General features: G+C 62.9%; 54 protein-coding genes (1 of these 54 only partly in view). 22 read left to right on the top strand and 32 right to left on the bottom strand.

Annotated features, from left to right (window positions below; translation table 11 throughout):
• The first annotated feature begins 327 nt into the window (after positions 1-327).
• Positions 328-1620, top strand: a complete 1293-nt coding sequence (gene lplT, locus PCA20602_RS22455) for a lysophospholipid transporter LplT (protein ID WP_069344958.1) — start codon at positions 328-330, stop codon at positions 1618-1620.
• A gap of 1 nt (position 1621) precedes the next feature.
• Positions 1622-2473, top strand: a complete 852-nt coding sequence (gene thiD / locus PCA20602_RS22450) for a bifunctional hydroxymethylpyrimidine kinase/phosphomethylpyrimidine kinase (RefSeq protein WP_150723087.1) — start codon at positions 1622-1624, stop codon at positions 2471-2473.
• Between the two features lie 155 nt (positions 2474-2628).
• On the opposite strand, the gene PCA20602_RS22445 is transcribed toward thiD, so the two are convergent.
• Genes PCA20602_RS22445 through tsaB form a run of 4 tightly spaced genes read right to left on the bottom strand, consistent with a single transcriptional unit; the run spans position 2629 to position 6191 of the window.
• Entirely contained in the window at positions 2629-3936 is a 1308-nt protein-coding gene (locus PCA20602_RS22445) for a DUF1853 family protein (RefSeq protein WP_174981451.1), read from the bottom strand.
• Entirely contained in the window at positions 3897-4964 is a 1068-nt protein-coding gene (locus PCA20602_RS22440; protein ID WP_150723085.1) for a uracil-DNA glycosylase, read from the bottom strand. Before PCA20602_RS22440 ends, PCA20602_RS22445 begins: the two co-directional genes overlap by 40 nt.
• On the bottom strand, positions 4951-5430 hold the full coding sequence (gene rimI / locus PCA20602_RS22435) for a ribosomal protein S18-alanine N-acetyltransferase (RefSeq protein ID WP_150723084.1): 480 nt from the start codon (positions 5428-5430) through the stop codon (positions 4951-4953). The genes PCA20602_RS22440 and rimI overlap by 14 nt, the downstream gene beginning before the upstream one ends.
• Complete coding sequence (tsaB, locus tag PCA20602_RS22430) at positions 5430-6191, bottom strand: tRNA (adenosine(37)-N6)-threonylcarbamoyltransferase complex dimerization subunit type 1 TsaB (protein ID WP_150723083.1); 762 nt, start codon at positions 6189-6191, stop codon at positions 5430-5432. Before tsaB ends, rimI begins: the two co-directional genes overlap by 1 nt.
• Before the next feature lie 499 nt (positions 6192-6690).
• On the opposite strand from tsaB, the gene PCA20602_RS22425 reads away from it, so the two are divergent.
• Entirely contained in the window at positions 6691-8538 is a 1848-nt protein-coding gene (locus tag PCA20602_RS22425) for a DEAD/DEAH box helicase (RefSeq protein WP_150723082.1), read from the top strand.
• Positions 8539-8674: 136 nt separating this feature from the next.
• On the opposite strand, the gene PCA20602_RS22420 is transcribed toward PCA20602_RS22425, so the two are convergent.
• From PCA20602_RS22420 to aceB, 3 genes are all read right to left on the bottom strand, one after another.
• Positions 8675-10216, bottom strand: coding sequence for a hypothetical protein (locus PCA20602_RS22420; protein ID WP_150723081.1), 1542 nt, complete (start codon positions 10214-10216; stop codon positions 8675-8677).
• Positions 10217-10315: 99 nt separating this feature from the next.
• On the bottom strand, positions 10316-11251 hold the full coding sequence (gene pip, locus PCA20602_RS22415) for a prolyl aminopeptidase (protein ID WP_174981489.1): 936 nt from the start codon (positions 11249-11251) through the stop codon (positions 10316-10318).
• Between the two features lie 427 nt (positions 11252-11678).
• A complete protein-coding gene (aceB, locus tag PCA20602_RS22410) occupies positions 11679-13274 on the bottom strand; it encodes a malate synthase A (protein WP_150723079.1) in 1596 nt (531 codons plus the stop codon).
• Between the two features lie 230 nt (positions 13275-13504).
• Between aceB and PCA20602_RS22405 the strand changes: the two genes are divergently transcribed.
• Both PCA20602_RS22405 and PCA20602_RS22400 read left to right on the top strand, forming a co-directional pair.
• Positions 13505-14455, top strand: coding sequence for a LysR family transcriptional regulator (locus tag PCA20602_RS22405; protein ID WP_150723078.1), 951 nt, complete (start codon positions 13505-13507; stop codon positions 14453-14455).
• A gap of 206 nt (positions 14456-14661) precedes the next feature.
• Complete coding sequence (locus PCA20602_RS22400; RefSeq protein ID WP_069344949.1) at positions 14662-15099, top strand: universal stress protein; 438 nt, start codon at positions 14662-14664, stop codon at positions 15097-15099.
• Between the two features lie 92 nt (positions 15100-15191).
• Here PCA20602_RS22400 and PCA20602_RS22395 read toward each other — a convergent pair whose 3' ends face one another.
• Positions 15192-16052 carry an SDR family NAD(P)-dependent oxidoreductase gene (locus PCA20602_RS22395; protein ID WP_150723077.1) on the bottom strand — a complete coding sequence of 287 codons (861 nt, stop codon included), beginning with the start codon at positions 16050-16052 and terminating at the stop codon, positions 15192-15194.
• 188 nt (positions 16053-16240) lie between these two features.
• On the opposite strand from PCA20602_RS22395, the gene PCA20602_RS22390 reads away from it, so the two are divergent.
• Positions 16241-17185, top strand: coding sequence for a GlxA family transcriptional regulator (locus tag PCA20602_RS22390; protein WP_150723076.1), 945 nt, complete (start codon positions 16241-16243; stop codon positions 17183-17185).
• A gap of 150 nt (positions 17186-17335) precedes the next feature.
• Here PCA20602_RS22390 and PCA20602_RS26235 read toward each other — a convergent pair whose 3' ends face one another.
• From PCA20602_RS26235 to PCA20602_RS22380, 3 genes are all read right to left on the bottom strand, one after another.
• Entirely contained in the window at positions 17336-17461 is a 126-nt protein-coding gene (locus PCA20602_RS26235; protein WP_281354671.1) for a hypothetical protein, read from the bottom strand.
• Between the two features lie 20 nt (positions 17462-17481).
• Complete coding sequence (gene aceA / locus PCA20602_RS22385) at positions 17482-18804, bottom strand: isocitrate lyase (protein ID WP_069344947.1); 1323 nt, start codon at positions 18802-18804, stop codon at positions 17482-17484.
• A 426-nt stretch (positions 18805-19230) separates the two neighbouring features.
• Entirely contained in the window at positions 19231-20142 is a 912-nt protein-coding gene (locus PCA20602_RS22380) for a DMT family transporter (RefSeq protein ID WP_150723075.1), read from the bottom strand.
• A gap of 278 nt (positions 20143-20420) precedes the next feature.
• Here PCA20602_RS22380 and PCA20602_RS22375 point away from each other — a divergent pair, with 278 nt between their 5' ends.
• The gene (locus PCA20602_RS22375) at positions 20421-21233 is read left to right on the top strand and encodes an NADPH-dependent 7-cyano-7-deazaguanine reductase QueF (protein WP_174981449.1); all 813 of its coding nucleotides are present in this window, start codon (positions 20421-20423) and stop codon (positions 21231-21233) included.
• Entirely contained in the window at positions 21230-22054 is an 825-nt protein-coding gene (locus PCA20602_RS22370; RefSeq protein WP_174981446.1) for a VUT family protein, read from the top strand. The genes PCA20602_RS22375 and PCA20602_RS22370 overlap by 4 nt, the downstream gene beginning before the upstream one ends.
• Before the next feature lie 26 nt (positions 22055-22080).
• On the opposite strand, the gene PCA20602_RS22365 is transcribed toward PCA20602_RS22370, so the two are convergent.
• Positions 22081-22569 (bottom strand): gamma-glutamylcyclotransferase family protein, encoded by a 489-nt coding sequence (locus PCA20602_RS22365; RefSeq protein ID WP_150723072.1) that lies wholly within the window; start codon positions 22567-22569, stop codon positions 22081-22083.
• Positions 22570-22642: 73 nt separating this feature from the next.
• On the opposite strand from PCA20602_RS22365, the gene PCA20602_RS22360 reads away from it, so the two are divergent.
• Positions 22643-23527 (top strand): AraC family transcriptional regulator, encoded by an 885-nt coding sequence (locus PCA20602_RS22360; protein ID WP_425495703.1) that lies wholly within the window; start codon positions 22643-22645, stop codon positions 23525-23527.
• On the opposite strand, the gene PCA20602_RS22355 is transcribed toward PCA20602_RS22360, so the two are convergent.
• The 4 genes from PCA20602_RS22355 to clpB all read right to left on the bottom strand — a co-directional run bounded on the left by PCA20602_RS22355 (position 23490) and on the right by clpB (position 29277).
• Positions 23490-24422 carry a LytTR family transcriptional regulator DNA-binding domain-containing protein gene (locus PCA20602_RS22355; protein WP_150723071.1) on the bottom strand — a complete coding sequence of 311 codons (933 nt, stop codon included), beginning with the start codon at positions 24420-24422 and terminating at the stop codon, positions 23490-23492. The genes PCA20602_RS22360 and PCA20602_RS22355 overlap by 38 nt on opposite strands.
• Positions 24419-25684 (bottom strand): sensor histidine kinase, encoded by a 1266-nt coding sequence (locus PCA20602_RS22350; RefSeq protein ID WP_174981443.1) that lies wholly within the window; start codon positions 25682-25684, stop codon positions 24419-24421. The genes PCA20602_RS22355 and PCA20602_RS22350 overlap by 4 nt, the downstream gene beginning before the upstream one ends.
• A gap of 8 nt (positions 25685-25692) precedes the next feature.
• Positions 25693-26298, bottom strand: a complete 606-nt coding sequence (locus PCA20602_RS22345) for a DUF2306 domain-containing protein (protein ID WP_174981441.1) — start codon at positions 26296-26298, stop codon at positions 25693-25695.
• 351 nt (positions 26299-26649) lie between these two features.
• The gene (gene clpB, locus PCA20602_RS22340) at positions 26650-29277 is read right to left on the bottom strand and encodes an ATP-dependent chaperone ClpB (protein ID WP_150723068.1); all 2628 of its coding nucleotides are present in this window, start codon (positions 29275-29277) and stop codon (positions 26650-26652) included.
• A 317-nt stretch (positions 29278-29594) separates the two neighbouring features.
• Here clpB and PCA20602_RS22335 point away from each other — a divergent pair, with 317 nt between their 5' ends.
• Positions 29595-30113, top strand: a complete 519-nt coding sequence (locus PCA20602_RS22335; protein ID WP_246182290.1) for a group III truncated hemoglobin — start codon at positions 29595-29597, stop codon at positions 30111-30113.
• Between the two features lie 88 nt (positions 30114-30201).
• Here the strand turns inward: PCA20602_RS22335 and moaE are convergent, their stop codons facing one another.
• From moaE to PCA20602_RS22305, 6 genes are all read right to left on the bottom strand, one after another.
• Positions 30202-30666: a molybdopterin synthase catalytic subunit MoaE gene (gene moaE / locus PCA20602_RS22330; protein ID WP_150723067.1), complete on the bottom strand. Its 465-nt coding sequence runs from the start codon at positions 30664-30666 to the stop codon at positions 30202-30204.
• A 20-nt stretch (positions 30667-30686) separates the two neighbouring features.
• On the bottom strand, positions 30687-30947 hold the full coding sequence (gene moaD, locus PCA20602_RS22325) for a molybdopterin converting factor subunit 1 (protein ID WP_150723066.1): 261 nt from the start codon (positions 30945-30947) through the stop codon (positions 30687-30689).
• A gap of 47 nt (positions 30948-30994) precedes the next feature.
• A complete protein-coding gene (locus PCA20602_RS22320) occupies positions 30995-32206 on the bottom strand; it encodes a molybdopterin molybdotransferase MoeA (protein ID WP_242561601.1) in 1212 nt (403 codons plus the stop codon).
• Positions 32207-32288: 82 nt separating this feature from the next.
• The gene (thrC, locus tag PCA20602_RS22315; RefSeq protein WP_069344936.1) at positions 32289-33755 is read right to left on the bottom strand and encodes a threonine synthase; all 1467 of its coding nucleotides are present in this window, start codon (positions 33753-33755) and stop codon (positions 32289-32291) included.
• 73 nt (positions 33756-33828) lie between these two features.
• Positions 33829-35139: a homoserine dehydrogenase gene (locus PCA20602_RS22310; protein ID WP_069344935.1), complete on the bottom strand. Its 1311-nt coding sequence runs from the start codon at positions 35137-35139 to the stop codon at positions 33829-33831.
• A 37-nt stretch (positions 35140-35176) separates the two neighbouring features.
• Entirely contained in the window at positions 35177-36403 is a 1227-nt protein-coding gene (locus PCA20602_RS22305; RefSeq protein ID WP_150723064.1) for a pyridoxal phosphate-dependent aminotransferase, read from the bottom strand.
• Positions 36404-36685: 282 nt separating this feature from the next.
• Here PCA20602_RS22305 and PCA20602_RS22300 point away from each other — a divergent pair, with 282 nt between their 5' ends.
• From PCA20602_RS22300 to PCA20602_RS22250, 11 genes are all read left to right on the top strand, one after another.
• A complete protein-coding gene (locus PCA20602_RS22300; RefSeq protein WP_150723063.1) occupies positions 36686-37075 on the top strand; it encodes an Mth938-like domain-containing protein in 390 nt (129 codons plus the stop codon).
• The gene (locus tag PCA20602_RS22295) at positions 37072-38850 is read left to right on the top strand and encodes a glycosyltransferase family 39 protein (protein WP_150723062.1); all 1779 of its coding nucleotides are present in this window, start codon (positions 37072-37074) and stop codon (positions 38848-38850) included. Before PCA20602_RS22300 ends, PCA20602_RS22295 begins: the two co-directional genes overlap by 4 nt.
• A gap of 67 nt (positions 38851-38917) precedes the next feature.
• Positions 38918-39289: an SMR family transporter gene (locus tag PCA20602_RS22290; protein WP_069344931.1), complete on the top strand. Its 372-nt coding sequence runs from the start codon at positions 38918-38920 to the stop codon at positions 39287-39289.
• 126 nt (positions 39290-39415) lie between these two features.
• Positions 39416-40582 (top strand): DegT/DnrJ/EryC1/StrS family aminotransferase, encoded by a 1167-nt coding sequence (locus tag PCA20602_RS22285; protein ID WP_150723061.1) that lies wholly within the window; start codon positions 39416-39418, stop codon positions 40580-40582.
• Positions 40579-41601, top strand: coding sequence for a glycosyltransferase (locus PCA20602_RS22280; protein ID WP_150723060.1), 1023 nt, complete (start codon positions 40579-40581; stop codon positions 41599-41601). Before PCA20602_RS22285 ends, PCA20602_RS22280 begins: the two co-directional genes overlap by 4 nt.
• Positions 41598-42512, top strand: a complete 915-nt coding sequence (locus PCA20602_RS22275) for a formyltransferase (RefSeq protein ID WP_150723059.1) — start codon at positions 41598-41600, stop codon at positions 42510-42512. Before PCA20602_RS22280 ends, PCA20602_RS22275 begins: the two co-directional genes overlap by 4 nt.
• Positions 42513-42519: 7 nt before the next feature.
• Entirely contained in the window at positions 42520-43569 is a 1050-nt protein-coding gene (locus PCA20602_RS22270) for a bifunctional UDP-4-keto-pentose/UDP-xylose synthase (RefSeq protein WP_150723058.1), read from the top strand.
• Between the two features lie 262 nt (positions 43570-43831).
• Positions 43832-44737, top strand: coding sequence for a polysaccharide deacetylase family protein (locus tag PCA20602_RS22265; RefSeq protein WP_150723057.1), 906 nt, complete (start codon positions 43832-43834; stop codon positions 44735-44737).
• Positions 44738-44844: 107 nt separating this feature from the next.
• Positions 44845-45306 carry a peroxiredoxin gene (locus PCA20602_RS22260; RefSeq protein ID WP_150723056.1) on the top strand — a complete coding sequence of 154 codons (462 nt, stop codon included), beginning with the start codon at positions 44845-44847 and terminating at the stop codon, positions 45304-45306.
• Positions 45307-45624: 318 nt separating this feature from the next.
• Entirely contained in the window at positions 45625-47370 is a 1746-nt protein-coding gene (locus PCA20602_RS22255; protein ID WP_150723055.1) for a PhoH family protein, read from the top strand.
• A 276-nt stretch (positions 47371-47646) separates the two neighbouring features.
• Entirely contained in the window at positions 47647-48381 is a 735-nt protein-coding gene (locus PCA20602_RS22250) for a C40 family peptidase (protein WP_150723054.1), read from the top strand.
• Positions 48382-48628: 247 nt separating this feature from the next.
• Here PCA20602_RS22250 and PCA20602_RS26320 read toward each other — a convergent pair whose 3' ends face one another.
• The 10 genes from PCA20602_RS26320 to PCA20602_RS22205 form a co-directional block, all read right to left on the bottom strand.
• Positions 48629-49060, bottom strand: a complete 432-nt coding sequence (locus PCA20602_RS26320) for an alpha/beta fold hydrolase (RefSeq protein ID WP_343032116.1) — start codon at positions 49058-49060, stop codon at positions 48629-48631.
• A gap of 34 nt (positions 49061-49094) precedes the next feature.
• Positions 49095-49373 (bottom strand): alpha/beta fold hydrolase, encoded by a 279-nt coding sequence (locus PCA20602_RS26315; protein WP_343032115.1) that lies wholly within the window; start codon positions 49371-49373, stop codon positions 49095-49097.
• Positions 49374-49679: 306 nt separating this feature from the next.
• Positions 49680-50690 (bottom strand): inorganic phosphate transporter, encoded by a 1011-nt coding sequence (locus PCA20602_RS22240; protein WP_044455536.1) that lies wholly within the window; start codon positions 50688-50690, stop codon positions 49680-49682.
• A gap of 13 nt (positions 50691-50703) precedes the next feature.
• Positions 50704-51330: a DUF47 domain-containing protein gene (locus tag PCA20602_RS22235; protein ID WP_150723053.1), complete on the bottom strand. Its 627-nt coding sequence runs from the start codon at positions 51328-51330 to the stop codon at positions 50704-50706.
• A gap of 113 nt (positions 51331-51443) precedes the next feature.
• Positions 51444-52811, bottom strand: coding sequence for a replicative DNA helicase (locus tag PCA20602_RS22230; protein ID WP_069345023.1), 1368 nt, complete (start codon positions 52809-52811; stop codon positions 51444-51446).
• A gap of 314 nt (positions 52812-53125) precedes the next feature.
• Complete coding sequence (gene rplI, locus PCA20602_RS22225; protein WP_069344921.1) at positions 53126-53578, bottom strand: 50S ribosomal protein L9; 453 nt, start codon at positions 53576-53578, stop codon at positions 53126-53128.
• Between the two features lie 27 nt (positions 53579-53605).
• The gene (rpsR, locus tag PCA20602_RS22220; protein ID WP_010803800.1) at positions 53606-53887 is read right to left on the bottom strand and encodes a 30S ribosomal protein S18; all 282 of its coding nucleotides are present in this window, start codon (positions 53885-53887) and stop codon (positions 53606-53608) included.
• A gap of 2 nt (positions 53888-53889) precedes the next feature.
• Positions 53890-54192 (bottom strand): primosomal replication protein N, encoded by a 303-nt coding sequence (gene priB, locus PCA20602_RS22215; RefSeq protein ID WP_044455532.1) that lies wholly within the window; start codon positions 54190-54192, stop codon positions 53890-53892.
• 46 nt (positions 54193-54238) lie between these two features.
• On the bottom strand, positions 54239-54616 hold the full coding sequence (rpsF, locus tag PCA20602_RS22210; protein WP_150723052.1) for a 30S ribosomal protein S6: 378 nt from the start codon (positions 54614-54616) through the stop codon (positions 54239-54241).
• A 195-nt stretch (positions 54617-54811) separates the two neighbouring features.
• Positions 54812-55723, bottom strand: a complete 912-nt coding sequence (locus PCA20602_RS22205; RefSeq protein ID WP_150723051.1) for a LysR family transcriptional regulator — start codon at positions 55721-55723, stop codon at positions 54812-54814.
• A 122-nt stretch (positions 55724-55845) separates the two neighbouring features.
• On the opposite strand from PCA20602_RS22205, the gene gcl reads away from it, so the two are divergent.
• On the top strand, positions 55846-57113 hold the 5' portion of the coding sequence (gene gcl, locus PCA20602_RS22200; protein ID WP_069344919.1) for a glyoxylate carboligase. The gene runs 499 nt beyond the window's last position; 1268 of the gene's 1767 nt are visible here — the first part of the coding sequence; the start codon lies at positions 55846-55848; its stop codon lies off the right edge, out of view.

The raw sequence follows: 57113 nt of genomic DNA, 5'->3' as shown, positions 1-57113 counted from the left end.
GAATCTCAGGAGAAGCTCGCCGGCACAGGCCGGCGGCATAACGCATCGGCATATTTTCGTGTTATAAAGCCGTGCGCACAACTTGTTTTGCCGAAATCTTTATCCCGATAACAATATCGGTCTCAGACCGAGGGCGACCGGGCGCCCGACACGGGGGCTTCAAGGCCGAATATACGGTCCATTGACGTCATTTGCACGCTTGATCAGCGCAGATACCCCTGTGTTTAAGCCCGGTTTCTTCCCGTATGGATATCCCTCGGGGATGCCGCGGATTCCGACAACCGAGACACGCAAGTTTTACGCCGCACGGGATCGACTCAAGTACCGATGAAGAAAGGCTTTTACACCATCATGGCCGCGCAGTTTTTTTCGTCGCTGGCCGACAATGCATTGCTGATTGCTGCAATTGCCCTCCTGAAGGATCTGCATTCTCCGCAGTGGATGACGCCGCTGCTCAAACTCTTCTTCGTTCTCTCGTACGTCATTCTCGCCGCCTACGTCGGTGCGTTCGCCGACTCGATGCCCAAGGGCAAGGTGATGTTCATCAGCAACTCGATCAAGGTCGCGGGCTGTCTGATGATGCTGTTCGGCTCACACCCGCTGATTGCGTATGGTGTTGTGGGGTTCGGCGCGGCCGCGTACTCACCCGCGAAGTACGGCATTCTCACAGAACTCCTGCCGGCCGAGAGACTGGTCGCCGCGAACGGGTGGATCGAAGGACTCACCGTCAGTTCGATCATTCTCGGCACCGTGCTCGGCGGCGCGCTCATCAGTCCGCACATATCGGCCTGGGTACTGCACCACACGCCCGAGGTGATCAATTCGCCCGCGATGGCCTCGATGGTCGTCATCATGGGGATCTACGTCATCGCCGCCCTGTTCAATCTGCGTATTCCTGATACTGGCGCACGCTATGCGCGTCAGGAGCGCAATCCGATCAAGCTCGTTTCCGATTTCGCCGATTGCTTCGTCACCCTGTGGCGCGACAAGTTGGGCCAGATCTCGCTTGCGGTCACCACGCTGTTCTGGGGCGCAGGTGCAACGCTGCAATTCATCGTGCTGCGCTGGGCGGAAAAAGCGCTCGGCATGACGCTCTCGGAAGGCGCGATTCTGCAAGCCGTGTCGGCCGTGGGTGTGGCCATCGGCGCCATCGTGGCCGCCTCGCGCATTCCGCTCAAACGATCGCTGTCCGTGCTGCCGGTCGGCATCGCGATGGGGATCGCCGTGATGGCCATGGCGTTCTTCTCGAAGGACCTGCTGCCGTGGGGCACCGAATGGAAGGTGCCGCTGTATCTGATCGTCTCGTACATCTTCCTCATCATCGTCGGCGCACTCGCGGGCTTCTTCGTCGTACCGATGAACGCCCTGCTCCAGCACCGGGGTCACGTGCTGCTCTCTGCCGGGCATTCGATTGCCGTCCAGAACTTCAACGAGAATCTGTCGGTGCTGATCATGCTGTGCCTGTACGCCCTGCTGATCTGGTTCAACGTGCCGGTCGGGGTCGTCATCGTTCTGTTCGGTGTGTTCGTGTCGGGCACGATGTACCTCGTCATGAAGCGTCACCAGGCCAATCAGCGCGAGTTCGATTCCGTCGCGCTCATCGGCGAAGTCAAGCATTGATATGAATTCGCAATCGCCTTCCTCGCGTCACGCGACGCGTCAGTCGTCCGTCCCCATCGCCCTCACCATCGCCGGCTCCGATTCCGGCGGTGGCGCAGGCATTCAGGCCGACCTCAAGACGTTTTCCGCGCTCGGCGCTTACGGCGCCAGCGTGATCACGGCGCTCACCGCACAGAATACGCAAGGGGTGACGGGCATTCACACGCCGCCGGCGAGCTTCGTCACGGCGCAGATGGATGCGGTCTTCCAGGATCTCGATGTAGACGCCGTGAAGCTTGGCATGCTGGCCAACGCCGATGTCGTGCGTGCGGTCGCCGCCGGTTTGCGTCAGTACAAGCCGCGTTTCGTGGTGCTCGACACCGTCATGATTTCGAAGAGCGGTCATGCGTTGTTGCAGCCGGATGCCGTAGCTGCCCTGCGCGACGAACTCCTGCCGCTGGCCGATCTGATTACGCCGAACCTGCCCGAGGCGGCAGCGTTGCTGGGCGTGGACGCGGCGACGGATGAGCGCGAGATGGAGCGTCAGGCGCAAGCCCTGCGTGCGCTCGGCGCGCGCAACGTGCTGGTCAAAGGCGGGCATCTGGCCGGCGATCTGAGTCCGGACTGGCTCGTGAGCGAGGCTGGCGTCGAGCGCTTCACCGCGCCGCGCATCGCCGCCCACAACACCCACGGCACAGGCTGCACGCTGTCAGCGGCGCTTGCGGCACTGCGTCCGCGGCGCGACGGCTGGTCGGACACCGTGCGCGACGCCAAGGCCTACCTCAACGGCGCCCTCGCAGCGAGCGACGACCTCAGCATCGGCAAAGGCATCGGGCCGGTGCACCACTTCCACGCGGTCTGGCCGAAAGGCTGAGCCTCGTTCATCGGCGGGCCGTCGTCGCCCGCGTCGTCGCCTAATTCATCGCTTAACGATCATCGCACGCCAGGCGACGAACGACGGCCACCCGCATCGCTTCCGATTGACGTCATCCACGCCCGTCAGCCTCGACGCCACTCAGATCGAAAAGGTCAGATCGACGGCGCGCCATCATCGGCGGACTGTGCAATGACCTTGCGGGCAGCCGCTTCGGCTCGTTCGCTCAACTCCTCGATACGATGACGGGCGCGCGGCGCCCAGAAATCCGGCACGATGAACCCACGCGCGTGCTCGAACCAGTCGGACGTGCCGCCGGAAGACGCATCGCGGTGGTCCCCCGCCTCACTCCCGCCCTCAGTCCGTCTCCGCAACGAGACGATCAGCAACGGCTCGGCCACCCCACGTTCGTGCCAGTGCGCTTCGATCCGCGCACGCATGGCGTCCAGCGATAGCGCCGCCGATGCCTCCACGCGCGCGGGAGCGAGCCAACGGGCACGCGGGAGCATCGCCCACCGCTGCGCCTGCTGCGCCGATTGCGTCGATTCCGCATGCGACCACCACTCGTCGAGCGTCGCCCACCACCCCCTGCCGTGCCCGTCGGACGCCACCCGCGGCAACCGTCCGTCTTGGCCCAGCGGATGAAAGAGCCAGCCCTTGAGATACACCTGCGGCAACCACGGTCCGGGTGCGGGCAGCGCGCTGCGTACGGCGTCGAACGTGGTCAACCGCAGTTGGTGCCCCAGCAGTCGCGCCACCTTGTCGGCAAAGCTATCGGCGAGATTCGGCCCCAGCCAACGAAACTGGACAGCGCGCTCATCGAGCGGCGGCGACGATGTCTCGGGCGGCACATACAGGTACAACTTCACCGCAAGTTCCCAATGCAATAACCTGCGATCGGCCTGTCGCGAGAGCAGGAAATCGCACTCGCCCAGCGTCATGTTGCCGCGCCGGGCATCTCGCACTTGCAGGCCTGCCGCCAGCAAGTCGAAATCCGGACTGTGAAGGAGCGCGAAGTGCAGCAATTGCTCCGCGTAACGCCCGAGGCGATGACTTTCGCCTCGCGCGAGCATTTCGCGCAGCGGTTCGGAATCAGCGTCGCAAGCCAGCAACCAGTCTCGCAGGGCACGAGACGGCGAGGTCGTGGAGGTCGTTGTGGTTGCGGAAGTTCTGGAGATTGCGGAGGTTGCGGCGACGGCGGAGGCCGCGGATGCGTCGACGAGAGACGCATGCACGTCGGCCCCATCGGATTGCGCGACAGTCGCCGCGTGATGCGCGTCCCCATCTGCGGGTGCACGCACCGACGCAGCGTCAGCATCCTGGAAATGCGCCAGCGCCGCCGGGAACCGCGCGGCGCTGAGCAGATCGGCGGACAACAATAACCACGCGAGGTCGCGCACAGGCGCCTCGCGCAGCGTTTCTATCAGTTCGCCGTAGGTTTGTCGTCCAGAGTCGTTTCGCACACCGCCTCGTAGGTAGCCCGCGCCAGGCACCAATCCGTCCAGGCTTTGGCCTTGTCGGGCAGACTGCGCAACAGATAGGCCGGATGGTACGTCACGATCACCGGCACCCCTTCGTATTCGTGGACTCGTCCACGCAGGCTGGCGATACTCGCCTGCGTGCGCAAGATGCTCTGCGCGGCGAAGCGCCCCATCACCACGATCACGCGCGGCTTGAGCAACGCGACCTGACGCTTCAGATACGGCTCGCAACTCGCGACCTCATCCGGCTCGGGATCACGATTGTTGGGCGGACGGCATTTCAGCACGTTCGCGATATAGACGTTCTCGCCACGCTGCAACGCTGACGCACGCAGCATGTTGTCGAGCAACTTGCCCGCCTGACCGACGAACGGCTCGCCCTGCAAGTCCTCCTGCTGCCCCGGCGCTTCGCCTACGAGCAGCCAGTCGGCCTCGCGATCGCCCACGCCGAACACCGTCTGCGTACGCTTTTCGCACAGCCCGCAGAGGCGGCAATTCGATACCCGCTCCGTCAGCGCATCCCAATCCAGCGTTTCGACGCCCGGCAACTTCGGTCGCGAAGGCGTGTCTTCAGCGCCATCGCGCACGATCGACCACAGCGCAGCATCGGCAGCGGCATCGCCATCACCGAAGCCATCGCTATCGAGCCACATCGGTACGTCGTCGGGCGGGATGTCGGCGGCGCGGCGGTTCGATTCGCGCGCGACGGGGGCAGGCGCAACTTCGCGTCGTACGGGGGCCGCAGGGGCGTCGCCGAGCGCGGGAGCGCGCGTCGCGGGCCGCGCCATCCCGGCCGACGGCACCGCAGACGGCATATCCCATGGGGGCGACTCCTCGCCCGGCACCACTGTCGGAGAAATCTCGGCGACTTGCATGGGAGACGCCTCAAGCGTCGCGACATCCCCTTCGTCCGCAGTGACGGCGGATGCCGCTGCGTTCGCCACGGCGTCGTTCGACATCCACACCGGCCACAGCCCGAACTCTTCCAGAATCGCTTTAGGCCACGGCACGATCGGTCTCCCACGACAGGCGCATCACGATAGCGTCTTCACGACGCCCGCTCGCCGGATAATATCCCTTGCGTCGGCCGATCTGCTCGAAACCGAAACGCTCATAAATGCGCAAGGCGCGCATGTTCGACGGACGCACTTCCAGCAGCACGCCGCCCATCCCCAACTCGCGCGAGACCCGCACGACTTCTTGCAACAACTGCACGCCCAGGCCGTTACCCTGCATCTCGGGCGTCACGCACACATTGAGCAAATGCGATTCGTCGACGACCGGCATCAGCAGGAAGTAACCCAGCAGCGTGCCGTCCACCGCTCGCAGACACACGCCGCGGTGCCCGGCTTCGAGCGAATCCGCGAAGTTCTGACGCGTCCACGGAAACGGATAAGCGCGCACTTCAATCGCAATGACCTCGTCGAGATCGGCCAGCGTCATCGGCGAATAATGGTTGGGCCCGGCCTGACGCATCAGGTGGCCCCCTTGCTGTCGACCTGACTTGCCGCCTGCTTGATCGCTTCACGCTCGGCAGTCGTCTGCGCCACCTTGTTGCGGATGTAGACGGGCATCGCCTGATCGGCGGGAATCGCCTCTCCACGCGCGAACGCCCGCGCCGCCAGTTCGGCGACGTAACGGGCACGCGGCATGGCGTCGGCGAGCACGGCCTGCGCCTGAACGCTGGCTTGCAGACGCTCGCCGAACGCCGTCACGGCATTACCCGCGACGACGAAATCGGTGTCCGGCGCGCGGACTTGCTCGGCCGCATCGAGCGACGGCGCCTGCATTTCGCGCCAGTCGCCGGACGCGTCGTCCCATACGTAATCAGACCAATAGGCCTCGTTCATTCGTGCGTCGAGCGCCACGAGCACCCGCTGCGTACCCACGCGCATGGCGCGCGCAGTTTCCGCACAGGCGAGCAACGTACCGACAGGCACCACCGGCAATCCGGCGCCGAAGGCCAATCCCTGCGCGACGCCACAGGCCGTACGTAATCCGGTGAACGAACCGGGGCCCGCGCCGAAGGCAATGGCATCGCACTCGGCCAGCATCACGCCGGCTTCGCGCAGCACGTCGCGGGCAGCGGGAAGAATGTGGGTACTGGAGACGGGGCCGGTATCGAGATGGCGCTCGACCACGAGGGCCGGTGCGCCAGTCGCGGCATCGTGACGATACACGGCGACCGAACAGAACTCGGTCGAGGTATCGAGGGCGAGAAGCGTAATCGAAGACATGGCGCTATTGTAATCGGGCGCACGCCGCGCAATCTAGCGAGATCGCGCCGATCCTCGACATCTCCGGCTCTAAGCGTCCGGCATGGCGAGCGAATCGGTCCAGGCAGCGGTTGACGGTTGAGGGCCGGTTGGCATTCGGACTGGCGACGGATCGGAGGCGCCGGAGCCCCCCCCGCCGCGGGGGCCCCACCACTCCGTGCAAATCCGAACGTGCATTATTTTTAAAACAGGTATATAATGCGCGCTTCGCCTCGCAGGGCCTTATGTGATTCCCCGCCTGGCGACGATAACTGCGTTTTGCCCCAATCCTGTGATAAGCCGCTGTAGTTCTTGCCGGTACTGGCGTTCTTAAGAACGACCCGCCACCGTCCCTTGGCTTACGATACGGATTTCGATCCGCTTTCTGCCCCATCCGCGATTTGCTTCCTGCTTGCGACGAATTGGGTTTGCCGATTGGCGCCAACGCCCCGACATAACCTTACAATCCGCAAGAGGATTCATGGAACAGCATTCCAAGCTGTCTGCCATCGCGCAGACGTATTTCCCGTCGTCCGAAGAAAACGAAAAGCCTGCCATTGAGGTCGCCAGCGACGACGACGGCAAGCCCACGTTCGCCGAACTCGGCCTGAACGAAGCCATTCTCTCGGCACTGACCACCGCCGGTTACACCCACCCGACGCCCGTGCAACAGCGCGCCATTCCTGCTGCGCTGGCGGGCCGCGATCTGCTGGTATCGAGCCCGACGGGTTCGGGCAAGACGGCCGCCTTCATGCTGCCGGCCATTCACCGCTTCGCCGAAATGCAAGCGGCCGGCGAGCTGAACAACCGCGCCCCGGCCGCGCATCCGCGCAACCAGCCGGCTGCCCCCGGTGAGAAGCCCCGCAAGGGCCAGCGCGTGCGTCGCGTTGCCGCTCAGCCGCTGTTGCTCGTGCTCACGCCCACGCGTGAACTCGCTCAACAGGTCTCGACCGCTGCCGATACGTACGGCAAGCAACTGCGCCGTCTGCGCACGGTCAGCATTCTGGGCGGCATGCCCTACCCGCGTCAGCTCGAAATGCTGGCCAAGCAGCCCGAGATCATCGTGGCGACGCCGGGCCGTCTGCTCGATCACATCTCCAGCGGCAAGATCGATCTGTCGCAACTGATGATGCTCGTGCTCGACGAAGCCGACCGCATGCTCGACATGGGCTTCATCGATGACATTCAGGCTATCGTCGACGCCACGCCGGAAACGCGCCAGACGCTGCTGTTCTCGGCCACCATCGACGGCCGCATGGGTGAAATCACCCGCCGTCTGCTGCGCGATCCGGAAACGATCGAGATCACGCGTGGCAGCGAGCAACGCACCAACGCGAACATCGAGCAAACGCTGCACTATGTGGACGATCGCGCCCACAAGGATCGCCTGCTCACGCACCTGCTCGGTAACGATTCGCTCGACCAGGCCATCGTGTTCACGTCGACCAAGCGCGACGCCGACCTGCTGGCCGATCAACTCGAACAAGCCGGTTTCGACAGCGCTGCACTGCATGGCGACATGCCGCAAGGCGTGCGTAACCGCACGCTGCGCGCACTGCGCGAGCGTCGTGTGCGCGTGCTGGTGGCCACCGACGTCGCCGCACGCGGCATCGACGTGCCGGGCATCACGCACGTGTTCAACTACGACCTGCCGAAGTTCGCGGAAGACTACGTCCACCGTATCGGCCGTACGGGCCGTGCCGGTCGTCGTGGCGTGGCCGTGAGCCTTGCCGCTCACGCCGAAATCGGTGCTGTGCGCCGTATCGAACGTTACACGCGTCAACCGCTGCCGGTGAACATCGTGGCCGGCTTCGAGCCGCGCCGCTCGCCGCCGAAGGCTGGCGCCGGCGGCAAGCGCCCGGGTCCGGGCCGTGGCGGTCCGCGTCATGGTCAGGGTAACGGTGGCGGCCGTTGGAGCAACAGCGGCCCGCGTCACGGCAGCAGCGGTGGCAACAGCGGTTACGGCGGTGGTAACGGCGGCAGCGGCGGCTATCAGGGCGGCCAGCGCTTCGGCGGCAACAAGCCGGCCGGTGCACCGTTCGAGCGTCGCGAAAGCAGCGGCTATCAGGGCGGCTACCAGCAGGCTGGCAGCGGCAATGGTGGTAACGGTGGCGGTAATGGCTTCTCGAACGGCGCGTCCACGGACCGCTTCGAGCGTCGTTCGCCGCGCCCGTTCGACGACAGCCGTCAGGACCGTGGCACCCGCTCGTTCGAAGGCGGCGGCTATCGTCAAGACCGCGGCAACCGCAGCTTCGACGGCCAACGTCAGGATCGCGGCTATGGCAATCGTGGCAACGGCGGTGGCTTCAACAAGCGTCGCGGCGACTAAGCAACGCTTTTGTCGGTGAGACCGGTGAGAACCGGTTTCGCATGGATCGACACAAAACCCCGGCATCGACGCACGTCGTCGATGCCGGGGTTTTCGTTTGTGCGGGCGATTGACGTCAACTCGACGCACCGCCGAATCAGCGCACGTGGCGTCGACGCAATCCCAAGGTGGACTGCGTAGCGTCGCTCAATACATCAACGTCAAGACGCTCGTCCAGCATGACAGGTGGCGACACGGCTGCGGGAGATTGCGAGGCAGGCCCGGCGCGCTCCCGGAAAGCCTGAGCAAGAACTTCAAGCCAATTCAATTCGGGAACGTCACCACCAGCAGCCTGTAGCATGTCGAGAACCAACATACCCTGAAATAGCTCCCCCTCCACCACCCGCATCTTTGTCTGCGGATGGACGTGAGTCTCCTTCACCCTGTTCCCCGTCTCCGAGGCCACAACATCGAAGACTCCGTCACACCCGGGTGTTGGATGACGCCTCGCCAGTAGCATCCAGGATTGCTCCGCGTCCTCGCGAAAATCAATACCTGCGTGCGGATCTCCCATATCAACAAACCGGATCCTGTACGCCCCGAAACGCAATGCATCACCGACAAACGCCTCGCTGCGCCGCGCAATGGCACTGCGAATCGCCGGTGCCAGCACTGCCACGCTCAGACCCGGACCCACCGGCAACCCCAAACGCTCGAAACAAGGAGATGCATTCTCGCGCAGCGCCTTGTTCAATGGCGACGCCTCCAGGTGGTCCAGCCTGCTTGCGACCAGCAGTGCCACCTCGGCAGACATCAATCGAAGACCGCGAACGTCCAGCAACCCCAGAAGACGACGCCCTTGTTGGTAGATGACGCCCACCGAGCGACAATCTTCCAAAGCGCGCACCGCCCCGGCGACCCCGCACAAGAGGTAGGGAAATACATCGACGCTCAGGGCGACCTCACACGCAGAGACATATTCCATTGCTGCGGAGGACGGCTGCCCCGCCGTTTCATAGGCTCCGGCAATTTTGAGATGCCAGTCCGCGAGTGCCTGCCCCGCATCCCGGGTCAGGCCAGTTCTCGCCAGGGCTATCGACTCACCGATCGTCGGGCCAAAGGTGAAGCGTTTTCTGAGGAACGTCAACATCTCGCCAGCCGTAATACGGCCTTCAGCGTTATTCGCCCCGGTTGGCAGAATGGGCACGAACCACGAAGTCCGTGGAATTCTCACCGTAATCAGGCCATCGTTGAAGACTTTTACCGCATCTTCGAATCGACACCACGGGACCTCGGACTGAAAAAGCATCTCGGCCCGCAGTTCCGGCGAAAGACGCCTGAATACCCGAAGGCTGCACTCTCCGGTTTCGATGGGATAGTGACTCGCCCGATCTACGAGATATTGCCGCCCGTCCGGGTATGCCGAAAGCTGGCAGAATGCGAGCGCCTTGCGCAGCCCGCTCAGATCATGCGCATCCCGGCCCTGCGCCCAACGCAGCCCGGCATCCGACACTTCGTCAATGGTTTCGATGTCCGCCAGGAACGCCTCGAAGTCCGCAACACCGGCGCCATCCGGCGATCGTATCTTCGCCTCCAGTGCAACGATCAACGCGTGACTTTTGTCGTGAAGCGTCGGGCAGACGGCCGACGATTCGGCAGGTTGCAACGCAATAGACGAGGGGCCGAGGGGCGGTAGCATGGCAGTGGTCGTCCTGAGAAGATAACCACGTCACCCTCTCACCCCGTTCCTGCCGACGATTGCAGAAACCGACGATCCCGCCCCTCGTCCGCCTTACCCCTAGCTCGCCGCGAACCGGTCCGTCGCCTCGATCAGCCAGTGCAGGATGCTCGGTTCGCTAAAGGCGTGCCCGGCATCGGGGGCCCAATAGAAATCTGCCTCGGGCCACGCTTTGTGAAGATCCCACGCCGTTCGCGCAGGCGTCGCCATGTCGTAGCGCCCCTGCACGATCACGCCGGGGACGTCGCGCAGCACCTGCGCGCCACCGATCAACTGGTTCGGCTTGAGGAAGCCGTCGTGCACGAAATAATGGTTTTCGATGCGCGCGAAGGCAATCGCGTAATGCGGATCACCGAAGGCTTCGGCAAGCTGATCGTCCGGCAACAGTGTGATCGTGCCGCCCTCCCACATGCTCCACGCGCGTGCCGCTTCGATGCGCAGGGCCTCGTCGGGATGCGTGAGACGCTTCTGATAGGCACGCATCAGATCGCCGCGCTCTTCGAGCGGGATCGGCGCGAGAAACTTCTCCCAACGGTCGGGGAACAGCCACGACGCGCCCTTCTGGTAGTACCAATGCAACTCCTCGCGTCGCACCGTGAAAATGCCTCGCACTACCAGTTCGCTGACCCGGTCGACGTGTGCCTGCGCGTACGCCAACGCCAGCGTGCTACCCCATGACCCGCCGAAAACGAGCCATTGTGCATAGCCGAATCTCGTGCGAAGCGCTTCGATGTCGTCGACCAGATCCCAGGTCGTGTTGTAGTCGAGGCTCGCGTGCGGCAACGAGCGGCCGCAACCCCGCTGGTCGAACAGCGTGATGCAGTATTTCGCGGGATCGAACAACCGGCGATGCTCCGGCGAACATCCGCCACCGGGGCCACCGTGCAGGAACACGGCAGGTTTGCCTTTCGGATTACCGCACCGCTCCCAGTAGATCTGGTGCCCGTTACCGACGTCGAGCATGCCGCTTTCGAACGGTTCGATGGGCGGGTACAAACCGCGTGGCGACGTCGGAATGGTCTCGACGACCTTGCCCGGACCGCGCAACGCGCGCTGCGATACGCGCTTGGGTTGTGCGCTGGAAACGGTGTCCGGAACCTCGGGAATATCGGGTGGCATCGGCATCCTCACGTGAACGATGATCAAAGCGTGACTCGGTGGAACGCAACGCCAGGCGCGACGGACAATCAGCCGACGCACGCCGACGATGCGAGCGCGGACGAGTAGGACGAGGACCAATACAGCAAAGTTCAGTGTAGCGCGGTGCCTCAAACAAGACAAAGCAGCGCGAAAACAAAATGGGACGATGTCGCCATCGTCCCATCGTGTTGCGTTATCTGCCGATTTTCACGCGATACAGTTCCATACCGCGCGAGTTCGGCAACTGCCCTCACATACCGTCAGTGGGCCAGCGTCTGACGCATCAGACCTCTTCGTACAGCGGCAGCGTGAGGAAGTCGACGAAGTCCTCGCTCGTGCTCATCTGCTCGAAGATCACGGCGGCGCGATCGTACGTCGGCGCGACCTGCCCCACGAGTTCCTTGACGTTGACGAGTTCCTGCGCAATCAGGTCGCGCACCAGTTCGGCAGTGACCTTGCGACCATCTTCGAGCTTGCCCTTGGGCGAGCGAATCCATTGCCACACTTGCGAGCGCGAGATCTCGGCGGTGGCCGCGTCTTCCATCAGGTTGTGGATGGGCACGCAACCGTTGCCGGCAAGCCAAGCGCCCAGATAATGGATGCCGACGTTGATGTTGTTACGCAGCCCCGCTTCGGTGATCGGCGCTTCGGGCTTGAACTCCAGCAGATCGCGGCCCTTGACGCTCACGTCGTCGCGCTGCTTGTCGATCTGGTTCGGGCGCTCGCCCAGCACCTTCACGAACTCTTCCATGGCGACCGGCACGAGTCCCGGGTGCGCGACCCAGCCACCGTCGTAACCGTCCGTCGCATCGCGCGCCTTGTCGCTACGGATGCCCGCCATCGCCTTTTCGTTCGCCTCCGGATCGCCCTTGATCGGAATCAGCGCACTCATGCCGCCGATGGCCGGTGCATTGCGGCGATGGCACGTCTTGAGCAACAGCAACGCATAAGCACGCATGAACGGCACCGTCATGTTGATGCGGCTGCGATCGGCCAGACAGAAATCGGCGTCGACCTTGAACTTCTTGATGCACGAGAAAATGTAGTCCCAACGACCGGCGTTCAGGCCCGAGCTATGCTCGCGCAGTTCGTACAGAATCTCGTCCATTTCGAACGCCGCGAGGATGGTCTCGACGAGCACCGTCGCCTTGATGGTGCCCTGCGCCACGCCCAGTTCGTTTTGCGCGAGCACGAAGACGTCATTCCACAGACGCGCTTCGAGATGGCTCTCCAGCTTCGGCAGATAGTAGTAAGGACCGAAGCCGCGCGCGAGCGACGTCCTGGCGTTATGGAAGAAATGCAGACCGAAGTCGAACAGGCTGCCCGACACGCGCACACCGTCCACGCTCACATGCTTTTCGTCCAGATGCCAGCCGCGCGGACGCACGATCAGCGTGGCCACCTTGTCGTTCAGCGCATAGCGCTTGCCATTCTGTTCGAGGCTGATGGTGCCGCTCACGGCGTCGCGCACGTTGATCTGACCTTGCAGCTGGTTGTGCCAGTTCGGGGTGTTCGAATCCTCGAAGTCGGTCATGTAGCTGTCAGCGCCGGAGTTCAGCGCGTTGATGATCATCTTGCGCTCGACCGGACCGGTGATTTCCACGCGACGGCATTGCAGCGCCGCCGGCAGCGGCGCGATGCGCCAGTCGCCGTCGCGAATCGCCTGCGTCTCGGGCAGGAAGTCGGGCACTTCACCGGCGTCGAGCCGGGCGACACGCGCTTCGCGTGCAGCAAGCAGCGCCTGACGTTGCGATTCGAACGCGCGATGCAGCTTGGCGACGAAGGCCAGCGCTTCGGGCGTCAGAATGGCTTCGTACTCGGGACGGATATCGGTGGCGTCGACATGCAGTTGCATGCCGGGGGGCAGGCTCAGGGGCATCAGGGATCTCCAACAGCTCGATTTATGTAAGAGGTGCGCCGCAAGGGGGAACATCAGGGGCTTTGCGCGGGGCCTCCCGCCTCGTTGGGCTGGTAAGGCACGCATCTCCGTCAATGCCGCGAGCCACGCGGCTCGTCAGCATTGACTGTCGATTTTATTATTGAAGTTAATCATCATAAAGATGCATGAAAATCACTTTATCTATGACTTTTTAGTACATAATCCATGCCATGGATCGCTTCAAACAAATCGAAACGTTCGTTGCCGTGGCCGCCAAGGGAAGTCTGTCTGCCGCCGCGACGCTCGAAGGTGTGGCCCCGGCCGTGATCGGGCGGCGTATCGACGCGCTTGAATATCGCCTGGGCGTGAAATTGCTCGTGCGCACGACTCGACGCGTCACGCTCACCTTCGAGGGCTCCGCCTTTCTCGAAGACTGCCAGCGCATTCTCAACGAGATGCACAACGCCGAAGCCGCCGTGTCTGCGGGAGGCGTGAAAGCGAGCGGACATCTGCGTCTCTCGGCGCCGGCCGGCTTCGGTCGACGGCACGTCGCCCCGCTGCTGCCGGTGTTCATTGGCGCGCATCCGGACGTCACCGTCACGCTCGATCTCTCCGACCGGCTGGTGGATCTGGTGAACGAAGGCTTCGATTGCGCGATCCGGTTGGGCGAACTGGCCGATTCCAGTCTCGTGTCGCTGCGACTCGGCGAGAACCGGCGCGTGTGCGTGGCAGCGCCCGCCTATCTCGCGCGGCACGGCCGCCCCGAATCGCTGGAGGCGCTCGCCCGTCACAACTGCCTGGCGTTCGGCGCCACTGCCAACCAGCAACGCGGCTGGACCTTCTCGCAAGACGGCAAGGTCGTCACCATCCGCGTGAGCGGGACGATGGAATGCACCGACGGTGCCGTGCTGCATGACTGGTGTCTGGAGGGCTACGGGCTCGCCTGGCGCTCGTGGTGGGAAGTCGGTGACGATATCCGCGCCGGTCGGCTCGTCACGGTGCTCGATGAATTTGCCGCGCCGCCTATCGGCATTCACGCCGTGTTCCCGCAACGCCGTCACCTGCCCTTACGCGTGCGTCTGTTCATCGACCATCTCAAGCATCACTACAGCAGTTCGGCATACTGGCAAGATGAACCGCTGCCGGGCGGCATGGCGTCAGGAGAATTGCACCAACGCTGAGCATGGGGCTTCGCACGGTGAGTGCCGGGCGGTGCGTACCGAGACGTGCGTCGATCCGACGCCACCATGCGACGGAACGTTTACTACGTAATAAGCGTCTCAATTATCGACATCATGCATGACCACCGGGTTTGCCCCCGTTGCTGCAACGCGCCAAAGCCATAGAATCGAATCGAAGGTTCCGCTGACGATGCGCAGGAGGCCATATGTTATTTACCCATATCCTCATTCCTACCGACGGCTCGGAGCTATCCGAAAAAGCCGTCACCGGCGGGCTCGAACTGGCACGAGCCCTCAACGCCAAAGTCACCGGCTATTGTTGTCTCGCCGAGTATCCCTACTCTCCCTTCAGCGAATACGTGCTCGAAGCCCCGGCAACGTTCAGTGAAAGGATCGCCGAAGAAGCGTGCGCGCATCTCGACGGTCTGGCGCAAGCGGCGGCCGCCGCAGGCGTGCCGTTCGAGCGCGACAGTTCCACGTTTCCAGCGCCCTATCTGGGCATCATCGACGCCGCGGAACGTCACGGTTGCGACGTCATTCTGATGGCATCGCATGGTCGGCGCGGTCTCACGAGCCTGCTGCTCGGCAGCGAGACGCAACGCGTGCTCGTGCACTCCAAGATCCCGGTACTCGTCTACCGTTGATCCGGCACTGAGCACCGTACGTATCAGGGCCATCAGGCCACCCGCGTGAGCGCGGGTGGCGTCCTGCTTCTGTTTGCCCGACTTGCGGACCGTCAGACCGATTTCGATGCCACATTGTCGAGACGGTAGCGCGGGGCCGGCTTCGCGTTCGAAAACTTGGGCGCGAGCAAGCGCCGGTCGGCTTCCCATCGCGCCCAATCGTCGCCGTCCTGCAACGTCGGGATCGTGACCGTTTCTCCCTGATCCAACCCCACCAGCGCCGCATCGACCAGATCCTCGGCGCTCATCGTGCTCGCCGCTTCCTTTTGCTTCGCGTATCCCGCGACATCCCAGAACTCGGTCGCCGTCGCCGCCGGCAGCACGGTCTGAATGCGTACCCCCTTGTTCGCGAGATCGCGCTGGAGGGCATGACCGAAACTCAGCACGTAGGACTTCGATGCACTGTAGACACCATTGAGTGCCTCGACCGCGATGCCGACGACGGACGCGATGTTGACGATCGTGCCGGCGCCTTTCGCGGCAAAGACGGGTGCGACGGCGTAGGTCAGACGCGTGAGTGCCGTGATGTTGAGGTCGATCATCGCGCTCATCTCGTCGACGTCGCTATCGAGCACCGACGCCACCGATCCCACGCCGGCATTGTTCACGAGGAGCGTGATGCTCGCGTCGTCGCGCAGCACGTTTTCGAGGGTCGCGAGTTCGGCTTTGTCGTTGAGGTCGATGGCAAGCGTCTTCACCGAGCGCCCGGTTGCCGCGATCAGCCGCTCGGCGAGTGCCGTCAGACGTGCGGCGTTGCGGGCGACGAGAATCAGGTCGTAGCCGCGTCGCGCCAGACGGTCGGCGTATACCGCACCGATCCCTGCGGAGGCGCCCGTGATCAGCGCCGTGCCCTTCGTGGTCGGCACCGACGATGCGGTGGAAACTGGATTCGGGGATTGTTCAGTCGTCGTCATGATTCGTTTCTCGTTCGGAAAATGGCTCCGGCGGGCTGCCGGGATGACAGTCATTCTGGTACCGATGCAAAACATCCTCAATGACGTAGATGCAATGATTTAGGTCAATTAAAATGACCTGAAAATCCATTGATACGTCTTGAATCCTGTATATTCCAAAAATCAGGACATTCTCTGGAGCAACGATCATGCATACCGTCGGCCTCGTCGTCTACCCCGGATTCCAGGCGATGAGTCTCTCCGTGGCGAGCGTCTTCGAGTACGCCAACGTCTTGCGAGGCGAGCGCATCTATCAGTTCCGGCTGGTGTCCGAGGACGGCGGCCCCGTGATGACCTCGCAGAGCTTCTCCGTCAACACCGACCGGCTCCGGGACTCGACTTACGACACCCTGATCGTCGCCGGCGGCAACGACGGCCAACTGCCGTCGCCCGGCCTGCTCGCTTATCTGCGCAACGCGCCGAACGAAAGCCGGCGCATCGCCTCCATCTGCACGGGGTCTTTCGTGCTGGCGGCTGCCGGGTTGCTCGACGGGAAACGCGCGACCACGCACTGGTTTCACGCGCAGGAATTCCGTCAGCTTTACCCCGACGTTCTGCTCGACGAAGATCGCATCTTCGTGGTGGATGGACAGCTATGGACGTCTGCCGGCATGACGGCGGGCATCGACCTTGCATTGGCCATCGCGGAGAAGGATCTCGGGTTGGAGACGACGCGACAGATTGCCCGCAAGCTGGTCGTGTACCAGCGCCGCGGCGGCGGGCAGTCGCAGTTCTCGGCGTTGCTCGAACTCGACGCCAAGTCCGACCGGGTGCAGATGGCGCTCACGTACGCCAGGGAGAATCTAAGCGCCCCGCTGTCGGTCGAGACGCTGGCTGACGTGGCTCGACTGAGCCCACGCCAGTTCAGTCGCGTCTTTCGTGAGGAGACCGGCCAGTCGCCCGCGAAGGCTGTCGAGCGGCTGCGCGTCGAAGCGGCGCGACTGATGATGGAGACCACGCGTCATCCCATCGAAATCATTGCGCGCGAGACAGGATTCGGCGACCGGGAACGCATGCGTCAGGCATTCTTGCGCGCGTTCGGGCAGTCGCCGCAAGCGATTCAACGCACGTCCGGGAGTGCGGCACTCGTGTGATGCCGAACGCACAGGGTCGTGGCCGGCCCGGTTTACCGGGCGCAATGCCTGCCCGACAACGTGAGTCATCGATCTGAAGCGGCAATGAAAAAAGGCCCGTGAGCCGGATAAGCTCACGAGCCTTCTCTCGTTCAGGCGTGCTTGCAGCCCTCACCGCGACGGGAACGCCGTCAGGTCTGCCCCGGCCGGATAAGCCGGACGCGCGATCGTCTCGACACGATACGTTCCGCCGGCCGGCCATGCGCCCCCACGCGCATCGTCGTCCTGCGGGCGCATCGCACCCTCCCTCAGCCCGGTCAGGCTGCCTTGACCTGCGCCTTCTTTTCGTCGAAGAACTGTTCGTCCTCCGTCGAACCCTTCAGGGCCGTGGTCGATGCGTCACGCTCGATCGTTTGCGTGACGGCATCGAAGTAGCCCGTACCCACCTCGCGCTGGTGCTTGACTGCCGTGAAGCCCTTGTCGGCTGCGGCGAATTCGGCTTCCTGCAACTCCACGAAGGCGCTCATCTGACGACGGGCGTAGCCGTGAGCCAGGTTGAACATCGAGTAGTTCAGGCTGTGGAAGCCGGCCAGCGTGATGAACTGGAACTTGTAGCCCATCGCACCGAGTTCCTTCTGGAACTTGGCGATGGTGGCGTCGTCGAGGTTCTTCTTCCAGTTGAACGACGGCGAGCAGTTGTACGAAAGCATCTTGCCCGGGAAGTGCTTGTGGATGCCTTCCGCGAATTGCTTGGCGAACTCGAGATCCGGCTTGCCGGTTTCGCACCACACCAGGTCAACGTACGGTGCGTAGGCAAGACCGCGAGCAATGGCCTGATCCAGACCGTTACGCGTGCGGTAGAAGCCTTCGACCGTGCGCTCGCCGGTGCAGAACGGCTGATCGAGCGGATCCACGTCGGCGGTAATCAGGTCGGCCGCTTCGGCATCGGTACGGGCGATGAGCACCGTCGGCACGCCCAGCACGTCGGCAGCCAGACGCGCCGCCACCAGCTTTGCCACGGCTTCGCGCGTCGGCACGAGCACCTTGCCGCCCATGTGGCCGCACTTCTTGACCGAAGCGAGCTGATCTTCGAAGTGCACGCCGCCGGCGCCCGCTTCGATCATCGCCTTCATCAGTTCGAAGGCGTTGAGCACGCCACCGAAACCGGCCTCTGCGTCGGCCACGATCGGGGCGAAGTAATCGATATAGCCTTCGTCGCCCGGATTCTTGCCTTCCGACCACTGGATCTGATCGGCGCGCGTGAAGGTGTTGTTGATACGGCGCACGACCTGCGGCACCGAGTTCGCCGGGTACAGCGACTGATCCGGGTACATTTCACCGGCAACGTTGGCGTCGCCGGCAACTTGCCAGCCCGACAGGTAGATGGCCTTGAGACCGGCCTTCACCTGCTGCATGGCCTGATTGCCGGTGAGCGCGCCGAGGGCGTTCACGAACGGCTCGTCGTTGATCATGCTCCACAGGCGCTCGGCGCCGCGACGCGCCAGCGTTTGTTCCGGCTGAATCGAGCCGCGCAGACGCACCACGTCTTCGGCCGAATAACCCCGCTTGATACCCTTCCAGCGCGGGTTGGTCGCCCAGTCTTGTTCGAGTTGCTTCACTTGCTCTTGGCGCGTCGTCATGATGATCTCTCCTGGTTTCTCGATACAGATATAAAGGGGGTAATCCGTTGCTGCCCGATGATCGCCGCGACTGCGGTTGACCGCTTTCGGCGTGTCCAGATCGGCAGGTCTTGTATAAGAGTTTAGGGATTTCTCATGCAACGCAACAGAACGAATCAGCGTCTCATTGAAGATTTTTTATATATATAAATCAAATACTTGAATAAATAATTTCTCAATATGAAACGTTATTTTCCTTCCTGAAATTGCTGGGTTGTGCCAAGCAGCGCAAATTTTTACGCACCGCAAAGGCATTCCACATCATGAAAAAAGCCGATGACACAGGTCATCGGCTTTGGAAGATTTGCCTCGCCAGGGACGCTATCGTCCCGAGGGTGAGTGACTGGAGACGTTCTGCGCGCGCGTCGAGGCCGCGCTACGCATGCTCTAGGACGCGGCTCGGCGTGTGGACGGAACCGTCTTGGGCGGCTTGCAGACCAGCCAGACAGCCACGGCGATGAAGCAGCCGCCGAAGAAGTGAGCCATCGTGACGGCTTCGTCCAGAAACAGTGCCCCCCACAGCACGCCGAACGGCGGGATCAGGAACGTGACGGTCAGCGAGCGCAGCGGCCCGAGATCGGCAATCAACCGGAAGAACAACATATAGGCGACGGCGCTGCACAGGAAGCCGAGCGCGGCCATCGCAGCCCAGACGCCGGCGGTCGTCGGCCCCGGCATACCGGACGTTGCGCTCACGTACCCGAAGAACGGCAGCAGCACCACCGCGGCCCCCAGTTGGCTGCCGAAAGCGACGAGCTTGGCGTCGAGGCCACCTTTTTCGGTGATCCAGCGTTTGGTGAGATAGCCCGCGAGCCCATAGCAGGACGTGGCGACCAGACAGGCGAGCGCGCCCATCAGGACCGGCCCCGACATCGTGACCGGGCCCGTGCGTGTCAGCACCGCCACACCGATCAGCCCGAGCACCACGCCCCAGCTCTTCGCCCCGGTCAGGCGCTCGCGGAAAAACAGCGTGCCGATAACCACACCCATCATCGGCGTGGTGGCGTTGAGAATCGCGGAGTATCCGGCGGGCAGCACACGTGCGGCGAGGCAGTACATCACGAACGGGATGCCGGAATTGATGACGCCGAGCAGCATCGACGCCCCCAGCAATCCTTTGAACTCCCAACGAACGCGCAGTACCAGCAAGATCACAGCCAGACCGACGGCACCCAGCGTGACGCGGAAAAACGCAGTGGGTAGCGGCCCGAGCGCGGGCACGATGATGCGCATGAAAAGAAAGCTCGCGCCCCAGATGGCAGAGAGCGTCAGCAAACGGGCTATATCGGATGAACGCATGGTCGGACGGACGGCACGCGGGGCCGCCCGGAAAGAATCGGGATGCCTGAATCGTCCCACAACGTCACCCGCGACGCTGGTCATAATCGGACATGACGCGCTCGGGTCAGAGCCCCTTGATCATTTTGATCACAAGGTCATCAGGTCGCCCGCCCGGAATCGCCCAGGCACTCGCCCAAAGATGGATTCGTACCGCGTGTTTTCGGAATCGTCGTATTGAAGCCGAGAAACCCCGTTCGATAAGGTCATGCGTCGTACTCACGGAGCCTTCATACGATATGTCGTATTCAACGTTGCCCGCGCCAGTCCTTTGCCACACGTTACACCCGCTTCCGAGGCGTCACGTTCAGCGTCAGAGCGCCCTGCCCGCGATCGCTTCGCGCGGTTACGATCTCTGGAATCATTACGAGGTCAGTTGGCTGGACATGCACGAGCGCCCGCAAATCGCCGTCGTCGAACTGGTCATTCCGTGCGATTCGCCTTTCACGCTTGAGATGACCGATGCCCAGCGGTACTTCCTGACACTCCGCGAATGCCGCTTCGAATCGTCGGACGCTCTGGAAGCCCACATCGCCGGAGAACTGTCGCGCTGCCTCAACGCGTATGTTCTTGTTCGGACCACTCCCGTTCGCCAGGCCGTTCGCAGTACTGCCATGGCGGGTCCTCACTCGGAAACGCTGAACACGGAGCCTGTCCCGCTGGTGCGCGGTGGTGTCGATGCCAAGCTATTGCGTCAGCGCCGGGACGCCGACGCGCCGTCGACGTCCGCCGTTCATGAGTGTCTGACCTCAGACCTGTTAAGTGTGCGTTGTCCGCTGGGCGGTGGCGTCGACTACGGAACGGTATGGGTCGAACACGAAGGCGCCGCCATTTGCCGACGCTCGCTCATGGCGTATGTCCTGTCGTACCGCGACAGCGCTTTATACATTGAGCAATGCGTGGAGACGCTCTTCTCCGATATTCTCACGCGCTGCACACCGTCGCGATTGACGGTCGGCGCTCGCTTCACCCGACGCCACGGGCTCGACATCAATCCGGTCCGATCGACACACGCGGTCGCCATCACCAACCTGCGCACCGTTCGCCAATGACAGCCCCTACCCAGAGATTCTCCGCGGCGCTTTCCGAGCCACCCGACGCCGACGCCACGCTCACACCTCAGACTACACGGATCACGCCGGCCGTCATCGTGCTGGCGATCGGGTTTGTCAGCTTCCTCTTGATCTCGAACGCGCTGGGCGCGCGGGTGTGCGAAGTCACGCTCCCATGGCGCCTCGCCGGTGAGCCATTCCGGCTCACTTTCTCCGCCGCGCTGATCAGCTTTCCGTTGGCGTATCTGTTTTCATCCGCGCTGACGGAGGTCTACGGCTATCGCATCAGCCGCCTGGTGATATGGGGAGGCCTCGGTGCGAATCTGGCAATGCTGGCGTTCCTATGGCTAATGGCCATGTTGCCGACCGACCCGGCTTGGGCAGCCCAAACCGGCTTTACCGATGAAGTTCAGCGACGCTGGTTCGAGTCGATCGCCCACATGTTTCTGGCGTCCGTGTCGGCATGCTTCGTGGGTGAGTTCGCCAACGCCGCGACGCTGGTGCGTATGAAAGTCGCGATGCATGGCCGACTGGCGAGCCTTCGTCTGATGGCAGGCAATGCGCTTGCCGCGCTGCTGGACTCAGTCGTCTTCGTCGTCGTGGCGTTTGCTTACGTGCTCGATGTCGACGCAATGGCACGCATGGCCGGGCTCGAATTCGTCTTCAAATGCGCACTGCAATGGCTGATGTTGCCGTTTACGGTCGGTCTGACGCGTTGGCTCAAACGCAACGACGACATCGATCACTATGACGTCGGCACATCGCTGAATCCCTTCGGTTTGCATCTCTCATCGTCACCTCCGCCACACCGAAACCGATAACAGGCGCCGGACGCTGCCCATGACACTCACGCGGCGCTCGAACCCCGTGCGCGGCGATGGGCGACCCAGTCGCCGCCGGAAATCTGCGGAAGCTGGCTCACCGCCGACTCGCCCACGGGGTAGACGATGCAAGCGTATGTCGCACCGTTGCATGTCACGTCGCGCATCTCACGAACGAACAACCCCGCTTTGCCCGGGTAGACGGCTTCGATTTCGTCGAGTACGGGAATCAACGCCGGGGAAATGCGATAGACGTCACCGGTAACCTGCTCGGCCTGTCCGGATGACGCCCCGTCCAGCACCATGCCCGGATAGTGACCGAAATCGTAGAGGCGTCCGCCGAGCGCAGAGGCGCCGACGAACACCGGCGCCGCAATCCCGTGACGCGCCGCCGCACGCATCATGTCGTTGATCTCGCCCGCACGCAGCGTGCCATAGACGAAGACGTGCACGGCGTCGCCCTGCGGATCGGTCGCGGGAGAAGGCGTCGAAGTATCGGGCGAGGCAGTCGTCATGTCGGGGGTCCGGATCGAAAGTGACAGGCAACGAGTTTACACTTACAAAAATCCCAATTGTCGCGATCACGCCATGCCGAATCTTGCGCCCGAGCCATCCGGTCCAATGGATGCCGAGCCGCCCACCGCCATCCAAAGCGAGTTCGACAGCTATGTCGTGCCCGAAGCCTTCGCGCCGACGCGAGCGCGCCCGGTACGCTTGCGTGCGCGGCCGTTGAGCGACGGTATTCGCGTGCCCAACCATCGACACGCCTGGGCGCAGGTCGCCTACACGCCGCGCGGCGTCATCCAGATCGCCGTCGCAGACGCCGCGTGGATCGTCCCGCCATCGCGCGCCATCTGGATTCCGCCCGATATCGAGCACAGCCTTCAGGTCAATGAGCCGTCGTATCTGCGCACACTTTACGTGCATCCCGAGGTCATTCCCTCCGGCCTCGATCACTGTCGTGTGGTGGAAGTCTCGCCGTTGCTGCGCGAACTGATCGCCGCCATCGACGTCCCCGAGCAGGATCTCGACACGCCACGCGAGCAAATGCTCGGCGGTTTGATTCTGGACGAATTACGCCGCGCATCTCCGCTACCGCTGGAGGTGCCTCTGCCGCGCGACAAACGGCTGCTCACGCTTTGCAACGCGATGCTCGCCGATCCGGCGCGCGCCTGGACGCTCGATCAATGGGCACGGTATGCCGGTGCGAGCCCGCGCACCATCGGACGCCTGTTCCGGCAGGAACTGAATATGAGCTTCGTGCAGTGGCGCCAGCAGGCTGTCCTGGCGCAGGCGATTCCGCTTGCCTCGAAAGGCTACCCGCTGGCTCGCATCGCCCGCGAACTGGGCTATCGGAGTCAGAGCGCGTTTTCCGCGATGTTCAAACGCACCTTCGGACGCACCCCGACCGATTTCTTCGCCACGCCGCCGGACATCACATCTGGCGGAACAAGTGAGCGTACTGACGACTGACGGCCACGCGGTCTTTTCGTCGCTTGAGCTTGAGGGTCAGACGGCCGAGCGGCGTGTGCTGCGCGCTAACGACCTCGCCGACATTGACCACGGTGCTGCGGTGCACTTGCCAGAAGCGCGACGGATCGAGCTGCGGCAGCAGTTCACGCAAACTCGTGCGAATCAGCAGATCGCCATCGACCGTTGCCACGACGACGTATTTATCCGCCGCTTCGAAAAAGCAGATTTCCTCGACCGGCACGATGCGGATCTCGTCGCGCACGGAAGCCCGCACGAATTGCAGGTACTCGCGAGGGGCTTGTGGCATCGTCGGTGCCCCGAGTGCGCCAGTGGCGCCATCCGTCGGCTTCGTGCCTGGCACACGATTCGCACCGCTGGCCCCATGACGGTCATGCGCACCGTTCTCACTCTTCGCCCCCGGCGCGCCCGGCGCGCCGCTTGTCGCCGCCGTCGCTGACGGCACGGTCTCCAGATGCGCGCGCAGCGTCGTCAGCAACTGGGAGAGCGTGTCACCGGTTGGGGCAGCCAGGCGCTCGCGTACACGTGCCACCGTCCGCGCGAGTCGCTCTGGCTCGACTGGCTTGAGCAGATAGTCGACGGCGGCGGCGTCGAAGGCATCGAGTGCGTAGCGGTCGAAAGCCGTCACGAACACGATTTGCGGCGGATGGGCCAGCCGGGCGCAAGCGCGGGCGACGTCGATGCCGGTTGCACCGGGCATCGAGATGTCGAGAAACACGACATCCGGACGCGCTTGCGCAATGGCGGCAATCGCCGACGTGCCGTCCGATGCGTCGGGCAGCACTTGCAACTCGGGCCACGCCTGCGCCAGCATGGCGCGCAGCGCGTCGGCGAGCAACGGTTCATCTTCGGCAATCAGGGCGACGGGGGATGTCATGCACTCCACTCTCTGCGACTAGAAACCTGGGTACCGCTTGCACTGCCGACGGCGTCCGCACCTACGGACGCCCTCACCGGCAAACGCAGCGTTGCGACGACACCCTGCGGCACGCCTTCACTGAGCGTGAGGCGCGCCTCGTCGCCATAGAGCACCCGCAAGCGCTCCCGAATATTCGTCAGACCGATACCAGCGGTACGTGCAGAACGGTCGGTATCGATTCCGCCAGACGCCATGGCCGTGTCGACGGCGAAACCTGCGCCGTCGTCCGCTACCCGAAGCACGACATACGTCACACCGGACCTTATGCCGGATGCCACGCCGGACGTCATGCCCGATGCTTCACCGCTCCCCGCAAGCTCCAGCCGGGCGCTCACGGTCACCGTTGCGCCCATGGACAGCGGTTCCACACCATGTTTGACCGCGTTCTCGACCAGCGGCTGCACGAGCATCGGCGGAAGACTCACCGCGCGACATTCGTCCGGCAGATCGAACGTATAACGCAAACGCTCGCCGAAACGTACCTGCTGAATCGCCAGTAAGGCATCGAGCAGCGCAAACTCGTCGGCGAGTGTCGTCGCATCGGCACGGGTCGCCGCAAGCGAGGCACGCAGGAACCGGTTGAGATGCCCGAGCAGCACGCGCGCCCGCGCCGGATCGCTCGCGATGAGCGAGTCGAGATTGGCCAGCACATTGAACAGAAAGTGGGGTTCCAGTTGCGCTTGCAGTGTCTGAAGGCGGGCATGCACCAGTTGCCTGTCAGCGGCCGCCTCACGCAATGTCTGCTGCGCTGCCGCTTCGCGCAACTGCGCGATACGCGCCCGCGACCAGCCGTGATAACTGCCGATCGCCGAGGCGATCAGCGCAATCAGCAACGCCAGCGGCAAGGCATGACCGTTCACGGGCCGCCACATCGACAGCGGCAGTCCCAGCAACGCCGTGCCCGTCGCAATGCCCAATACCAGGCCGGCGACACAGCCGCCGACGACGAGCGTCAAAAACCAGGGCATCGATGGTCGGGCGTCGCCCCAGATCACCCGGCGGCCACCGTCGATGAACAGTGTGATGGCAATGCCGATGCACTGACTGAAGACAAGGTTCTGCCAGAACGTGCCGCCGAAGCCGATCACCCATAGCAGGAACGCCACAACCGTATTGAACAGAAGGACGCCGGCCAACTCACGAGCGAAGCGATGCCCGTGGCCGCGCAACGTCCCGAGAGCGCCGGCGTGCTCAGTCTGTACGGATGAGGGAGATTTCATCGTCGAACTCATTGCCCTGCCCCTCCCGCTGCCGCGATCCACGTCGCAGCGGCTGCGTCGTTCTCAACCGTCGATGCGGACGTCATGAGGGTTTGCGTTGGTTTATGCGGCGTAATTTGCGTCTGTTTTAATGCACCTGCCTGCTTATCGCTATTGTCGCCATGCCGGGCATCGGTGGGCCCCGGCGCGGGAGATCCCCCCGGCGGTACGTCATGTTGCCACACTTGGGCGAGCGCGACGCTGAGCGTGCGCCCCGGCACCACGACGGCGGCAATGCCCGCAATCGCCAGCCCGGCGTACAGGCCGAGCATCTGACGGCGATGCGCGGCGACGTGGTGCTGCCGGATCGCCCTCACGGCAAACACCAGACTCACCAGCACGTACATGGCGAGCGCGTGCAGCCACGAAAAATGGCCCTTCTCCAGTTCGCGAATACCGAAGCTCGTCGCGGCAGTCGCGGCCATCGCCACGACCCACAGACGCCCCAGCCACCGATGTCGCGGTGTGCCTCGCGGTGCGAGCAGAATGCCTGCCCCCGCCAGCAACGCCGTCACCGCCGCCCCCAGATGCATCGCCACTATCGTCGCCATGATGTCCTCGTCAGGTTGATTCATGGCGTGACGATAGGACGCGGGCGCACCCGGCACATCCGGCTTGCGACGAACGGACGGCGATCCTCGCCAACGGTTGCCGGATGGCGCGAATGACAGCGGTCGTTTCCGGGGGCATCCCATCACGTCCGGCCGCTATTCGATGGTGACGGCAGTCGCAGCAACCGCAAGGACCGCAGCGGTCGCGCATTTTCGCCGAGGATTGTGACATGACGATGCACGCGAGCCGCCGACCGTCCGGCGAGGGACCAACGGGGCTGTCAGCTAGCGCAACGCGGTGAAAAAAATCCCCGCGCTCCTTGCGAAGCGCGGGGATGACGACCTGCATTTCCGGCGATAACGCCGGCCGACGCCTTACTCGGCGGCGGCTTCGGTCTGCTCGCTCACCTTCGCGGCAGATTCACCCTCGAAAGTGAAGCGACCATTACGCCAGTCGACCGGGATCGTGTCCTTCGGCCCGAACTTGCCCGCGAGCACCAGCTTGGCGACCGGGTTCTCGATCTCCTGCTGAATCGCCCGCTTGAGCGGACGCGCCCCGAACACCGGATCGAAGCCCTCGCGCGCCACATGCGTGAGCGCCGCCTTGGTGACTTCGAGATTCATGTCGAGCTTCGCCAGACGTCGGCGCAGGATCTCGATCTGGATCGTGGCAATCGACTCGATATGCTTCTGGTCGAGTCCGTGGAACACCACGACTTCGTCGATCCGGTTCAGGAACTCGGGACGGAAGTGATCCTTGATCTCCGTCCACACCGCGTCCTTGATCCGTTCCTGCGGCTCGCCGACCATCGACTGAATCATCGACGACCCGAGGTTCGACGTCATCACGATCACCGTGTTCTTGAAGTCCACGGTGCGTCCCTGACCATCGGTCATCCGGCCATCGTCGAGCACTTGCAGCAGCACGTTGAAGACATCCGGGTGCGCCTTTTCGACCTCGTCGAGCAGGATCACGCTGTACGGCTTGCGACGCACGGCTTCCGTCAGATAACCGCCTTCCTCATAGCCGACGTAGCCCGGCGGCGCCCCGATCAGACGCGCCACGCTGTGCTTCTCCATGAACTCGCTCATGTCGATGCGAATGAGGTGATCCTCCGAATCGAACAGGAACATGGCGAGCGCCTTGCACAGCTCGGTCTTGCCCACACCGGTCGGCCCCAGGAACAGGAACGAACCATACGGACGGTTCGGATCCGACAACCCGGCGCGCGAACGGCGGATGGCATCGGCCACGGCGGTAATCGCCTCGTCCTGCCCCACCACACGCTCGTGCAGCTTGCCTTCCATATTGAGCAGCTTTTCGCGCTCGCCCTGCATCATCTTCGACACGGGAATGCCCGTGGCGCGCGAGATGACCTCGGCGATTTCTTCCGTGCCCACCTGCGTGCGCAACAGACGCGGCTGCGACTGCTGTCCCGCGGCTTCGGCGGCGTCGGCGTCCTTCAACTGGGCTTCGAGTTGCGGCAGCTTGCCGTATTGCAGCTCAGCGACCTTGTCGAGCTTGCCTTCGCGTTGCAGCTTTGCGATCTCGGCACGCACACGGTCGATCTCTTCCTTGACCTGCGCGCTGCCCTGCACGGCGGCCTTCTCGGCCGTCCACACCTCTTCGAGATCGGCGTATTCGCGCTCCAGACGCGAAATCTCTTCCTCGATCAACGCCAGACGCTTCTGCGAGGCTTCGTCCGTTTCCTTCTTGACGGCTTCGCGTTCGATCTTCAACTGGATGAGACGACGGTCGAGCTTGTCCATCACTTCCGGCTTTGAATCGATTTCCATCTTGATCTTCGACGCCGCCTCATCGATCAGGTCGATGGCCTTGTCCGGCAGGAAGCGATCGGTGATGTAGCGCTGGCTCAGCTCCGCCGCTGCCACGATGGCCGGGTCGGTGATCTCCACGCCGTGGTGCAGTTCGTATTTTTCCTGCAAGCCACGCAAGATGGCGATGGTCGCCTCGACGCTCGGCTCTTCGACGAGCACCTTCTGGAAACGGCGCTCCAGCGCGGCATCCTTCTCGATGTACTTCCGATATTCGTCCAGCGTGGTCGCGCCGATGCAATGCAGCTCGCCGCGCGCGAGCGCCGGCTTGAGCATGTTGCCCGCATCCATCGCGCCTTCAGCCTTGCCTGCACCGACCATCGTATGAATTTCGTCGATGAACAGAATCGTGCGGCCTTCATCCTTGGCAATGTCGTTCAGCACGCTCTTCAGACGCTCTTCGAACTCGCCGCGGAACTTCGCGCCGGCCAGCAACCCGGCCATGTCGAGCGCGAGCACGCGCTTGTTCTTGAGCGACTCCGGCACTTCGCCGTTGACGATACGCTGGGCAAGGCCTTCCACAATGGCCGTCTTGCCCACGCCCGGCTCGCCGATGAGCACCGGGTTGTTCTTCGTGCGGCGTTGCAGGATCTGGATCGTGCGACGAATTTCGTCGTCGCGGCCGATCACCGGATCGAGCTTGCCAGCGGCCGCGCGCTCGGTCAGATCGAGCGTGTATTTCTTGAGCGCTTCGCGTTGCCCTTCGGCATCCTGACTATCGACGGAAGCGCCGCCGCGCACGCCTTCGATGGCGGCTTCCAGCGATTTGCGGGTCAGGCCGCGTGCGCGAGCCAGCTTGCCCGTCTCGCCCTTGTCGTCGGCGAGCGCGAGCAGGAACATTTCGCTGGCGATATAGCTGTCGCCATGCTTCTGCGCTTCCTTGTCGGCCTGATTGAGCAGGCCTGCGAGATCGCGGCCGACCTGCACATTGCCGTCGGTGCCCTGCACCTGCGGCAGCTTGGCCAGCGCCGTCTCGATGTCATGCGCCAGCGGCTGAACCTGCACGCCTGCGCGTTGCAGCAGCGAGCGCGCGGCGCCCTCGGGTTGTGCGATCAGCGCGGCGAGGAGGTGCAGCGGCTCGATGTATTGCTGGTCGCGACCGACTGCCATGCTTTGGGCATCAGCCAGCGCTTCCAGGAACTGCGTGGTGAATTTGTCTTGTCGCATCTAGTGCTCCGGTAAGAAATCTCTCTGGATCGGATGTGCGGACAATCCCCTGTGGTTTCAAGGGGCATTACAGCGCGACATTTGACATTTCGCGCAATGCCGGACGGGGGCCGGCTTCAGGGCTTGTTGCGAGGGCATGGCGCCCTCTCGTTGCGTTGGCTGCGTCGGGGCGTGCGCTGGGTCCATGCCTTGAGGCAACCGCAGGACACGCCCGGGTTTGAGGCTCATAATAGCCATTTTCAGCACGCCGCACCATGCGTCCTCCTGACGGCCGGAAGCCCGGATTCCCGTCATGGCGGGCTCGGCTGTCCGTCGACATGTCTACCCAGATTTCCCACCCAATCAACGCCGAAGCCAACGATCCGGGCGCCCCGAACCGCCTCGAATGGCCTGCGGCCCGCCTGTCCGAGATCGACGAAGACGCCGTGCGCCTGCTCGTCCATACGTTCTACGGGCGCATTCGTGACGACGACCTGCTCGGCCCCGTCTTTCGGCAGGCGCTCGAAGGTCGCTGGGACATGCATCTGGAGAAAATGGTGGCGTTCTGGTCCAGCATCGTGCTCGGGGCCAAACGCTACCGCGGCAATGTGACGCAGGCCCATCAGCCCTTCGGTCATCTGAGCGGCGAGCACTTCAGCCGCTGGCTCGCCCTATTCTTCGACACGCTGGACAAGCTGTTCGAACCGCAGGCAGCCTTCTCCTTCGCGGAACCCGCGATCCGGATCGCGGAAAGCCTTCAGTTGAACCTGTTCGGATGGGAATACACGCTGCCGCCGGCGCAACGGGCGCTGCTCGACAGCATCAAGCAGCGGCGGCCGGCACGGCCACATGAGTGACCCGCGGCCAAGGGACCGGTGACGGTTTAGGAACCGTTAAGGGGCGCTAAGGGGCGCTAAGGGGCGCTAAGGGGCGCTCAAAGTCGTCTCAGGACTTCTCGCCACTCGCCCAGCGCTCACGGGCGGCGGTATCGGTCTCGCGGGCGTCGACCCAGCGTTCGCCCTGCGGCGTCGATTCCTTCTTCCAGAACGGCGCTTCGGTCTTCAGATAGTCCATGATGAATTCGCACGCGGCAAACGCATCCCCGCGATGTGCCGACGTCACGGCCACCAGCACGATCTGATCGCCCGGCCCCAGTTCGCCATACCGGTGGATCACCAGCGCATCGAACAGACGCCAGCGTTCGCGCGCCTGCACGACGATGGCCTCCAGCGCCTTTTCCGTCATGCCCGGGTAGTGCTCGAGCGTCATGCGCGAGACATCCTTGCCGTCGTTCAGGTCGCGCACGGTACCCACGAAGGTCGCCACAGCGCCCACGCGCAGATCGTCCGCCCGCAAACGCCGGATTTCCTCCGACAGGTCGAAATCTTCAGTCTGAACACGAATCGGCATGGAATCTCGTTCCCTCTAGCTCAACCGCCGGTCACCGGCGGGAAGAATGCGACTTCGCAACCCTCGGTCAGGCGGGTGGACGCCGGCACCATCGTGTGGTTCAACGCCATGCGCAATGAGCGTTGCGGCCCGAGCGTCTCGGCCCAGACCGGGCCGCGCGTGCACAGCCATTCGCGCACGTCTCCCACCGTGGCAACCCCTGCGGGCACCGCATCCACGTGCTCCTCAGCGACATTCAGCGCCTCGCGGACACTGGCGAAAAAGCGAAGATCGATCTGCATAGTCTGTCCGGCGTGCCGCCCGGGTTTGCGGGCCGCACCCCTGTCTCTCAATATAGAAGGTCGGAGAACGGCAGGAACGCCACCGTCTGCCCCGCTTCGATGCGATGCTCCGGCGGATTGTCGATGAGACCATCGCCCCAGACGGTCGAGGTCAGCACCGCCGAACTCTGATTCGGGAAGGCGTCGAGGCCGCCCTGATCGTTGATGCGGGCGCGCACGAACTCGTTGCGGCGGTCCGCCTTCTTCTGCGTGAAATCGGCGCGCATCGCAATACGGCGCGGCGTGACGTTCGCCGCCCCCTGCAAACGCAGGATAAACGGGCGCACGAACAGCAGGAACGTCACGAAGCTCGACACCGGATTGCCCGGCAGGCCAATGAAATGCGCCGTCTCGCCGTTCGCCCGGTTGACCTCGCCATACGCGAGCGGCTTGCCCGGCTTGAGCGCGATCTGCCACAGATTGAGACGCCCCTCCGCTTCCACCGCCGGCTTGACGTGATCTTCCTCGCCGACCGAGACACCGCCTGACGTGATGATCAGGTCGTTGCCGCGCGCCGCGTCGCGCAAGATCGCGCGGGTGGCCGCCAGATTGTCAGGCACGATGCCGTAATCGGTCATCTCGCAGCCCAGATTTTCCAGCAGGCTGCGCAACACGAAACGATTGGAGTTGTAGATGCTGCCGGCGCGCAACGGCTCGCCGGGCATCGTCAGTTCGTCGCCGGTGAAGAACACGGCCACGCGAAGACGCCGGGCGACCTGAAGCTTCGCGATGCCCACCGACGCCGCCAGACCCAGCGCCGGCGCGCGCAACCGGGTACCGGCTGCCAGCACCACGCTGTCACGGCGAATGTCGGCGCCCTGTCGGTTGACGAACTCACCCGCGAGCGGCGTATGACGGATGACGACCGAGCCATCGTCACGCGCTTCGCACTGCTCCTGCATCACGACGGCATCCGCGCCCGGCGGCACCGGCGCTCCCGTGAAAATGCGCGCCGCGGTGCCGCTGGCGAGCGGCTGCGGGGCGTGCCCGGCGGGAATGCGCTGCGAGACGGGCAACACCGTCTCGGCGCCGCGCAGATCGGCCACACGCACGGCGTAGCCGTCCATCGCGCTCGTGTCCATCGGCGGGACATCGAGCGTGGCGACGACATCGGCCGCCAGCACACGGCCGTTCGCCGCGAGCGTATCGACTGTCTCGCGCGAATCGAGCGGACGCGCCGCGGCCAACACCGCGTCGAGAGCTTCTTGAGTACTCAGCATGCAAATGGCCCGGAAGTCATGGGGTGCCCTACCGCTAACGCACATAAAGCGTAATAAGGCGCCCGATTCATGGAACGACGGCTCACAGGCCGGTGTGCTCCGCGATGTAGGCCTTCACGCGCTCGGCATCGTTCGGCACCGTATCGAAACGCTGCGGCAGCGATTCGAGTTGCTCGAAACCGGCCGGACGCGGCGGCTCGCGGTGCAACGCCTCGCGAATCGTCTCGGCGAACTTCGCCGGCTGTGCCGTCTCCAGCACGACCATCGGCACGCCGGGTTCGAGCGCTTCGCGCGCGACCTTCACGCCATCGGCCGTGTGGGTATCGATCACGATGTCGTAGCGCTTGGCCACGTCCTGAATCGTCGCCAGACGGTCCGCGTGCGTGCTGCGTCCGGACACAAAGCCGAACTGGGTCACGCGGGCGAACGCCTCACTGCCCGACAGATCGAAGCCGCCCTCGCGCTCGACCTTCGAGAGCAGGTCGGCCGTCGCGGTGGCGTCGCGGCCCAGCAGATCGAACAGGAAGCGCTCGAAGTTCGATGCCTTCGAGATGTCCATGCTCGGGCTGCTGGTATGGAACGTTTCGGCCGACTTGCGCACGCGGTAACGACCTGTGCGGAAGAACTCGTCGAGCACGTCGTTTTCGTTGGTCGCCACGACCAGCTTGCGGATCGGCAGGCCCATCATGCGCGCGATGTGACCGGCGCAGACGTTGCCGAAATTGCCCGACGGCACGGTGAACGACACTTCGCCGTCCTGTCCCGACTTGCCGCCCGTGGCTGCGAAGTAGCCCTTGAAGTAATACACGACCTGCGCCACGACGCGCGCCCAGTTGATCGAATTGACGGTACCGATCTTGTAGCGCGCCTTGTAGGCGTGATCGTTGGAGACCGCCTTGACGATGTCCTGCGCATCGTCGAACACCCCTTCCACCGCCAGGTTGAAGATGTTCGGATCTTGCAGGCTGTACATCTGTGCGGTCTGGAAGGCGCTCATCTTGCCCGCCGGCGACAGCATGAAGACGCGAATGCCTTCCTTGCCGCGCATGGCGTACTCGGCCGCGCTACCCGTATCGCCGGACGTCGCCCCCAGAATGTTGAGCGCATCGCCGTGCTGCGCCAGTGCGTACTCGAACAGATTGCCGAGCAACTGCATGGCCATGTCCTTGAACGCCAGCGTGGGGCCGTTCGAGAGCGCCAGCAGCGAGAGCTGCGTGTCCTTCTCGACGCCCAGCGGCAGCAGCGGCGTGATGTCCGCAGCGTCTTCGCCCGGACGCACGTTGCGGTACACCTCGGCGGTGTACGTGCGCTTCGTCAGGTCGGCCAGCACTTCCGCCGGGATGTCGCCTGCAAACTTCGTTAGCACTTGGGCCGCCAGTTCGGCGTACGACAACTGACGCCAGGCGCGCAGTTCGTCGGCCGTCACCTGCGGGTATGCCGTCGGCAGATAGAGACCGCCGTCCGGGGCCAGGCCGCCGAGCAGAATGCTGGAGAACGATTGCGGCTCGCCCGAAGTCAGGCCCGCACCGCGCGTGGAAATGTATTTCATGGGAATCGTGTCCTGTCGTATCGGTTCTTGGAGCGGCGCCCGATTTCCGGGCCCGCTCAGCTCGGCGTGGAGATCAGCTCAGCGCTTCCATACGAATACGCGTGACCTTCGAGAGCACCGTATCCATCGCTTCGATCTTCGCGATGGCCGCATTGATGTGCTTTTCCAGCGTCTGGTGCGTCAGGATGATGATGTCGGTCTGGTGCTCGCCTTCGCGCGATTCCTTCTGCAGCAGCGCGTCGATGGAGATGTCCAGATCGGCCAGAATACGCGTGAGTTCCGCCATCACACCGGCGCGGTCGACCACACGCAGACGCAGGTAGTAGCTCGTGGTGACTTCGTCGATGGGCAGCACCGGGGTGTCCGACAGCGAGTCGTGCTGGAACGCCAGATGGGGCACGCGGTGCTCCGGGTCAGCCGTCTGCAGACGGGTAACGTCCACGATGTCAGCCACCACGGCCGAGGCCGTCGGCTCGGCGCCCGCGCCCTTGCCGTAGTACAGCGTGGCGCCCACGGCGTCGCCCTGCACCAGCACGGCATTCATGGCGCCCTCCACGTTGGCGATCAGGCGCTTGGCCGGAATCAGCGTCGGATGCACGCGCAGCTCGATGCCGGCTTCCGCACGACGCGTAATGCCCAGCAGCTTGATGCGATAGCCGAGCTCTTCCGCATACTTGATATCGAGCGCGGCGAGCTTGGTGATGCCTTCGACGTAGGCGCGGTCGAACTGCACCGGCACGCCGAACGCGATAGCGCTCATGAGCGTGAGCTTGTGCGCGGCGTCGACGCCTTCGATGTCGAAGGTCGGATCGGCTTCCGCATAACCCAGACGCTGCGCGTCGGCCAGTGCGACGTCGAAATCGATGCCCTTGTCGCGCATCTCCGACAGGATGAAGTTCGTGGTGCCGTTGATGATGCCGGCGATCCACTGGATACGGTTGGCCGTGAGACCTTCGCGCAACGCCTTGATGATGGGAATACCGCCGGCCACGGCGGCTTCGAACGCGACCATCACGTTGGCCTTGCGCGCGGCAGCGAAGATTTCGTTGCCGTACACGGCCAGCAGCGCCTTGTTGGCGGTAACCACGTGCTTGCCGTTCTCGATGGCCTTGAGCACCAGTTCCTTGGTGAGGTCGTAGCCGCCGATGGTCTCGACGACGACATCGATGGCGGGGTCGTTCACGACCTCGAACGGATCGCCGGTCACCACGGCGGCGTGGCCCACGAGGCCCTTGGCGCGTTCGACGTTACGAACCGCGACCTTCGTAATCTCGATCCCCCGGCCGGCGCGACGTTGAATTTCTTCCTGGTTGCGAGCCAGTACCTGGAAGGCGCCGTAGCCTACCGTGCCGAGGCCGAGCAGGCCCAATTTGATCGGTTTCATGCAGTTTTACTCAAAAGTCGAAATCGGTTGGCGCGCATCACTTGCCGTGGCGACGGCGATAACCGTCAAGGAAGCGGGCAATGCGACTGATGGCGTCTTCCAGGTCGCCCTCGTGAGGCAGGAACACTACGCGGAAATGGTCGGGATGCATCCAGTTGAAGCCACTGCCCTGCACCAGCAGGACCTTCTCTTCGAGCAGCAACTGGAGAATGAAGTCCTGATCGTTGTCGATGGGGTACACCGCCGGATCCAGACGCGGGAACAGATAGAGCGCCGCCTTCGGCTTCACGCACGTGACGCCCGGAATGGCAGTGAGCATATTGAACGCGATCTCGCGCTGCTCATACAGACGGCCGCCCGGCACGATCAGGTCCTTGATGCTCTGATAGCCGCCCAGCGCTGTCTGAATGGCGTACTGGCCCGGCACGTTCGGGCACAGGCGCATCGAAGCGAGGATGTTCAGCCCTTCGATATAGTCGCGCGCCGGGCCCTTGTCGCCGGACACCACCATCCAGCCCGCGCGGTAACCGCATGCGCGATAGCTCTTGGACAGACCGTTGAAGGTAATCGTGAGGACGTCTTCGGACAGCGAGCCGATCGACGTGTGCTCTTCACCGTCGTAAATGATCTTGTCGTAGATCTCGTCGGCGTAAATGATGAGCTTGTGCTCACGGGCGAGCGCGACGATGTCCTTGAGGAGTTCGTCCGAGTAGAGCGCGCCGGTCGGATTGTTCGGGTTGATGATGACGATCGCGCGCGTGTTCGGCGTGATCTTCTTGCGGATGTCCGCCAGATCCGGCTGCCAGTCGGCCTGCTCGTCGCAGACGTAATGCACCGGCGTGCCGCCGGACAGACTGACCGCCGCCGTCCAGAGGGGGTAGTCGGGCGCGGGGACGAGCACTTCGTCGCCGTCGTTGAGCAGCGCCTGCATGGCCATCACGATCAGTTCGGACGCCCCGTTGCCGAGGTAGATGTCGTCGAGCTGAACGTCCTTGATGCGCTTTTGCTGGCAGTAGTGCATGATCGCCTTGCGCGCCGCGAACACGCCCCGGGAATCGGAGTAACCTGCCGAATTCGGCAGATTGCGGATCATGTCCTGGACAATCTCGTCAGGCGGCTCGAAACCGAACGGCGCCAGATTGCCGATGTTCAGCTTGATGATGCGATGACCTTCGTCTTCCATGCGCTTGGCATGTTCGAGCACGGGCCCACGAATGTCGTAGCAGACATTCTGCAATTTCTGCGATTTGAGGATCGGTTTCACGGCGGTTGTGGTCTTGGCGGGCGACGCAGGAATCCGGACAGGCCGGGAATCCGCTGAAGTCGCAGGCGGGATGAAGTGAAAAATGCCGCACTGCAACGGTTTTGCCGTGCTGCGTACGGCAAAAAGCTATAATTTAGCCAATTATGACAGAGTTCGGCAATGCATCATTGACGGTTTGCGGCATGCAAGGCAAGATGCCCGCCCGTTAGCGAGTCCGTCACCCGCCGCATCCATGACGATCTGTCGATCGCTCAGCCACCACTGGGTAGGGAATCTCCGAAAGTGAAACTGCATCAAGACCCGTCGCAAGCAGCATTGAACACGGTCACCGGCTATGGCCCGGGCTATGTCGAGGTCAACAAGGTTCGTTACGACGAAAGCGTGATCATTGCACCGGAGGGAGACGTCCTGCCCTGGCCGGTGTCCCGCTTCGACGCGCTCGACGCCTCGCACTTCGAAGCGCTGCGCGCCCTCGACCCCGAAGTCGTCATCTTCGGCAGCGGCGCCCGCCTGCGTTTCGCCCATCCGCGCCTCACCACGGCGCTGACCAGCCAGCGCATCGGCGTCGACTCGATGGACACGCAAGCCGCCTGCCGCACGTACAACATCCTGATGAGCGAGGGACGCCGCGTCGTCCTGGCCGTGCTCATCGAGACTGAGGCGACTGAGTGAGCCGCCGCCCGCTCAGTTCCGGCCCATCGGCCGCCGACCCTCTCGCGCCGCCCGCGCCCTTTCCTTCTGTCGCCACCGGCAGCACCGGCACGCCGGACGCGGCCTATCCGCTCTCGCCTGCCGCCTTCTGGCTATTGCTCCTCGCGTTCGCACTCGTCTGGTTCGGCGTGCTCGACTATCGCCACCTGATTGCCAGCGACGAAGGCCGTTACGCCGAGATGGCGCGCGAGATGTGGACGACCGGCGACTGGATCACGCTGCGATACAACGGTTACAAGTATTTCGAAAAGCCGCCGCTGCAAACCTGGATGAACGCGCTCACGTTCGCGGCCTTCGGCCTCGGTGAATGGCAGGCGCGGTTCTGGACCGCCCTGACCGGCTTTGCCGGCGTGCTGATGGTCGGCTTTACGGGACGCCGCGTGTTCAATGCCCGCGTCGGCCTGTTCGCGGCCGCTGCGCTGGCCGCCGCGCCGCTGTGGTCGCTGCTCGGGCACTTCAACGTGCTCGACATGGGCCTGTCGTTCTTCATGGGTCTGTCGCTGTGCGCGCTGCTGCTGGCGCAACGCCCCGGTATCGGGCGCCCAGCCGTGCGCGGCTGGATGTGGCTGTGCTGGGCCGCCATGGCGCTCGCCGTGCTGAGCAAGGGGCTCGTCGGCATCGTGCTGCCCGGGGCCGTGCTGGTGCTCTACACCCTGATCTCCCGCGACTGGGCCCTGTGGCGCCGCCTGTACCTCGGCAGCGGCCTGATCGTCTTCTTCGCGATCGCCACGCCCTGGTTCGCGCTCGTCCAGATGCGCAACCCGGAGTTCTTCGACTTCTTCTTCATCAACGAACATTTCCGCCGCTTTGCGATGGAAGGTCATAACCGGGATGGCGCACCGTGGTACTTCGTGCCGGTGTTCCTGGTGGGCTTCCTGCCGTGGCTGTCGGTGCTGCCCGGAACCCTACGCGCAACGTGGCGCATGCCGCGTCAGCCCAACGGCTTCGCCCCGGCCGTGATGCTGTGGGTGTGGTCGGCCTTCATCTTCGTGTTCTTCAGCGCGTCGCACTCGAAGCTGATTTCGTACCTGCTGCCGATCGCCCCGGCGATGGCCCTGCTCTTCGGCTTGTATCTGGCGCAATTGCGTCGGGACACCGTACGTGTGCACATGGCCGGCTACGCGATCCTCCTGATCGCCGCGCTGGTGATGGTCGCCATCTTCGTCGGACGTGCCGGCAGCGTGCGCAACCCGAACGAGTTGTACAAGGCATTCCAGGTCTGGTTGTACTTTGCGCTCGGCGCAGGGTTGATCGGTACGCTTGTCGCGTGGCGTCTCGCACGTCACAGCGCACGCCGCGCCCTCTTGACGTTCGCCGGCGGCATGCTGGTGCTCGTGACGATCGGCGGCATGGGTCACGAAGTGTTCGGCCGTCAGAGCACGGGGGTGCTGCTCGTGCCGGCCATCAAGGCGGAAATGCAACGCCTCGGCCCCGACGTGCCGTTCTATTCGGTGAATGTGCTCGATCACACCATGCCCTACTACCTCGGGCACACGATGATCATGGTGCAGCACCCGGATGAGCTGGAGTTCGGCGTGAAGCAGGAGCCGCAGAAGTGGTTGCCGACGCTCGACGCCTTTTACGCCCGCTGGCGGGCCGATCCGAAGGCGCTCGCGCTGGTCGATCCGGACACGTTCGGCAAGCTGGAAGCCGAGCATCTGCCGATGCGCATCATCGCGCGCGATGCGAGGCGGGTCGTAATCTCCAAGCCTTGGCCCGAAGACAACGTAAAATAACGCCGCCTGGGTTTTCCCGGCCCGATGACGGCATCCATAATTATTCACAAACGTTCACAAACGTTCCATGAATCTCGCGACGTTTTCCCTTATTCTCACGGGCGTGCTGCTCAACGCGTGCGCTCAGTTGTTGCTCAAGGCGGGCGCCAACACCATCGGCGCACTTGAGTTCACGCGTGCCAATATCGTCCCGATCGGCATCAAACTGGCCACACAGTTGCCGATCATGGGCGGGCTCGTCTGCTATGCCATCAGCGTGGTCGTCTGGATTCTGGCGCTCTCGCGCGTCGAAGTCTCGATTGCCTATCCGATGCTGTCGCTGGGCTACGTCGTCAATGCGTTCGCCGCCTGGTATCTGTTCGGCGAGACCCTGTCGATGCAGCGGATCCTGGCAATCGGCATCATTCTTGTGGGTGTTTATATCCTGGCGCGCAGCTAAGTCTGCCCGTCCGGCGCAATCACCGGATGCGCCGCCCCCGTCGATCCTGGCGATCCCGTGGGCTGGCGCGCATCTCATGCAGCTTCCCCTGCATGTTCGAGCTACTTTGAGGGTTAGTCATACATCATGAGCGACTCGGCAACCTCCCAACCGAATCAACCGTTCCTCCCGTTCACGCGCCCGACGCTCGACGACGCGACCATCAACGGCGTGTCCGAAGTGCTGCGTTCGGGCTGGATCACCTCGGGCCCGCAAGTGCAGGCCTTTGAAAAGGCACTGTCCGAATATTTCGGTGGCCGTCCGGTGCGCGTCTTCAATTCGGGCACCGCCACGCTCGAAATCGGCCTGCGTATCGCCGGCGTGCAAAGCGGCGACGAAGTCATCACCACGCCGCTGTCGTGGGTCGCAACGTCCAACGTCATTCTGGAAGTCGGCGCCACGCCGGTGTTCGTCGACGTCGATCCGGCCACGCGCAATATCGACCTCGACCTGCTCGAAAAGGCGATCACGCCCAAGACTCGGGCCATCATCCCCGTTTATCTCGCCGGCCTGCCGGTGGATATGGACCGGCTGTACGACATTGCTCGCCGTCATAACCTGCGTGTCGTCGAAGACGCCGCACAGGCCATGGGATCGGGCTGGAACGGCAAGCGTATCGGCTCGTTCGGCGACCTCGTGTCGTTCAGCTTCCATCCGAACAAGAACCTCACGTCCATCGAGGGCGGCGCGCTGGTGTTCAATACCGACGACGAAGCGCGTCTGGCCGAGAAATACCGCCTCCAGGGCGTGACCCGCTTCGGCCTCGACGGTATGGATGTGGACGTGCTCGGCGGCAAGTACAATCTCACCGATGTGGCCGCACGCGTAGGCTTGGGGCAGATGCCGCATCTGGCGGCCTTCAACGCCCGCCGTACGGAACTGGCACGTCTGTATTTCGATACGCTCGCGGGCGGCGCCGCCGTCCAGTTGGGCGTCGGCCTGCCCCATGCCGATTTCACGAATTCGAACTGGCATATGTTCCAGATCGAACTGCCGCTGGAGCGCCTGAGCATTGATCGGGCTGGCTTCATGGAGCAGTTGAAGGCGCGCGGCATCGGCAGCGGCGTCCACTACCCGGCCATCCACCTGTTTACAATGTATCGTGCGTTGGGCTTCAAGGACGGCCAGTTCCCGCATACGGAACGTCTGGGCCGTGCAATCCTGACCCTGCCGCTGTTCCCTGCCATGACGGATGCCGACGTTGCGCGCGTCTGCGAAGCCGTGAATGCTATTTGCGCTGATCACAAAAAATGAATCGACCACAACTCTCTGTCGTCATCCCGGTATACAACGAAGAGGCCGGCCTCGGCGCGCTCTTCGACCGGCTATACCCGGCGCTCGACAAGCTGGGCGTGACCTATGAAGTGGTGTTCGTCAACGATGGCAGCCGGGACCGCTCGGCCGCCCTGCTTGCCGAGCAATATCGCGCGCGTCCGGACGTGACGCGCGTCGTGCTGTTCAACGGCAACTACGGCCAGCACATGGCCATTCTCGCCGGCTTCGAGCACACGCGCGGCGAATGGGTCATCACGCTCGACGCCGACCTCCAGAACCCGCCGGAAGAGATCGGCAAACTGGTGGCACAACTGGCCGCCGGGCACGATTACGTGGGCACGGTGCGTATGAATCGTCAGGACACGTGGTTCCGCCGCAACGCCTCGCGCGCCATGAATCGTCTTCGTGAGCGCATCACGCGCATCCGCATGACCGATCAGGGCTGCATGTTGCGCGGCTACAGCCGCCACATCGTCGATACGGTCAATCAGTGCCGCGAAATCAACACGTTCATCCCGGCACTGGCCTTTACCTTCGCACAGAATCCGACGGAAGTGGATGTCGCGCACGAGGAACGCTTCGCCGGTGAATCGAAGTACTCGTTGTACTCGCTGATTCGTCTGAATTTCGATCTCGTGACCGGCTTCTCGGTCGTGCCGCTGCAATGGCTCTCGGGCGTGGGCATCTCGCTGTCCGCGGCGTCGGGGTTGCTGTTCATCGTGCTGATCGCGCGACGCTTCCTGTTCGGCTCGGAAGTCCAGGGGGTGTTCACGCTGTTCGCCGTGACATTCTGCCTGCTCGGTGTGATTCTGTTCGGCATGGGCCTGCTCGGTGAGTACATCGGCCGCATCTATCAGCAAGTCCGCCAGCGTCCGCGTTATCTGGTGCAAGCGGTGCTCGAAGCGCAGGCCACCGGTCACACGGCACACGCAGCCGTCGGCGGGCAAAGCGCTACGCTGAGCACGGGGGCGACCGAACTGGGATCGCACACGTCATGAGCGCAACGTCTGCCAAAGCCGTCGTTTTTGCGTATCACAACGTCGGCGTTCGTTGCCTGCAAGTGCTGCTCGCTCGCGGCGTCGACGTCGCTCTCGTGGTGACTCATCAGGACAATCCGAACGAGAACATCTGGTTTGGTAGCGTCGCCGGTGTCGCGGCCGAGCATGGCATCCCGGTCGTCACCCCCGACGATCCGGCGGATCCCGTGCTCGCCGAACGCATCCGCGCCGTGGCGCCGGACTTTATTTTCTCGTTCTACTACCGCCACATGATCCCGGTGGCCGTGCTGGAAATCGCACCGCAAGGCGCGTTCAACATGCACGGTTCGCTGCTGCCGAAGTATCGCGGCCGTGTGCCGGTGAACTGGGCGGTTTTGCGAGGCGAAACCGAAACGGGCGCCACGCTGCATGAAATGGCGCTGAAGCCGGACGCCGGGGCGATCATCGACCAGACGTCGGTACCGATCCTCCCGGACGATACGGCTGGCGAGGTTTTCGAGAAGGTGACGGTCGCCGCGGAACAGACGCTCTGGCGCTGCCTGCCGGGTCTGCTCGCGGGTACGGCCCCGCGTCACACGAACGACCTCGCCGCCGGCAGCTACTTCGGTGGACGCAAGCCCGAAGATGGTCGCATCGACTGGCATCGGCCAGCGCAGGATGTCTACAACCTGATTCGCGCCGTTGCGCCCCCCTATCCCGGCGCATTTACCGACGTGGCGGATCGTCGCTGGGTGGTCACGCAAGCTCGCCTGTCACGCTCGCCCGCCCCCGCCGGTTTGCCCTGTGGACTGCAAGTAGTGGATAATGCGCTCCTCGGCATTTGCGGCGACGGAAATGCCATCGTCATTCATGAACTAACGCTGGACGGCAAGCTTGTCACGCCGGAACAGTTTTCCCAGCTCAATCACTGACCGTAATATGAAAAAAGTCCTGATTCTCGGTGTTAACGGGTTCATCGGCCACCATCTGTCGAAGCGCATCCTGGAGACGACCGACTGGGAAGTTTATGGCATGGACATGCAGACCGACCGCCTCGGCGATCTGATCAACCATGAGCGCATGCACTTCTTCGAAGGCGACATCACGATCAACAAGGAATGGGTCGAGTACCACATTCGCAAGTGCGACGTGATCCTCCCGCTGGTCGCTATCGCGACGCCGGCCACCTATGTGAAGGCCCCGCTGCGCGTGTTCGAGCTCGACTTCGAAGCCAACCTGCCGATCGTGCGCTCGGCCGTGAAGTACGGCAAGCATCTGGTGTTCCCGTCGACCTCCGAGGTCTACGGCATGTGCACCGACGGTGAATTCGATCCGGAAAACTCGCCGCTGATCTACGGCCCGATCAACAAGCCGCGCTGGATCTACGCCTGCTCGAAGCAACTGATGGATCGTGTGATCTGGGGTTACGGCATGCAGGAAGGCCTGAACTTCTCGCTGTTCCGTCCGTTCAACTGGATCGGCGCCGGTCTCGACTCGATCTACACGCCGAAGGAAGGCTCGTCGCGCGTGGTCACGCAGTTCCTCGGCCACATCGCTCGCGGCGAGAACATCAGCTTGGTCGACGGTGGTAACCAGAAGCGCGCCTTTACCGACATCGACGACGGTATCGATGCACTGGTTCGCATCATCGACAACAAGAACAACGTCGCCAGCGGCAAGATCTACAACATCGGCAACCCGACGAACAACTTCTCGGTGCGCGAACTGGCCAACATGATGCTCCAGCTGGCGAGCGAATTCCCGGAATACGCAGAGACGGCCAAGAAGGTGCAACTGGTCGAAACCTCGTCGGGCGCTTACTACGGCAACGGTTATCAGGACGTGCAGAACCGCGTGCCGAAGATCGACAACACCATGCAGGAACTCGACTGGAAGCCGACCACGTCGATGGACGACGCACTGCGCAAGATTTTCGAAGCGTATCGCGGTCACGTCGCCGAAGCGCGTCGTCTGGTCGAAGGCGAATAACGCCTGTGCCCCGGCCCGGCGTGCCACGGCATCGAGATGATCGTGGCATTGTCCGGACGTCGCACGACACGCCCGGTGCGCCCTCGGCGCATCGGGCGTTTTTGACTCCACGCGTTTGACTTCACGTTTTTGACGCTATTTCGACCGCTGTCGCTGCCTCGGCTTCGGACGTCGGAAATGCATCCAGTCAACTGATTCGACATTCGAGACATCGCGCGCCACGCGGGCCATGTCTTCGATGCACCACTCCTCAAGGGCGGCTATGGCCAAGATTGTCCTGAAGATCGACGTCGACACGCTGCGCGGCACACGCGAAGGCGTTCCCAACCTGCTCGCCGCGCTGGCCGAGCACGCGGCACAGGCGACGTTTCTGTTCAGCCTCGGTCCGGACCACACCGGATGGGCACTCAAGCGAGTCTTCCGCCCCGGCTTCCTGAAGAAAGTCTCGCGCACCTCGGTCGTCGAACACTACGGCTTCAAGACGCTCATGTACGGCACCCTGCTGCCCGGGCCGGACATCGGCAAGCGCGCGGCCGACGTCATGCGCACCGTGCAGAGCGCCGGACATGAGACCGGCATCCACACCTGGGACCACACGTACTGGCAGGACAATGTGCGCACGCGCGACGCCGCCTGGACGCAGCATCAGATGTCGCAGGCCCACGCCCGCTTCGCACAGATTTTCGGTGCCCCGCCGCTGACCCACGGCGCCGCCGGCTGGCAGATGAACAATCACGCATTTCGCCAGATCGACGCCTGGGGCATGAAGTATTCGTCCGACGGACGCGGCAACGCCCCCCACTACCCGATCGTGGACGGCGTGCGTCTGAAGCACGTGCAGATGCCGACGACATTGCCGACGGTGGACGAACTGCTCGGCATCGACGGCCGCGACATCAATGGTGTTGCCGAACACCTGCTTGCCCTGACTCGCGATCCGGCGCAAGATCACGTGTTCACGCTTCACGCAGAACTCGAAGGGCAGAAGCTGGCGCCGCTGTTCCGTCAGTTGCTGGCCGGATGGCGTCGTCAGGGCCACGATCTGATCACGATGGGTCAATATTACGAGACGCTCGATCTCAACGCATTGCCGGCACACCCGGTAGTGTGGGGCGAAATACCGGGTCGCTCGGGCGACCTGATTCTCGAAGGCCAGGCGGCTGCCTGACGCCGGGGCGATCGACGCGTCCCGACCCGCGCACCGGATTTCGCAAGACCCCGAATTCGACAACCTTTTCCCGAACCGGCCTGGCAAGGCCACCCAAGGAGACCATAGTGACGGTAGCCATCGACACTCCCGTGCCCGATTTCACCGCACCTGCCACCGGCGGCGATTTTTCGCTCAAGGCCCATCGCGGCAAGAAGGTGGTGATCTACTTTTACCCGAAGGACAACACGCCGGGCTGCACCACGGAAGGCATGAATTTCCGTGACAGCTACGACCAGTTTCAGGCCGCCGGCGCCCAGATCGTCGGCGTGTCGCGCGACAGCCTGCGCTCGCATGAGAACTTCAAGAACAAGCTGGAACTCCCCTTCCCGCTGATCTCGGACGGCGACGAAGCGGTATGCCAACTGTTCGGTGTCATCAAGCTGAAAAAACTGTATGGCAAAGAACATCTTGGCATTGAACGCAGCACGTTCCTGATCGACGCCAAGGGTGTGTTGCGCAAGGAATGGCGCGGCGTGCGCGTGCCGGATCACGTGTCGGAAGTGCTCGCCGCAGTGCAGGCGCTCTGAGCGAATCTCGCGTGGACGACGTCCGCCCCGGCGGTCATCGGGCATGCGCGCGAGCGCTATTCGGTGGGCTGTTGCATTCAGGTCGATGCGACCGCCAGTGAGGGCATCCGACGCTATACAAGCACGGCAAGAGACGTTATAGTCGGCCGTAATGATCAAGCGCATTGAACGAGACTATTGCAGGCGTCGCCACGGCGGCGCCTTCAGCCAAGCCGCCTCTCCGGTGCGTCCGGGCAGGCGGCTTTTTTGTTGCCGGGACGTGATGTATTGCCGTTTGTCCCGGCCGAGTAGTGTTGTGTTTTCTTGAACGGGAAATCTATGCCATTGCCATCGGCGCCGACCAAACCGGGCTCGCTGCTTGCCCCGGAACAATTCCCCACTCGCCTCAAACCTTCGCGCACGGAGGCCAAGAAACCGATTCCCTCGTCTGAACAACATGCACTGGGCGAAACGTCCGGTGCCGCCGGTGCTGCCGGCGCGACTGAATTGAAGGTCGTCCCCAAACCCGCTCCGGCGACGCAGACTGCTCCACAGCCGTCGCCTGTCGCGCGTTCGCCCCAGTCGCCTCCGAAGGCCGACTCGACCGGTGCCGGCGCCTCGCTCAAGGCGGTCAAATCACCCTCGACCGGGCCCGGTTCGAAACGTACACGCGGCAAGGATCAGGAGCCGGCCAAGCTCTTCGTGCTCGACACGAACGTGCTCATGCACGACCCGAGCAGCCTGTTCCGCTTCGAAGAGCACGACGTCTATCTGCCCATGATGACGTTGGAAGAGCTCGACAATCACAAGAAGGGCATGTCGGAAGTGGCGCGCAATGCGCGTCAGGTGAGCCGCACGCTCGACGGGCTGGTCGCGGAAAGCGGCACGAAGTCGATGGCGGAGGGCATTCCGCTCTCGCGACTCGGCAACAAGGACGCCACCGGGCGTCTGTACTTCCAGACCGACCTGCCCGACGTGCCGCCGCTCGAAGGTCTGCCGCAAGGCAAGGCCGACAACCAGATTCTGGGCGTCGTGCGCGCGTTGCAGGACAAGTTCCGCGATCGTCAGGTCGTGCTGGTGTCGAAAGACATCAACATGCGCGTCAAGGCGCATGCGCTCGGCCTGCCTGCGGAGGACTACTTCAACGACAAGGTGCTCGAGGACAGCGATCTGCTCTACTCGGGTGTGATGGCGCTGCCGCCGGACTTCTGGACGAAGCACGGCAAGGGCATGGAAAGCTGGCAGGACAACCGTACCGGCACCACGTTCTATCGCATCACCGGGCCGCTCTGCGCGAGTTTCCTCATCAACCAGTTCGTCTATCTGGAGACGAACAACGGCGAGGCGCCCTTCTACGCGCAGGTTCGGGAAATCAACGGCAAGACGGCGCTGCTGCAAACGCTGCGTGACTACGGCCATCACAAGAACAACGTGTGGGGCATCACGGCGCGCAACCGCGAGCAGAACTTCGCACTGAACCTGCTGATGAATCCCGAAGTGGACTTCATCACATTGCTCGGTCAGGCCGGCACCGGCAAGACGCTGCTGGCGCTCGCCGCCGGTCTGGCGCAGACGCTCGACGAGAAGCGCTACAACGAGATCATCATCACGCGCGCAACCGTGCCCGTCGGTGAAGATATCGGCTTCCTGCCGGGCACCGAGGAAGAGAAGATGCAACCGTGGATGGGCGCATTCGACGACAACCTCGAAGTGCTGCAAAAGACCGACGACTCCGCCGGTGAATGGGGCCGTGCGGCCACGCAGGAACTGATTCGCTCGCGACTCAAGGTCAAGAGCATGAACTTCATGCGCGGTCGTACGTTCGTGAACAAGTTCGTCATCATCGACGAGGCGCAGAACCTGACGCCGAAGCAGATGAAGACGCTCGTCACGCGCGCCGGCCCCGGTACCAAGCTGATCTGCCTGGGCAACATCGCGCAGATCGATACGCCTTACCTCACCGAAGGTAGCTCGGGCCTCACTTACGTGGTGGATCGCTTCAAGGGCTGGGGACACAGCGGGCACGTCACGCTCGCGCGCGGCGAACGTTCGCGTCTGGCGGATTACGCCGCGGAAATTCTCTGACGTCCGCCCTCATCGAGGGCTTCGATGTACGACAAGACGGCGCCTTCGGGCGCCGTTTTTATTGGCTTCGCATGAAGGTCCGACGTCGAGGTCGTCCATCAACACACATGGCGACCGAATGACGATATCGCCCCGCAAGCCGCGAATTTGTGACGTCGATGCCACAAAACGCACGGATTCCGGTACTTTTGCGATGCATTCGGGCGGTAAGCGTCGTAAACTCTGCGCATGCGAACCCAGCGCCCTCTGAGCATGCATCGCTCTCTGACTCGCCTGATGGCCCGATCCACGACATTGTCGGTGACGTCGACAACGCTGGCGCGCTTGCCGTGGCGAAGCGCCGGCGTGCTCGCCGTCACGCTGCTCGTGGCCGCGTGTTCGTCCGGCCCGTCAGTCCGGCAAGGGGGGAACGCGAACTACGGCAACCGCACAGTCGGCCCCGAGCGCAGCGCCGGCCAAGAGGAAATCACGCTCGAAGCGATGAGCCTCGTTGGCATTCCTTACCGCTACGGCGGCAATACCCCTGACTCAGGTTTCGATTGCAGTGGACTGGTGCGCTATGTCGTGGCGCGTGCCGCGGGCGTCAATCTGCCACGCACCACCGCCGACATGAGTGGCGTGGGCACGGTGCTCGAACGCGACGATCTCGCTTCGGGCGATCTGATCTTCTTCAATACGACGGGACGCGCGCATTCGCATGTGGGCATCTACGTCGGTCAGGGGAAATTCGTGCACGCCCCGAACTCGGGTGGCACGGTGCGTCTGGAGAGTATCTTCATCCCGTATTGGGCGAAGCGCATCGATGGCGTGCGACGTGTCGCCGCCAATAAGGCCCCGGCAGGCAACACGACCTACGTCAATCGCACGGCGCCGGCGACGGTGGCGCAAACGCCTGCTGCCGCCCCGCTGCCGAACGTGCCGCTGGAGACCCCCAGCAACACCGCCGGACTCGCCTCCCCGCCGGCACAGGACGACGATCCCATCGCCCGCTTCGCCAACAGCTCGATGTAAAACCGCTCGCCCGATGGGAGACATCCCGCCGGCCGGGCCGGATCAGCGCAGGTGCGCAAGCAAGGTCGCCGCCCCGCCGATGTTGATCGCTGCGCCCATCAATAAGCCAAGGGGGCGGTTGCGCAAAGCCTGAATCAAAGTGGTCATATTCGCCTCCTTCGTTGCTCGATAAAATACTATTAACAAATGATAATCAATCGTAATTAACTATTGAAATTGATTATCCCGATGAAGGCGATTTGTCATCTCAATGGGATCCCCGATCCGGGTTCAATACGACGCCACAGCATCCATAAATGCCGCCAGATCGCGGGAAGCGGTCCGGCGATTCGACAAACGGGGCGTGCCCCGCGCCAGGATAGACGCTGACGTTGGCCGCCGGGTCCAATGCCTTGGCTCGCTGCGCGGACGACCCCGCTTTGACGAGCGCATCACGCTCCCCGTAGATCAGCAGCAACGGCTTATGCATTGCCCCGAGCCCTGTCGGTGCGTCCACCGTCATCCGGTGCACCACGCGCTGCATGTCGAACGATGCCAGAGCGGCATTCGCTAGCAGGCGGTCGAATGTCGGGGCGTCCGGCTGCGTCTCGAAACACAGCTTCAGGAAGGCTTTCTCGGCGTCTAGATGAGTTCTGAGATCGGCGGATGTCACGTCCCGGTAGATTTCGGGATGCAGCACGATCTGATCCCTTCAGCTCGATCACCCCACCGACCTAAATCGCGCCAGCGATTCGCGTGTCCCCATACGCCGCCAGATAGTTCGTGGCCACCGCCGCACCGAGCGACCATCCTACGATGACGGGCTGCCTCGCTCCCGACCCTGCGATCACAGCGGCCAGATCGTCTGCCCAACGGCGACCATCGGTGTAGGCGTCTGCACGTTCCGGCTTGCCCGACTGTCCATGCCCACGCAGATCGAACGTGATCAGACGGTAACGTTCCAGGAGCGGGCTACTCGTCTGCGCATCCCAGTTCAGATGACTGCCCAGCAATCCGCTCGGAGACGCAACGCAAGCGGCTGGCCGCGCTGGAGCAGCAGATTGCCGATCTGGAGCGTCGGCGGGCACGGTTGAGGAGCATGCTGATGGAAGATCGTGAAGCGACGGGAGATGCCGGGACGTCGTCACTCACCTAGCCGCACACGGGCGCATGGCGGCGCCATCCCCGCCTTTCGTCACTCGGTCGGGCGCATCAATACCGCAATGCCCGACTCGCCGATCCGATCAGAGGACAACAAAAAAGCGGCCGAAGCCGCTTTTTTGCACGTCGAGAAAAGCGCCGTCAGACAGCGTTTCATCTCACAGGAACTGCTTGCCGACCCACCACGCGATGGCGGCAATGAAGGCCGATGCCGGGATCGTCAGCACCCATGCCCAGACGATGTTGCCCGCGACACCCCAACGCACAGCGGACAGCTTGCGCGTGGCGCCCACCCCGACGATAGCGCCGGTAATGGTGTGCGTGGTCGAGACCGGTACACCAAGCCACGAGGCGAAGAACAGCGTGAACGCCCCGCCCGTCTCGGCGCAGAAACCGCCAACCGGCTTGAGCTTCGTGATCTTCTGCCCCATCGTGCGCACGATCCGCCAGCCGCCGAACATGGTGCCCAGACCGATCGCCAGATAGCAGCCGATGATCACCCACAGCGGCGGTTCAGCCGCTTCCTGCGGCCACAGACCGGCGGCGATCAGCAGCATCCAGATGATACCGATGGTCTTCTGTGCGTCGTTACCGCCGTGCCCCAGACTGTACATCCCGGCCGAAACCAGTTGCAGACGACGGAACCAGCGGTCCACACGTGCCGGTGGCGTGCGAAAAAACAGCCACGACACGAGCAGCATGAAGAACGAGCCGAGCACGAACCCGAGCAGCGGCGAAACGAAAATGAATGCCACGGTTTGCAGCAGACCGCTCGCGACGAGCGACCCCGTGCCCGCCTTGGCCACCGCGGCGCCGACCAGACCACCGATCAGGGCATGCGACGAGCTCGACGGAATACCGTAGTACCACGTGATGATGTTCCAGGCGATCGCACCGACGAGCGCACCGAAGATCACATAGTGGTCCACGATCTCGGGGTGTACCGTGCCCTTGCCCACCGTCGCCGCGACTTTCAGGTGAAAGACGAACAGCGCGATGACGTTGAACATGGCGGCGAAAGCCACCGCCTGATGCGGCTTGAGCACGCCCGTCGAGACGACCGTAGCGATCGAATTGGCGGCGTCGTGAAAACCGTTCATGAAGTCGAACAGGAGCGCCAGAACGACCAAGAGTCCGACCAGCCAGAGGCTGATGTGCAGCGTTGCCATCGAAAGTCTCCGCTCAGGCGTTTTCCAGCACAATGCCTTCGATGATGTTGGCAACGTCCTCGCACTTATCGGTCACCGATTCGAGCAATTCGGACACAGCCTTCTGCTTGATCAGCTCTTTCACGTCCGCCTCTTCGCGGAACAGCTTCGACAGCGATGCGCGCAGCAAACGATCGGCTTCCGATTCGAGGCCGTCGATCTCTTCGCAAAGCTTCAGGATATCGCGCGCGCGATCCATGTCGTTGAGCAGTGCGACCGTGCTTTGCACACGCTCGCAGCACTTCACGCAGATCTCGCCGAGCGTACGGGCCTCGCTCGGCACGCTCTTGATGTCGTACATCCAGACGGCCGTCGCCACGTCTTCCATCAGATCCAGGATGTCGTCCATGGTGCTGATCAGCTTATGGATCTCATCGCGGTCGAAAGGCGTGATGAACGTCTTGTGCATCAAGTCGATGGTCTCGTGCGTGATGCGATCCGCTTTCTTCTCGTTGTTCTGCACGGCAACGGTACGTGCCTCGGCGTTGGGCAGGTCGTTGAGCATGGTGGACAGCTCACGGCTGCCTGCCACCATGCACGCCGCGTGCTGGTTGAACAGGTCAAAGAACTTGCCCTCGGTGGGCATGAAGCGACCGAACATTATGGGGAAACTCCGGGTATTGATAGGGGACGGGTCGACACAAAAACGTCACATTCTACCTCGTCGGAGGCATACGTTACCGCACGCGCATCCGAACAGGTGGAAATCGGGCGTCAGTATTGTGGGCCGGCCAGATTGTCGAACTTCGTGTAGGCACCGATAAACGCCAGGCGCACGTGGCCGATAGGACCGTTACGCTGCTTCGCGATAATGATCTCGGCCGTGCCCTTGTCTGGGGTATCGGGGTTGTAGACTTCGTCGCGATAGATGAACAGGATGATGTCGGCATCCTGTTCGATAGCGCCCGATTCGCGCAAATCCGACATCACGGGACGCTTGTTGGGACGCTGTTCGAGACTTCGGTTCAGCTGCGAGAGCGCAATCACCGGCACGTTCAGCTCTTTGGCGAGGCCCTTGAGCGAACGCGAGATTTCGGAAATTTCAGTGGCGCGGTTCTCACCGCCGCCCGAGCCGCTCATCAGCTGAAGGTAATCGATGATGATCAGACCGAGCTTGCCGCACTGACGCGCCAGACGCCGCGCGCGCGCACGCAATTCCATCGGATTGAGCGCCGGCGTTTCGTCGACGAACAACTGCGTCTCGTTCATCTTCTGCATGGCATGCGTGAGCTTCGGCCAGTCTTCGTCGACCAGCTTGCCGGTACGCAGACGATGCTGATCGAGACGCCCCACCGAACCCAGCATACGCATGGCGAGCTGCGTGCCCGGCATTTCCATCGAGAACACGGCAACGGGCAACCCCTCCTCCACCGCGATGTGCTCGCCGATGTTCATCGAGAACGTCGTCTTACCCATCGACGGGCGGCCGGCCACGATGATCAGGTCGCCACCGTTGAAACCGGACGTCATGCGGTCGAGATCGACGAAGCCCGTCGGAATACCGGTGATGTCGCTACCGCCTTCGCGGTGGTACAGCTCGTCGATACGCTCGACAACCTGCGTGAGCAGCGGTTGCAGTTCGAGAAAGCCGCTCGTGCTGCGCGAGCCCTCTTCGGCGATGGCGAACACTTTCGCCTCCGCCTCGTCGAGCATCTGACGCACTTCCTTGCCTTGCGGATTGAAAGCATCCGAGGCAATTTCGTCGGCCACGGTCACGAGCTTGCGCAGCACCGCACGGTCGCGCACGATTTCGGCGTAACGACGGATGTTTGCCGCGCTTGGCGTGTTCTGCGCCAGTGCGTTCAGATAGGCGAGCCCGCCCACATCTTCGGCCTTGCCGGCGGAAGTGAGCGATTCGAAAACGGTGATGACGTCGGCAGGACGATCGCCGGAGATCAGGCGACCGATGTGCTGATAGATCTGTCGGTGGTCGTACCGATAGAAATCGTGTTCGGACAGGAAGTCGCCGATACGATCCCAGGCGCTGTTATCGAGCAGCAAACCGCCGAGCACGGATTGCTCCGCCTCGATGGAGTGCGGTGGCACCTTGAGTGAATCGAGCTGGGGATCGGGCGCGTTCATGCCGGGCATTATACCGTCCCCGCGATCCCGGTCAGCCCCGGCGAAATCCCGCTTGCGCGACGATTTTTCCGAGCGTGGTTTGTTCAGCAGTTTCCCTGGAGGCAGCATAAGGTGGCGCTATCGAACGGTGACGTGGATGGAGGCGAGCGCGCAACCGGAAGGCGGTCGGCGTAGATCGGCGTATGACCGGCAACCGGATCTTCCGGCGGCCATGCATGACGGAACAGCAACAGAACGGACAGACATAAAAAAACGGAAGCCGGTAGACCGACTTCCGTCTTTTATTCGCGTCGGGAAGCTGACGCGGGTACGACTTAGGCGTGCTCGCCCAGCACCGACACCGTGACGTCGATCACGACGTCCGTGTGCAGTGCCACTTGAACCGGGAAGTCACCCACGGTCTTGAGCGGGCCGTTCGGCAGACGCACTTGCATCTTCTCGACCTTGAAACCTTGGGTGCCCAGGGCTTCGGCGATGTCGAAGTTGGTGACCGAACCGAACAGACGACCGTCAACGCCGGCCTTCTGTGCGATCTGAACGGTCAGACCCGACAGCTTTTCGCCTTCGGCTTGCGCCGTAGCCAGCTTGTCGGCGGCAGCCTTTTCCAGTTCGGCGCGGCGAACTTCGAATTCGGCGATCGCGTCCTTGGTGGCGCGGCGAGCCTTCTTCGTCGGGATCAGGAAGTTACGTGCGAAACCGTCCTTGACCTTCACGATGTCGCCCAGGTTACCCAGGTTGACGACTTTTTCCAGCAGAATCACTTGCATTATCTATTCTCCTTCGTCGACTGGCGATTAAGCACCGTGCAGATCGGTGTACGGCAGCAGCGCCAGGAAACGCGCGCGCTTGATAGCCGTATCGAGCTGGCGCTGGTAGTGCGCCTTGGTGCCCGTCAGGCGAGCCGGGGTGATCTTGCCGTTGTCGCCGATGAAGTCCTTCAGCGTTTCGACATCCTTGTAATCGATCTGCTCGACACCGGCGACGGTGAAGCGGCAGAACTTCTTGCGCTTGAACAGCGGGTTTTGCTGTTGGCGGCGGCGATCAAACTTCTTGTTTTTACCGTTAGGACGCGGCATGTTCAACAATCCTTTTCAAATGCTTGCAATGCTGTGATGTGAAACACCAGGGTGCGGCTATTGCGATGCTTCTTTGCCAGAAACCCAGCCCACTGAGCCGGTTTCTCAAGTCCCAACGCCATGACTTTGGCACTGATGGGACCGATCGCAACTGCCGGTATCGAGAACTCGACCTGACGGGCTACGCCCGCCTCTTCGGCTGTTCCCTCGTGCGCCAGCGTGACATCGATGACGGGAAGCCCGGCCGGGGTGTAGCGCAGCGTGCCGATTTCGACGATGCTGGCCTCGAGCCGTAGGCGATTCACGCGGTCAATGTTTCCGTTGGCACCCTGATGCGTTCCGGTGCGCTAATTACGAAGCAGCAGCTTCGGTCGCGGGCGTCGCGACAGCCTTCTTGGCTTCTTCGCGGGCCACTTCCTTCATCATCGGCGACGGTGCGGTCTCAGCCTTCTTCATCTTGACGACGAGGTGGCGCAGAACGGCGTCGTTGAACTTGAATGCGTGTTCCAGCTCGTCCAGAGTTTCCTGGTCGCATTCGATGTTCATGCAAACGTAGTGAGCCTTGGCCAGCTTTTCGATCATGTAGGCCAGTTGACGACGGCCCCAGTCTTCGACGCGGTGGATCTTGCCCTGGCGGGACTCGACCGTGCCACGATAGCGTTCGATCATGGCAGGCACTTGCTCGCTCTGATCGGGGTGAACGATGAATACGATTTCATAATGACGCATATGTTGCTCCTTATGGACAAAGCTGCCTGGGCGTCAGAACCAGTGCAGCAAGGTTGCAGAACCCGCGATTCTAGCGGATTTCATGTCGATCATCAACACCCGTCCTATCGGTGCCCGCCACACGATGCTTTCCGGCGCCCTTCCCGGCCCCGTCCCCGTCCCTCTCGGTGGTGTCCTCACAGCCTTCCCATCACGTCAACCGTTCTCCAGCCAGTAGTTCGGACGCGCGTAAATCTGCCGCAACTGCTCGATGAAGAGCCGCACGCGGGCGGGCTGAAAGCGCTGCTGCGGATAGACGGCCAGAATGTCGTAGTCTGGCAGTGCGTATTCGTCCAGCACGGTTTCCAGCTCGCCTGACAACAGTTCGCGCTGAATCTCCCACGTCGAGCGCCAGCCGAGCCCTAGCCCTTCGAGCGCCCAGCGGTGCAGCAACTCCCCGTCGTTGCAATCGAGATTGCCCGCCACGCGTGTCGTCACCAGCTTGCCCTGCCGCTTGAAGTACCAGCCGCGTTGCTGTCCGCCTTGCAGATTGAACGCGAGGCAGTTGTGTTTGGCCAGATCCTCCAGCGTCTTGGGACGGCCGTGCCGTGCGAAATAAGCGGGCGTGCCGCACACCACACGCCGGTTCTGGGCGAGTTTGACGGCCACGAAGTTCGGATCGACCGAGCCGCCGATGCGGATCCCCATGTCGTAGCCTTCGCGCACGATGTCCACCACGCGGTCCGTCAGATTGAACGAGATCTGAACCTCCGGGTGCAGGCGCAGGAACGCGGGCGCGTGCGGCGCCACGTGCTTGCGACCGAACGCCGCCGGGGCGGACACGATCAGGTGACCGGAGACGGCATGCCGCCCGGCGCTGATCTCGTTCTCCGCCATGTCCCAGTCGCCGAGCAACTGTTTGCAACGCTCCAGAAAAGCGCCGCCCTCCTCCGAGAGCGCCAGGCGACGCGTGGAACGGTACATGAGCTTGATGCCGAGTCGCTTTTCGAGGGCGTCGATGCGCCGCCCGAGGATCACCGGCGAGACCCCCTCCTTGAGGGCTGCGGCGGCCAGACTGCCCGCCTCGGCCACCTGCACGAAGGTTTCAATTTGTTTGAAACGGTCCATCGCGTCTCCATTCGATACTTTTTGTTCTTAAAAAAACGATCTTTTGTGATCTTATCAAACAAATCGTACCGGCTTAAAGTGACCTCCAACAACGATTCACTATTACTCACTGGAGGAGTCACATGGCCAAGATGACCGCCGTAGAGGCCGCCGTCCGCGTGCTGGAGAAGGAAGGCATCACTACCGCATTCGGCGTTCCCGGCGCCGCCATCAACCCGTTCTATTCGGCACTGCGCAAGGCCGGCAGCGTCGAGCACGTGCTCGCACGCCACGTCGAAGGCGCCTCGCACATGGCCGAAGGCTACACCCGTGCGGAAGCCGGCAACATCGGCGTTTGTATCGGCACCTCGGGTCCGGCAGGCACGGACATGATTACCGGCCTGTACTCGGCACAAGCCGATTCGATTCCGATCCTTTGCATCACGGGTCAGGCACCGCGCGCCCGTCTGTACAAGGAAGATTTCCAGGCTGTCGACATCGAGTCGATCGCCAAGCCTGTCACCAAGTGGGCCGTGACGGTGCGTGAACCCGCGCTCGTGCCGCGCGTGTTCCAGCAGGCGTTCCATCTGATGCGCTCGGGCCGTCCGGGTCCGGTGCTGATCGATCTGCCGTTCGACGTGCAGGTCGCCGAGATCGAATTCGATCCCGAAACGTATGAACCGCTGCCGGTGTACAAGCCTGCGGCCACGCGTGCCCAGATCGAGAAGGCGATTCAGATGCTGGTCGCCTCCGAGCGTCCGCTGATCGTCTCGGGTGGCGGCGTGATCAACGCCGACGCCGCCGATCTGCTCGTCGAGTTCGCAGAGACGGTCAACGTGCCGGTCGTGCCGACGCTCATGGGCTGGGGCACCATCGCCGACGACCATCCGCTTATGGCGGGCATGGTCGGTCTGCAAACGTCGCACCGCTTCGGCAACGCGACGATGCTCGCCTCCGATTTCGTGATGGGTATCGGCAACCGCTGGGCGAACCGCCACACCGGTAGCGTGGATGTCTTCACCAAGGGTCGCAAGTTCGTGCACGTCGATATCGAGCCGACGCAAATCGGTCGCGTGTTCGGCCCCGATTACGGCATCGTCTCCGACGCCAAGGCGGCACTGACCCTGTTCGTAGAAGTCGCCAAGGAACTGAAGGCCGCGGGCCGTCTGCCGGACCGTTCGCAATGGGTCGCCGATTGCCAGAAGCGCAAGCGCACCATGCTGCGTCGTACCGATTTCGATCAGGTGCCGATCAAGCCGCAACGCGTGTATCAGGAAATGAACGCGTTCTTCGGCCGCGACGTGCGCTACGTCTCGACCATCGGTCTGTCGCAGATCGCCGCTGCGCAGTTCCTGCACGTGAACAAGCCGCGCCACTGGATCAACTGCGGTCAGGCCGGCCCGCTGGGCTG

Origin of the sequence: Pandoraea capi (assembly GCF_902459735.1) — a bacterium.
Lineage (GTDB): Bacteria > Pseudomonadota > Gammaproteobacteria > Burkholderiales > Burkholderiaceae > Pandoraea > Pandoraea capi.
Note: the sequence above shows the minus strand (reverse complement) of the source record. Positions and strands in the feature narration are given on the sequence as shown.

Coding starts and splice junctions, on each gene's coding strand:
- PCA20602_RS22250 (WP_150723054.1), top strand. CDS start 47,647: ATGGCCCGATCCACGACATTGTCGGTGACGTCGACAACGCTGGCGCGC.
- rpsF (WP_150723052.1), bottom strand. CDS start 54,616: ATGCGTCATTATGAAATCGTATTCATCGTTCACCCCGATCAGAGCGAG.
- PCA20602_RS22420 (WP_150723081.1), bottom strand. CDS start 10,216: ATGCTACCGCCCCTCGGCCCCTCGTCTATTGCGTTGCAACCTGCCGAA.
- PCA20602_RS22240 (WP_044455536.1), bottom strand. CDS start 50,690: ATGGCAACGCTGCACATCAGCCTCTGGCTGGTCGGACTCTTGGTCGTT.
- PCA20602_RS22400 (WP_069344949.1), top strand. CDS start 14,662: ATGTTATTTACCCATATCCTCATTCCTACCGACGGCTCGGAGCTATCC.
- PCA20602_RS22275 (WP_150723059.1), top strand. CDS start 41,598: ATGAGCGCAACGTCTGCCAAAGCCGTCGTTTTTGCGTATCACAACGTC.
- PCA20602_RS22205 (WP_150723051.1), bottom strand. CDS start 55,723: ATGGACCGTTTCAAACAAATTGAAACCTTCGTGCAGGTGGCCGAGGCG.
- moaE (WP_150723067.1), bottom strand. CDS start 30,666: ATGCCGATTCGTGTTCAGACTGAAGATTTCGACCTGTCGGAGGAAATC.
- PCA20602_RS22405 (WP_150723078.1), top strand. CDS start 13,505: ATGGATCGCTTCAAACAAATCGAAACGTTCGTTGCCGTGGCCGCCAAG.
- PCA20602_RS22255 (WP_150723055.1), top strand. CDS start 45,625: ATGCCATTGCCATCGGCGCCGACCAAACCGGGCTCGCTGCTTGCCCCG.
- rimI (WP_150723084.1), bottom strand. CDS start 5,430: ATGCGTCAGGCCGGGCCCAACCATTATTCGCCGATGACGCTGGCCGAT.
- PCA20602_RS22320 (WP_242561601.1), bottom strand. CDS start 32,206: ATGCTGAGTACTCAAGAAGCTCTCGACGCGGTGTTGGCCGCGGCGCGT.
- PCA20602_RS22390 (WP_150723076.1), top strand. CDS start 16,241: ATGCATACCGTCGGCCTCGTCGTCTACCCCGGATTCCAGGCGATGAGT.
- PCA20602_RS22425 (WP_150723082.1), top strand. CDS start 6,691: ATGGAACAGCATTCCAAGCTGTCTGCCATCGCGCAGACGTATTTCCCG.
- PCA20602_RS22350 (WP_174981443.1), bottom strand. CDS start 25,684: ATGAAATCTCCCTCATCCGTACAGACTGAGCACGCCGGCGCTCTCGGG.
- PCA20602_RS22360 (WP_425495703.1), top strand. CDS start 22,643: ATGCCGAATCTTGCGCCCGAGCCATCCGGTCCAATGGATGCCGAGCCG.
- rplI (WP_069344921.1), bottom strand. CDS start 53,578: ATGCAAGTGATTCTGCTGGAAAAAGTCGTCAACCTGGGTAACCTGGGC.
- PCA20602_RS22365 (WP_150723072.1), bottom strand. CDS start 22,569: ATGACGACTGCCTCGCCCGATACTTCGACGCCTTCTCCCGCGACCGAT.
- moaD (WP_150723066.1), bottom strand. CDS start 30,947: ATGCAGATCGATCTTCGCTTTTTCGCCAGTGTCCGCGAGGCGCTGAAT.
- PCA20602_RS22335 (WP_246182290.1), top strand. CDS start 29,595: ATGTCTACCCAGATTTCCCACCCAATCAACGCCGAAGCCAACGATCCG.
- PCA20602_RS22290 (WP_069344931.1), top strand. CDS start 38,918: ATGAATCTCGCGACGTTTTCCCTTATTCTCACGGGCGTGCTGCTCAAC.
- PCA20602_RS22380 (WP_150723075.1), bottom strand. CDS start 20,142: ATGCGTTCATCCGATATAGCCCGTTTGCTGACGCTCTCTGCCATCTGG.
- PCA20602_RS22370 (WP_174981446.1), top strand. CDS start 21,230: ATGACAGCCCCTACCCAGAGATTCTCCGCGGCGCTTTCCGAGCCACCC.
- PCA20602_RS22265 (WP_150723057.1), top strand. CDS start 43,832: ATGGCCAAGATTGTCCTGAAGATCGACGTCGACACGCTGCGCGGCACA.
- aceA (WP_069344947.1), bottom strand. CDS start 18,804: ATGACGACGCGCCAAGAGCAAGTGAAGCAACTCGAACAAGACTGGGCG.
- rpsR (WP_010803800.1), bottom strand. CDS start 53,887: ATGCCGCGTCCTAACGGTAAAAACAAGAAGTTTGATCGCCGCCGCCAA.
- tsaB (WP_150723083.1), bottom strand. CDS start 6,191: ATGTCTTCGATTACGCTTCTCGCCCTCGATACCTCGACCGAGTTCTGT.
- lplT (WP_069344958.1), top strand. CDS start 328: ATGAAGAAAGGCTTTTACACCATCATGGCCGCGCAGTTTTTTTCGTCG.
- thiD (WP_150723087.1), top strand. CDS start 1,622: ATGAATTCGCAATCGCCTTCCTCGCGTCACGCGACGCGTCAGTCGTCC.
- PCA20602_RS22395 (WP_150723077.1), bottom strand. CDS start 16,052: ATGACGACGACTGAACAATCCCCGAATCCAGTTTCCACCGCATCGTCG.
- aceB (WP_150723079.1), bottom strand. CDS start 13,274: ATGCCCCTGAGCCTGCCCCCCGGCATGCAACTGCATGTCGACGCCACC.
- PCA20602_RS22310 (WP_069344935.1), bottom strand. CDS start 35,139: ATGAAACCGATCAAATTGGGCCTGCTCGGCCTCGGCACGGTAGGCTAC.
- thrC (WP_069344936.1), bottom strand. CDS start 33,755: ATGAAATACATTTCCACGCGCGGTGCGGGCCTGACTTCGGGCGAGCCG.
- PCA20602_RS22235 (WP_150723053.1), bottom strand. CDS start 51,330: ATGTTCGGTCGCTTCATGCCCACCGAGGGCAAGTTCTTTGACCTGTTC.
- PCA20602_RS22230 (WP_069345023.1), bottom strand. CDS start 52,811: ATGAACGCGCCCGATCCCCAGCTCGATTCACTCAAGGTGCCACCGCAC.
- PCA20602_RS22285 (WP_150723061.1), top strand. CDS start 39,416: ATGAGCGACTCGGCAACCTCCCAACCGAATCAACCGTTCCTCCCGTTC.
- PCA20602_RS22375 (WP_174981449.1), top strand. CDS start 20,421: ATGTCGTATTCAACGTTGCCCGCGCCAGTCCTTTGCCACACGTTACAC.
- PCA20602_RS26235 (WP_281354671.1), bottom strand. CDS start 17,461: ATGCGCCCGCAGGACGACGATGCGCGTGGGGGCGCATGGCCGGCCGGC.
- PCA20602_RS22345 (WP_174981441.1), bottom strand. CDS start 26,298: ATGAATCAACCTGACGAGGACATCATGGCGACGATAGTGGCGATGCAT.
- PCA20602_RS22355 (WP_150723071.1), bottom strand. CDS start 24,422: ATGACATCCCCCGTCGCCCTGATTGCCGAAGATGAACCGTTGCTCGCC.
- clpB (WP_150723068.1), bottom strand. CDS start 29,277: ATGCGACAAGACAAATTCACCACGCAGTTCCTGGAAGCGCTGGCTGAT.
- PCA20602_RS22280 (WP_150723060.1), top strand. CDS start 40,579: ATGAATCGACCACAACTCTCTGTCGTCATCCCGGTATACAACGAAGAG.
- PCA20602_RS22270 (WP_150723058.1), top strand. CDS start 42,520: ATGAAAAAAGTCCTGATTCTCGGTGTTAACGGGTTCATCGGCCACCAT.